Annotated in this window: 33 protein-coding genes and 1 tRNA gene (1 of these 34 running past the window's edge); 22 read left to right on the forward strand and 12 right to left on the reverse strand. The window is 56.4% G+C overall.

Annotated features, from left to right (window positions below; translation table 11 throughout):
- Window positions 1-213, reverse strand: the 5' end (the start) of a protein-coding gene (locus tag IE099_RS17045; RefSeq protein WP_189572626.1) for a M23 family metallopeptidase. Its footprint begins 687 nt before the window's first position; only the first 213 of its 900 coding nucleotides appear in the window; its start codon is at window positions 211-213; its stop codon lies beyond the left edge, outside the window.
- 125 nt (window positions 214-338) lie between these two features.
- Window positions 339-827 (reverse strand): hypothetical protein, encoded by a 489-nt coding sequence (locus IE099_RS17050; protein ID WP_189572629.1) that lies wholly within the window; start codon window positions 825-827, stop codon window positions 339-341.
- A gap of 131 nt (window positions 828-958) precedes the next feature.
- Here IE099_RS17050 and IE099_RS17055 point away from each other — a divergent pair, with 131 nt between their 5' ends.
- The 5 genes from IE099_RS17055 (at window position 959) to IE099_RS17075 (ending at window position 9,775) form a co-directional block, all read left to right on the forward strand.
- Complete coding sequence (locus IE099_RS17055) at window positions 959-1,477, forward strand: hypothetical protein (protein ID WP_229809565.1); 519 nt, start codon at window positions 959-961, stop codon at window positions 1,475-1,477.
- A 12-nt stretch (window positions 1,478-1,489) separates the two neighbouring features.
- Entirely contained in the window at window positions 1,490-2,530 is a 1,041-nt protein-coding gene (locus tag IE099_RS17060; RefSeq protein WP_189572632.1) for a 3-deoxy-7-phosphoheptulonate synthase, read from the forward strand.
- 3 nt (window positions 2,531-2,533) lie between these two features.
- On the forward strand, window positions 2,534-3,199 hold the full coding sequence (locus IE099_RS17065) for an RluA family pseudouridine synthase (RefSeq protein ID WP_189572634.1): 666 nt from the start codon (window positions 2,534-2,536) through the stop codon (window positions 3,197-3,199).
- 251 nt (window positions 3,200-3,450) lie between these two features.
- The gene (locus tag IE099_RS17070) at window positions 3,451-8,325 is read left to right on the forward strand and encodes a DUF6923 family protein (protein WP_189572637.1); all 4,875 of its coding nucleotides are present in this window, start codon (window positions 3,451-3,453) and stop codon (window positions 8,323-8,325) included.
- 34 nt (window positions 8,326-8,359) lie between these two features.
- A complete protein-coding gene (locus IE099_RS17075; protein WP_189572640.1) occupies window positions 8,360-9,775 on the forward strand; it encodes an FG-GAP repeat protein in 1,416 nt (471 codons plus the stop codon).
- Here the strand turns inward: IE099_RS17075 and IE099_RS17080 are convergent.
- Complete coding sequence (locus IE099_RS17080) at window positions 9,772-11,484, reverse strand: ABC transporter ATP-binding protein (RefSeq protein ID WP_189572643.1); 1,713 nt, start codon at window positions 11,482-11,484, stop codon at window positions 9,772-9,774. The genes IE099_RS17075 and IE099_RS17080 overlap by 4 nt on opposite strands.
- Before the next feature lie 168 nt (window positions 11,485-11,652).
- Between IE099_RS17080 and IE099_RS17085 the strand changes: the two genes are divergently transcribed.
- The 6 genes from IE099_RS17085 to IE099_RS17110 all read left to right on the forward strand — a co-directional run bounded on the left by IE099_RS17085 (window position 11,653) and on the right by IE099_RS17110 (window position 18,759).
- Window positions 11,653-12,921 (forward strand): matrixin family metalloprotease, encoded by a 1,269-nt coding sequence (locus IE099_RS17085; RefSeq protein ID WP_189572646.1) that lies wholly within the window; start codon window positions 11,653-11,655, stop codon window positions 12,919-12,921.
- 191 nt (window positions 12,922-13,112) lie between these two features.
- Window positions 13,113-14,096, forward strand: coding sequence for a hypothetical protein (locus IE099_RS17090; protein ID WP_189572649.1), 984 nt, complete (start codon window positions 13,113-13,115; stop codon window positions 14,094-14,096).
- Window positions 14,084-14,866 (forward strand): glycosyl hydrolase, encoded by a 783-nt coding sequence (locus tag IE099_RS17095; protein ID WP_189572651.1) that lies wholly within the window; start codon window positions 14,084-14,086, stop codon window positions 14,864-14,866. The genes IE099_RS17090 and IE099_RS17095 overlap by 13 nt, the downstream gene beginning before the upstream one ends.
- Window positions 14,867-14,956: 90 nt before the next feature.
- The gene (locus tag IE099_RS17100) at window positions 14,957-16,615 is read left to right on the forward strand and encodes a ribulokinase (protein ID WP_189572654.1); all 1,659 of its coding nucleotides are present in this window, start codon (window positions 14,957-14,959) and stop codon (window positions 16,613-16,615) included.
- Window positions 16,616-16,639: 24 nt separating this feature from the next.
- On the forward strand, window positions 16,640-17,341 hold the full coding sequence (locus tag IE099_RS17105; protein ID WP_189572657.1) for an L-ribulose-5-phosphate 4-epimerase: 702 nt from the start codon (window positions 16,640-16,642) through the stop codon (window positions 17,339-17,341).
- Between the two features lie 116 nt (window positions 17,342-17,457).
- Window positions 17,458-18,759: a sigma-54-dependent transcriptional regulator gene (locus IE099_RS17110; RefSeq protein ID WP_189572660.1), complete on the forward strand. Its 1,302-nt coding sequence runs from the start codon at window positions 17,458-17,460 to the stop codon at window positions 18,757-18,759.
- A 16-nt stretch (window positions 18,760-18,775) separates the two neighbouring features.
- On the opposite strand, the gene IE099_RS17115 is transcribed toward IE099_RS17110, so the two are convergent.
- The 4 genes from IE099_RS17115 to IE099_RS17130 all read right to left on the reverse strand — a co-directional run bounded on the left by IE099_RS17115 (window position 18,776) and on the right by IE099_RS17130 (window position 24,264).
- On the reverse strand, window positions 18,776-20,491 hold the full coding sequence (locus tag IE099_RS17115) for a dynamin family protein (RefSeq protein ID WP_189572663.1): 1,716 nt from the start codon (window positions 20,489-20,491) through the stop codon (window positions 18,776-18,778).
- Window positions 20,492-20,500: 9 nt separating this feature from the next.
- Window positions 20,501-21,328 (reverse strand): polysaccharide deacetylase family protein, encoded by an 828-nt coding sequence (locus IE099_RS17120; RefSeq protein WP_229809566.1) that lies wholly within the window; start codon window positions 21,326-21,328, stop codon window positions 20,501-20,503.
- A gap of 253 nt (window positions 21,329-21,581) precedes the next feature.
- A complete protein-coding gene (locus IE099_RS17125) occupies window positions 21,582-23,225 on the reverse strand; it encodes a vWA domain-containing protein (protein WP_189572666.1) in 1,644 nt (547 codons plus the stop codon).
- Window positions 23,226-23,436: 211 nt separating this feature from the next.
- Entirely contained in the window at window positions 23,437-24,264 is an 828-nt protein-coding gene (locus IE099_RS17130) for a polyphosphate kinase 2 family protein (protein WP_189572669.1), read from the reverse strand.
- 138 nt (window positions 24,265-24,402) lie between these two features.
- Here IE099_RS17130 and IE099_RS17135 point away from each other — a divergent pair, with 138 nt between their 5' ends.
- Window positions 24,403-25,308 carry a sugar phosphate isomerase/epimerase family protein gene (locus tag IE099_RS17135; protein WP_189572672.1) on the forward strand — a complete coding sequence of 302 codons (906 nt, stop codon included), beginning with the start codon at window positions 24,403-24,405 and terminating at the stop codon, window positions 25,306-25,308.
- Between the two features lie 73 nt (window positions 25,309-25,381).
- The gene (locus IE099_RS17140; protein WP_189572675.1) at window positions 25,382-26,611 is read left to right on the forward strand and encodes a potassium channel family protein; all 1,230 of its coding nucleotides are present in this window, start codon (window positions 25,382-25,384) and stop codon (window positions 26,609-26,611) included.
- A gap of 22 nt (window positions 26,612-26,633) precedes the next feature.
- Here the strand turns inward: IE099_RS17140 and IE099_RS17145 are convergent, their stop codons facing one another.
- Entirely contained in the window at window positions 26,634-27,137 is a 504-nt protein-coding gene (locus IE099_RS17145) for an NUDIX domain-containing protein (RefSeq protein WP_189572678.1), read from the reverse strand.
- A 51-nt stretch (window positions 27,138-27,188) separates the two neighbouring features.
- On the opposite strand from IE099_RS17145, the gene IE099_RS17150 reads away from it, so the two are divergent.
- The 3 genes from IE099_RS17150 to IE099_RS17160 all read left to right on the forward strand — a co-directional run bounded on the left by IE099_RS17150 (window position 27,189) and on the right by IE099_RS17160 (window position 29,855).
- Complete coding sequence (locus tag IE099_RS17150) at window positions 27,189-27,731, forward strand: hypothetical protein (RefSeq protein ID WP_189572681.1); 543 nt, start codon at window positions 27,189-27,191, stop codon at window positions 27,729-27,731.
- A 77-nt stretch (window positions 27,732-27,808) separates the two neighbouring features.
- The gene (gene pgsA / locus IE099_RS17155) at window positions 27,809-28,375 is read left to right on the forward strand and encodes a CDP-diacylglycerol--glycerol-3-phosphate 3-phosphatidyltransferase (RefSeq protein WP_189572684.1); all 567 of its coding nucleotides are present in this window, start codon (window positions 27,809-27,811) and stop codon (window positions 28,373-28,375) included.
- 175 nt (window positions 28,376-28,550) lie between these two features.
- Complete coding sequence (locus tag IE099_RS17160; RefSeq protein WP_189572687.1) at window positions 28,551-29,855, forward strand: sulfatase family protein; 1,305 nt, start codon at window positions 28,551-28,553, stop codon at window positions 29,853-29,855.
- Window positions 29,856-30,015: 160 nt separating this feature from the next.
- Here the strand turns inward: IE099_RS17160 and purH are convergent, their stop codons facing one another.
- Window positions 30,016-31,590, reverse strand: coding sequence for a bifunctional phosphoribosylaminoimidazolecarboxamide formyltransferase/IMP cyclohydrolase (gene purH, locus IE099_RS17165; protein ID WP_189572690.1), 1,575 nt, complete (start codon window positions 31,588-31,590; stop codon window positions 30,016-30,018).
- A 166-nt stretch (window positions 31,591-31,756) separates the two neighbouring features.
- On the reverse strand, window positions 31,757-32,614 hold the full coding sequence (locus IE099_RS17170; protein ID WP_189572694.1) for a carbon-nitrogen hydrolase: 858 nt from the start codon (window positions 32,612-32,614) through the stop codon (window positions 31,757-31,759).
- 129 nt (window positions 32,615-32,743) lie between these two features.
- On the opposite strand from IE099_RS17170, the gene IE099_RS17175 reads away from it, so the two are divergent.
- From IE099_RS17175 to IE099_RS17195, 5 genes are all read left to right on the forward strand, one after another.
- Window positions 32,744-33,022 (forward strand): BrnT family toxin, encoded by a 279-nt coding sequence (locus IE099_RS17175; protein ID WP_189572697.1) that lies wholly within the window; start codon window positions 32,744-32,746, stop codon window positions 33,020-33,022.
- Window positions 33,022-33,297 (forward strand): CopG family antitoxin, encoded by a 276-nt coding sequence (locus IE099_RS17180; protein ID WP_189572700.1) that lies wholly within the window; start codon window positions 33,022-33,024, stop codon window positions 33,295-33,297. Before IE099_RS17175 ends, IE099_RS17180 begins: the two co-directional genes overlap by 1 nt.
- A 24-nt stretch (window positions 33,298-33,321) precedes the next feature.
- Window positions 33,322-33,723 (forward strand): VanZ family protein, encoded by a 402-nt coding sequence (locus IE099_RS17185; protein ID WP_189572703.1) that lies wholly within the window; start codon window positions 33,322-33,324, stop codon window positions 33,721-33,723.
- A gap of 99 nt (window positions 33,724-33,822) precedes the next feature.
- Window positions 33,823-35,412, forward strand: coding sequence for a class I tRNA ligase family protein (locus tag IE099_RS17190; RefSeq protein WP_189572706.1), 1,590 nt, complete (start codon window positions 33,823-33,825; stop codon window positions 35,410-35,412).
- A 384-nt stretch (window positions 35,413-35,796) separates the two neighbouring features.
- Window positions 35,797-40,434: a S8 family serine peptidase gene (locus IE099_RS17195; RefSeq protein ID WP_189572709.1), complete on the forward strand. Its 4,638-nt coding sequence runs from the start codon at window positions 35,797-35,799 to the stop codon at window positions 40,432-40,434.
- Between the two features lie 99 nt (window positions 40,435-40,533).
- Here IE099_RS17195 and IE099_RS17200 read toward each other — a convergent pair whose 3' ends face one another.
- Both IE099_RS17200 and IE099_RS17205 read right to left on the reverse strand, forming a co-directional pair.
- Window positions 40,534-40,821, reverse strand: a complete 288-nt coding sequence (locus IE099_RS17200) for a TlpA family protein disulfide reductase (RefSeq protein WP_189572712.1) — start codon at window positions 40,819-40,821, stop codon at window positions 40,534-40,536.
- A 30-nt stretch (window positions 40,822-40,851) separates the two neighbouring features.
- Window positions 40,852-41,205 (reverse strand): hypothetical protein, encoded by a 354-nt coding sequence (locus IE099_RS17205; protein WP_189572715.1) that lies wholly within the window; start codon window positions 41,203-41,205, stop codon window positions 40,852-40,854.
- A 250-nt stretch (window positions 41,206-41,455) separates the two neighbouring features.
- On the opposite strand from IE099_RS17205, the gene IE099_RS17210 reads away from it, so the two are divergent.
- Window positions 41,456-41,549, forward strand: a tRNA-Sec gene (locus IE099_RS17210).
- Window positions 41,550-41,739: the final 190 nt, after the last annotated feature.

Consider the following 41,739-nt stretch of genomic DNA (forward strand, 5'->3'; position numbering starts at 1 on the left):
GCGGGAAGCTGACGAATTGACATGAACAACTACACCACTCGCAATGGACTTCACCGGGTCAGTAGGAATCCCCCGCGCATCACGTGCGACCGGACGGATATCAAGCCCTTCATGAAAGCGGGTGTAAACTCGGCCTTCCGGAAACTCCCGCACATTTCTAACAAAGCCCCAGGAACCCGATTCCGGTGGCTTGCTGGCCAGATTGGTTGGCATATAGAAGGATGCCAAATCACCTCGAAGAAGCGCGTCGTTTGCGGTCGGGAACGCGAGGCTGAGCCGTTGCCCGCGGACTGAACTAACAGAGAGAATACATAGGAGAGCAAGGGAAAGAAGACTTCTCATTTTTTCTGCTTCTTCCATTCCTGAACAGACTGTCCAATACGAGGCATCATCTTGTCAGCCATTCCGATCTCGCGGGTCGTGAGGCCTTGCCAGATGACGATGTAGCCGTCGTTGACGGTGGAATCAATCTCCACCACATCGAGAGGACGCCCGTTGACGCGGGACATCAGAAGCTTTCCTTGGTTGGCATTGGTCAGGGCTGCAAGCCGCTGCGCTCCGGTGCGATTCAACTTGAATAGCACTCCGTAGGAATAGCCATCAGCAGCAGGAAATGGCCGAAAAGATTCGATATCTCTCGTTGAGATTTCAGGCGAAAGACGGAAGTAAACCCGCATCCCCAAGACCTCCTGGGGCACCGACATCTTGGGCCCATCAGTCTCCGCCCCCTGCAGATTGAACTGCACCACCATGGCTTCATCTTTCTTACTGCCAGCCATCAAACTGAGGCAGCAAAGGAGCCAAACGGCGAGGATGGAACGTTTCATACCCCTCTCGTATCGAAAAAACTGGCAGAGGTCAAAGTCCGAGCCTGTTCTTTTTCGACGCGAATTTCACTGCCGCATTTCGCTCGGTTCCTGCCTTGCCAGAGACGGGGGCTGTCGGTCAGGCTCAGCGCATGAGAGCACTCCTAACCACCTTCAGCTTACTGCCGTTTTTATTCCTACTGAGTTGCGCGGTGAGCGGAGGAGGATACAGCGGCGGCGGGACCCCCAATATGGGCGGCCCAACGGTCGAAGAACGGAAGGCCCAAATCGCCACCGAGCCGCGCGGGGACTTTTACTACGGTCGCCGCTATCATGTGCACAAGACCCGCTTCTGGGGCTTTTTGCGGAAGCCGGGCCAACCTTGGAGCTCGGCCAAGCTTGTGGTTTTCAACGAGAAGATGGGCAAGCAACCCGACCGCCTCTCCGAGATGGGCCCTCCCGATCAGCGATACGGCTTTGACAACAATTATGAGTATCGCATCAAAGGTTACTTCACCGGAGAGAAGGTCTACGAAATCAACTCCAACCAGTTTCTCCCCGAGTTCATGCTGACGGGCTACGAGCAACTGGACAAGGATCCGGGCTGGCTCTTCTCTCCCAGAGATCACTACGACCCGTCGCGCATCACTCTCACTCCACGCTCTTACTAGACTTCCAAGGCTATGACCCAGCTCACCGACCTCAACGTTGTTGCCAACAATCCCCTGCCCTCCCCGGCTTTCCTGCAATCCGAGATTGCCGCTACCGCCGAGCAGACCGAACTCATCGACCGCTCGCGCCGGGAAATTAGCGACATCCTTTTCCGCAAGGACGACCGCTTCCTCCTGGTGGTGGGTCCCTGCTCGATTCACGATCCCGAAGCTTGCGAGGAGTATGCGGAAAAGCTGGCCGCGCTTTCCCAAGAAGTCCGCGACAAGATCCTCATCGTCATGCGGGTCTATTTCGAAAAGCCCCGCACTACGGTCGGTTGGAAAGGTCTCATCATGGACCCGGATCTGGACGGTTCGGACGACATCATCAAGGGGCTCATGGAGGCCCGCAACTTCCTTCGCAAAGTTCTTTCTCTCGGACTACCGACTGCGACTGAATTGCTCGATCCCATTACCCCCCAGTTCATTGCGGACCTCATCAGCTGGTCTGCGATTGGCGCGCGGACCTCGGAATCGCAAACTCACCGGCAGATGGCCTCAGGGCTGTCCATGCCCTTGGGATTCAAGAACGCGACCTCCGGCTCGCTGAAAGCTGCCACCAACGCCATCAAGGCGGCATCACAGAGCCAAACCTTCCTCGGGGTCTCGGCCCAGGGAATCGCTTCTGCAGTGACAACCCGGGGCAATCCCCACTGCCACCTCATCCTGCGGGGTGGAGAAAATGGCCCCAATTACGACAAAGCCAGCATCTCTCGCTCGTGTGAAGTCCTGAAAGAATCCGGGCTCATCGAAACCGTCATGGTCGATGCTTCGCACGCAAACTGCGGCAAAAAACATGAGCAAATGCCGGCGGTCTTCGAGAACATCATCGCGCAGCGCGTCGCGGGCAACCAGGCCATCACCGGAGCCATGCTGGAATCCCATCTCGTGGCCGGCAACCAGCCCTTTCCCCAGCCGCTCGAACAGCTCAGCCGTGGTCAATCCATCACCGACGAGTGCATTGACTGGGCGACCACCGAACGCTTGGTCAGAGAGGCCGCTGCCGCGCTGTAGACCATGCAAACTCCCCCGCTGGAGTGTCTCTATGAGGACGAATGGATGATCGCGGTCAATAAGCCCGCCGGTCAACTCGTTCACCCCGCCGACCACCCGCAGCCGGATGACATTGTCACCATGAAGCTGGTGCGCGATTATCTGGGCACGCGCGTGTATGCCGCCCACCGTCTGGATCGACCGACTTGCGGGGTGCTGATTTTTGCCAAAGGAAAAACCGCCGCCCGAGCGCTGGGGCGTGCCTTCGACCGCAAACAGGTGAGCAAAATTTACCAAGCCATCGTGACGGGCCAACCAACGACCGAGACTTGGACTTGTCGCGAACCCCTGCGGAAGGACGAGAATGCCCCCGCCAAGGAGGCAATCACGGACTTTCGCCTGCTGAAATCCGTGGGGCTCGATCTGGCCCTTTTGGAAGCCCTTCCACGGACCGGGCGCTACCACCAGATCCGCAAGCATCTCCAAATTTGCGGCCACCCCATCGTGGGAGATTTTCGCTATGCGGGAAAAGAATTCTGCCACGCGCAGAGCGAAAAACTGGGCACGGAAACACGAATGCTGCTGCAATGCAAACAGATGGAACTTCCTCATCCTGTGGAAAATAGAGCTTTAACTATCAAAGCGCCGATCGATCCCTGCTTCGAAAAATTACTTAAGAGTCATAAATAGTCACTATTAATGACATCTTAAATATATATTGACTGCTGACTAATCCTGTCATAATTACTGTGCACGAAATTGAACACCGGTAAATTTTACTGGGTTTTCAATTTCAGCCCACAAGCCCCCACCTTCCAAAAAGCCCGCAAAGCATTGGATAAGAGCCCCTTGAGGGAACCCCAGATAAGACTGGCATGCCGAATGCCACTGAATAATGAGACCAAAAATCTCAGAATTCATCCCTTACCTACCCTGTATCCATGTTCACCCACATCCTTCAAAACAAATCAAAATCCAGCGCCACGGCCTATCTGGTCGCGCTCGGACTGAGCTGCACAGCGGCTCATGGCAGCGACTCCGACAATGACGGCATCCTCGATACCATTGAGAATCAGGACTCCCAAGTATCGGCCAATGACCTCGTCTTGAACAACCTCACCGACGCGCTGGTCACCGCCAACGGCGGCATCCTGAGCCCTATTCAGCAGCTTGGAGCCTCCAACAACATTCCGGCCCAGTCGTTCGAGGACGACACCGCTGGCTACGGCTATTTCCGCATTGCGAAATGGACTGGCGACCAATCGTCCAGCCTCAACCAGAAGCTTCACTACGGAATTCAGGTCCGGGATCTGGGGACTGAAATCGGTGCCTACTGGGCAACGACATCTACTGCCGACGTTCGCTTGGTCTCAAATACTGGCGAGCGCATTGAGGCCAACATCAAGCATGGAGCGATGGAGGTTCAGCCCCTCTCCACCCAATATGGCGAAATCTATCAATACAGCGTGCCTCTCACTGCTGAGACTTTCCAGACCAGCAACTCCCGCCTCACCGCAGTTCTCTCCGACCTCGCCTACATCGAGATTCGGGCGGAGTATTGGGGTTGGGCTCGCGGAGTAGAAAGCTTTCTCGTCCCCGCCGGACAATTCTGGAATGGAGCGCCCGACACCGATGGCGACGGAACGCTCGACTACCTCGACACGGATTCCGACAACGACGGCACCTCTGACCTTGTGGAAGGAACTGTCGACAGCGACGGAGACGGCTTGGCTGATTACCGCGACCGCGACTCGGACAACGACGGAATCCTGGATTCCATCGAGGGTTCCGCAGACTTGGATGGAGACGGCCTCCGTAACGCAATCGACCTCGACTCCGATGGCGACAACTTGGCCGACTCGCTGGAAGGCAATGTTGATACCGACGGCGACCTCACCGCCAACTTTCTCGATAGCGACTCCGACAACGACGGAGTATTGGACTCTGCTGAAGGAGCTCAGGACCTTGATGGTGACACTCTGGCCAACTACCTCGACACGGATGCCGACGATGATGGGATCCCTGATGGCAGCGACCCCGACGCCGACGGCGACGGCATCTCCAACTTCGAAGAAGCCTTTGCAGTTGGCAACTCGGTCAACCTGATTAGTAACGGCGATTTTGATGAGCTTGATGCCGATTTGGGTTCCCAGTATTCGCAGACTCTCGGTCTACTTGACGACGGGATAGCCCAACCCGAAGGCGCTTTTGATGTGGTTGAAAGCGCGAAGGATGCCACGGTGAATTTCCCCGACTTCGGTGATGCCAATGGCGGCGGCGACTACATGGTGGTTTGGACCGGCCCGACTTCCGGCGAGCTGGTTTGGAGCCAGGAAGTGGAAGTCACTCCCGGGACCGACTATGTGTTTTCCGCAGCAGTGGCCTCTACCTTGGCAGGCTTGGAACCCGCGCTCGACTTTCGCGTCGACGGATCTTCCCTCGGTGTTCCAATTGTTGGAGGCGATGTTGCCGAGTGGAATCGGACCTACGCAGGCTTCAATAGTGAAGAAGCCACGACTCTGACGCTCGCGATCTACAGCGTCAAAACAACCCTTCAACAGACCGGTTTCGGTCTCGATGCCATCGCACTTTCCCCCATCACCACGGATACCGACGGTGATGGAGCGGCCAACTACATGGATGCCGATTCCGACGGTGACACCCTCGCCGATTCCTACGAAGGCCAGAACGATCCCGACGGTGACGGCCTGCCCAACTTCTTGGACTTGGACTCCGACAACGACACCATCGGTGACGAAGAGGACGGCGACGCGGACCCTGACGGAGACGGCATCCCCGGATACGCGGATACGGATTCCGACAACGATCTCATCGAAGACTTCCGTGAAGGCTTTGGCGACTTCGACGAAGACGGAATCCCCGACCACCTCGACAACGATGCCGACAATGACGGCAACATCGATGCTCCGGGAGAAGACTCCGATAACGACGGAATCTGGAACGAGGAGGAAACTCTCTCCGCCGATACCGATGATGATGGCACTCCTGACTACCTGGACACCGACTCCGACAACGACGGACTTTCCGACGCTCTGGAGGGCCTCAATGATATCGATGCGGATGGCACTCCCGATTATCGTGACTATCAGCCGGCCTTCAGCCCAAGTGGCTACGCCTTCGAGTCCTACAATGCGGAGACCCAACTCGCCATCGTCGACGTCAATGCCGGAGTCTTCGTCGACCTGGGGAATACCGACCATGGCCTGAACTACAATGCCATCGCCTACCGCACGGCGGACAACTACATCTACGGACTGAATCGCAGCTCCAACGACCCCGAGCTCTTGCGCTTCGGCAGTGATGGCAGTGCGGCCGTAGTGGGCCTCATCTCCGGCCTCCCCCGCTCCTACGTGGCAGGCACTTTCGCCGATGACGGCTTATACTGGGTCTCCGGTGGTGGTCGACTCTACGGCATCGACGTCGACGCCCTCACGGTGGTCAAAGATGTCGCCCTTTCCCCCAACCCCAAAGGAACCGAGATCGATCTCGCGCACAACTTTGTGGATGGAAAGCTCTACGGTAGCACCGGCAGCGGCGTGTTCTTCCACGTGGACCGCGACACCGGCTCGACGACTGTTCTGAGCAATAACGGAAAGACCTTTGGCGCACTGATTTGTGACTTCAACGGCGCAGTCTACGGTTTCGATAACCGGGGAACTGGAGCCTTCCGCGTGAACTTGAGCAACGGCTCAGTCACCTGGGTAGCCAATGCACCTAAAACCAATATCAACGACGGAACCATCAACCCGACCCAGATTCTGGTAGTCGACACCGATGGTGACGGCATCAGCGACGAGTTCGATATCGACGATGACAACGACGGCGTCTTGGACCCGGATGAAGGAAGCGGCTACGACCCCAGCGGAGACGAAGACGGAGATGGTATCCGCAACTGGACGGACAATGTCGACAACGGCAACGACGGTGACGGCTCTCTCACTGACTATACCGACACCAATGGAGCCGGTATCCCCGATGTCTTTGATGTCGACCGGGATGGCACTCCGAACCACTTGGACGACGACGCCGATGGAGACGGACTCTCCGACACCACCGAAGCTGCGGGCGACGCCGATACCGATGGGCTCCCCAACTTCCTCGATAGCGACTCCGACAATGACGGAATCGAAGACGGAACCGACGGCCTGGGTGATACCGATGGTGACGGCATTCCCGACTATCTCGACAACTTCGATGACCGAGACCAGGACAACGATGGCATCCCCAACGGATTGGAAGGAACCGGCGACACCGATGGCGACGGTCTTCTGGACTACTTCGACACCGACTCCGATGACGACGGTTATTCCGACTCGGAAGAAGCCGGCGCCGACCCCACGAATCCACGCGATTCCGACGGAGATGGCATCCCCAACTTCCAGGACTTTGACGATGACAACGACGATGTTCCAACCGCCAACGATCCTTGCCCTCTTTGCAACCTCGCTGACAACTACATCGAGTTCGACATCCGCAACGTCGACATTCTCGCCGACTATGACGTCTACCCTGGCTACTACGACTACGCCCGCGACGTTTGGAACGAGGTGAAGTTTCTTCTCAACTGCAACACCGAGGGCATCCCCCTCGAGCAAGAGAAGCGTGGCTTCGACGAAGAAAGATTCTACTTGGCCGAGGATTGCGAAGTGTTTGTTACCGTGATTTTCGACGGTGCGGATTACCACAACAGCCTGGCCTTCTATGATGCGGAAGACCCTGCGGGAACTTGGACCGAGATTTGGAAAAACTTCGTTACCGGCCCCACCGCACCTCTCATCCCCGGCTCTTCCGTGAGCTTGGGTGTGATGCCTGCCGGAACCCAACTCCGCTTCGGCCTGGTGATGGATGGCGGCAATGGCGGGACCAGAAAGATCTATCAGGATTCTTTCCTCAATCCCGGTGGACAAGAGTTCTGTGCATCCAAGATTGAGCTCACCAGCATCGAGAGTGACCCCATCATCCTCGCCTTCGAAGATCAGCTCTTCGCCGGCCGTGACAACGACTTCAATGACGTTATCATCATGGTCGAGTGCATCCCCTCCGCGCTTGGAACCGCCCAGTTCGCTGGAGTTGTTTCCGAGAACGAAGACGCGGTCGCCTCCGCTGCTGTCACCAGCCTGTTGACTGCTGAAGGGATGAACGATGCAAGCTTCGAGTCGACGGCCGAGCTGCTCTACGTTCCCGAAGGACTGAACAGCCTGACCTTCGACCTTGTTGGAGACCAAAGCGATTTGGAAGGAAGCTTCGCGCTCTACGACTACGACAAGCTGTCCAGCGTGAGCCCGAATACCCTGAGCTATCGCGAGGTGGCGGCCGAGCTTGCCGAAGTCATCTTCGACGACCGTCAGGACGAGGTGGGAGCCTCCGTCACCATCAACCCGGTTGCCCTCGGACTGGATGGCAAGCACCTTGCGCTCGTCTACCTACCCGGCAACACCTTCGACAAGTTCAACAGCAATCCGCACCGTTACACCCCACGTGGTGAAGGCGACGACCTGAAACGCCAGCCACTCTTCAGCGTCATCAATGCCAACCCGGGCTCAGCAGACCAGTTCCTCTTCTTCACCAACGAGACTTCGACTCTGGTTTGTATCGAAGACTTGAGCCGTGCGGATGCGGAAGGTGAAGCCGGAGCGGCCAGTTCCAATAGCTTTGCCGGAGCCCAGATTCGCATCACTCCCGCACTGAGCTTGGTCAGTTTCCACTACGGTCAATATATGCACGGGACACCTGATGTCACTGCCGACTGGACTGGCACCGACGGATACTCTGACGAACAGAATGGAGACTATTAATCCCTCCTTCCCCTAGTTCAAAGTAAGACCTCAAATGATGAACCTCCCGCATTTTCTCGCGCGCAAGCAACCTCTCGCCCTTCTTTGTTTTCTGGTTACTGGAGAAGCGCCTGCCGAGCTGGTGAAGCTAACTGCGAGTAATGCGGGAGCGTTCGATCGTTTCGGACAATCCGTGGCAATGACCGAGGACTTCCTCATTGTCGGAGCCCATGAGGAAGACACTGGATTCAGCAAGGCGGGATCAGTCTACGTCTATGACCGCGACACCCACGCCTTTATCCGCAAGCTGAATGCCTCTGACGCTGGCTCCAACGACTTGTTCGGCTGGTCTCTGGCGGCGGAAGGCAATCAGGTTCTAGTGGGAGCTCCCGGCAATGATTCCGGCGCCTGCTACCTCTTTGACCTCAATACCGGAGCCGAGCTCAACAAGCTCACTCCCTCTGACGCCGCGAGCGGCGATCAATTTGGCCATTCCGTGGCCATGACCTCCACAACCATCCTTGTTGGTTCCTGGTTGATGGAAGACAGCGATATTAGCCCGTCGGAGGATTCCGGCGCGGCCTACCTCTTTCACCGCAGCAACGGACAAGAATTGCACCGTCTGCGTCCTGCCGACATCGCGGAAGCGGATCAGTTCGGCGGCAGCGTAGCCCTCACTGGCGACTATGCTTGTGTCGGCTCTCTCTTCGATGACCACAGTGGAGTCTCCGACGCCGGCTCCGTCTACCTGTTCGACCCGTCAACCGGTGCTGAACTGCGCAAGATTACGCGGGGAACACCTGCCGAAGGCGACACCTTCGGTTCGATGCTGGCAGCAAAAGGCGACCTCCTAGTCACGGGAATTCCGGAAGCGGGAGACTTTGGAGCCCGGGCCGGGGTCACTTCACTTTTTAGCCTGCCCAGTGGCGAACACTTGACTGACATCATGCCGCCCTCTCTTTCCGAGGGGGATCAATTCGGGCAATCGGTGGCGATTGACGACTTCATCGTTGTCGGTGCTTTCCGAACCGATTCAGGTTCGAAAAATGATGTTGGTTCAGCCTTTGTTTTCAGCACTACCGGCCACTACCGCAATACGCTGCACCCCAGCGACGGAGCAACTTCCGATTTTTTTGGTGGAGCAGTGGCCACTCAAGGCGACGAGTTTCTGATCGGCGCGACTCAGAACGATGATGACGGACCATCCTCAGGTTCAGCCTATCTCTTCGAGGACGAATTGGACCTCATTCTCAACGATCTCACAATTGCTCTCTCTGGCAACAACGTCACTCTCAATTGGACCGGAACAGCCGAAGGAGAATACCGGATTTTTGCAACCAGCGACTTGTCCAACTGGCCGACCACTCCCCTGCAAACCGTGGTCCCCACCTCATCCAGTGCGAACTTCATCCACACCAATGGAGCGGACGCGAGCAAGCTCTTCTACCGGATTGAAACCGGTAGTAACTAACCGTTTGAGGAGCGTTCGGTCACCAGACCTTTGTTGAACTCCAAGACTCGGTCGGCTTGCTCCATGGTGCTTGGCCGGTGAGTAATGAAAATCGTGGTGCGTCCTTTGGCAAGATGTGAGACCGCTTCCTGAACGCGGGCCTCGCTCTCGGCATCCAGAGCACTGGTAGCTTCATCCATAATCAAAATCGGAGCATCCTTTAGAAAAGCACGGGCAATGGCAATACGCTGGCGTTGACCACCGGAAAGCGAACCACCACGCTCCGAAACCATGGTCTGGTAGCCTTGTTCCTGCTTCTCGATAAATTCAGAGGCGAAGGCTTTGCGCGCGGCTTCGTGCACCTCCTCCTCGCTTGCATCCGGACGGCCCATGAGAATGTTTTCGTAAATCGTGCCCCGAAAGAGAACCGGCATTTGAGGCACCAGGGCAATCCGATTGCGCAGCTCCCGTTTGGAGTAATCACGCACATCCACTCCATCAATGATCACGCTCCCACTAGAAACCTCGTAGAAACGAGGAATCATATTGGCGAAAGTCGTTTTACCTCCACCGCTTTCCCCTACCAAGGCCACAGTCTGCCCGGACTCGATCCGTGCATTGACCCCTGTCAAGACCTCCTCGTCTCCATAAGAAAAGCGAACGTCACGAAACTCGACCTCCCCTTTCGCTGCTGGAGGAAGCTTTGGATTCTCGGGCTCGGGAAGGCTATCCTCCGCATCCAGAATCACCTTCACCCGCGCCATGGAAGCCTTGGCCTGCTCCAGAATTCCGTAGAGATTCCCCAACCTCTTCACCGGATCATAGGCGAGAAACAAGGCGGTAGCCACCAACATAAAATCCTCAAACGACATGTCCTTTTTGGCTCCCAAATAAAGCGAAAAGGCAAAGCCAATGGCAGCCACCACTTCCACTAACGGAGAGAGAAACTTGGTATAACGAACGAGCTTCAACTGAAAGCGCCGCCAATCTCGCGCGAGATTCCCGAAGATTCCCGAGAACCTCTCCTCTAGATTGTAAGCCCTCACCTCCAGAGGATTCTGAATCACCTCCGAAGCCATTCCGGTCATCTCCCCGACCTTCGCCTGAAGATCCGCCCCCCGTTTTTTGAGCTTTTTCCCCAGGGCCCGGATTGGAAACACCAGGATCGGAATCGTAATTCCACCCACAAGAGCAAAGAAGACACCTTCCTTCTGAATGGCCACCACCACCAGAGTCGCCAAGGTAGAAATCAGCACTATCGGCTGCTTGATGATATCCCCTCCGGTTTGGGTCACAGTGCTCTGCAAGGAACCTGTATCCGCGATCACTCGCGAGAGAATATCACCCGATGCCCGCTTCCCGAAAAAGCTCATGGGATGGGAGAGCAACCGATCAAAAATCTCTTTGCGGAAGCTCTCAATCGCACGCGTGCCAACTTCGGTCATCCAATAAGCACTCAAGTAGCCACCCACTCCGCGAAGCAGAAAGACGAAGGGAATGAATAGGCAACTCGCCAGCACCAGGCGCTGCTGATCGCCGCCAAAAAGCCACTCGATTACCGCTAGAAACAAGGGCGGCACTTCCTTGAGTCCTTGTTCATCCTGAAAGATGACGGGCAGTGCCGTTCTCGACAAAAGAGGAAGTCCGGCACCAGTCGCAATGCCAAATACCACCGCCGCAATCAGTCCCAGAACGAACTTTCCCACCAAGGGCCGAAGGTGAGGAAACAAGGGTTTGAAATCGTCGAACACGTCTGGGAAGACTCACCTTCCCACCCCCTTTCGACAATCCTCGTTTTTGTCTTCTCTCCCATCCAGGCAAAGGCCGCCGGATCTTGCCGGCCTTCGTTCTCTCTTCTGTCAATATCCCATAGCTGTGCTATAAACACCGCGCCTTGCATGAAATCGGTCGCCACCTTCAGCCTTTTATTGCTCTCCCTTCTCCCGACCGAGAAGGCGAAGGGCTTGGATATCATCTTTCGCTACGACCTCGACACCTCGGGATTCTTCGAGCAAGCGGGTGCCAAGGAGGCCCTGGAGGCAGCCGGCAGTTTTTATGAAAAGCTGATCGTGGATGAACTGGAAGCGATCGACCCGTTCAACTTCACCCCCGGCACGCAACGCAACTGGTATCCCCGATACCTTGAGCCCGGCGACACCAACCCCTATGGACGACGTATCGCCAGCGCCGAAAACCTTGTGGTGCCCGCCAACTCAATCGTGATCTTCGTTGGTGCACGAGCTCTGGACACCACCGCACAAGGTGGCCCCGGAGGAATGGAACCCCTCCAGCCCGGCTCCTACCCCTGGTTCAACCAACTTTTCAATCGCGGGGAAGAAGGCGCGGTCACCTACAGCGGGACATCTTATTCGCCCAACCCCACGGATTTTGCCCCTTGGGGCGGAACCGTTTTCTTCAATAAAGACCTCTCTTGGAATTTCTCCACCAACGATGCCACCCTGCCCGGAATCGACTTCATTCCCGTTGCACTTCACGAAATTGGCCACGTGCTGGGGATCGGTCACTTGGACCCCACCTTCTCCAGTTGGCAACCGCTGGTCTCGCAGAATAAATTCCAAGGTCCCTTGGCGAAGATGTCCAATGGCAATGTCGCCCCCTCCATTTCCAATGGCTATCATTGGTCCTCCAGCAACCCCGACAGCCCGACACTCCCGGTCTTCGGCCGCCAACATGGCGAAAGTCAGAACGCCTTGATGCAAGCCCTCGTCGGATCGACAAACGCGGATCACTTCACCGTGCCCACCGACTTGGAACTGGCCGCTCTCCGCGACATCGGGTGGGAGCTGACCCCGGCGCTCGATAATTTTTCGATTAACGTGAATTTCGACAGTTCCCAGCCTGCTGTCAAAATCCCCACCTCCACCGGGGTCACTTATCAAATTCTACGATCCGATTCTCCCGCCTCCTTGTCACCATCGGGACCAACTCTAACAGGTGACGGAACAGTGCAAACTTGGACCGATCCCAACGAGCCATCCGCCGCCGCCTTTTACCAAGTCGAAGTGGATTCCCCTCCCGCAGCAGCCAAGAGCCTGAGGGATAAGAAGGCGAAAAACCAGGCACCCACCGGGGTCTTGGAACCGACGAAATTGCCCTTGGTCGCTCCTTCGGTTTGCGAATGCCTTCTGCATAATCCGGAGCACTAATCCCAGCCGTTGCGGATAGACAGAAGCTACGGATTCCCCTGCCCCGTTAGCGGAGTCTCCTGCCGATCAAAGAGAAACACATTCTTTAAAAACTTAATCAAACTTAAGTATCATTTTTCAAAAAGAACGCACTTACCGCTTGGAGAAAGGGCAATCCTCTCATTTCTTTGTCAAAAGCTCTTTTCCTCCTCATGAGTCTCCGCCAACAACTTTCCGATAGTCTCCCCGAAATTCTCCCCGCCGATCCCGCCCAAGCCATCAAGGGCACGGAACTCATTCGTCTCGTTCGCATGCGTTTGGAAGGCGACTATTCGGACGCCTCTCTCCGCTACCATTTCTCCATCATGTCCTGCGACCCGGCTTCGCCGATCGCAAAGGTGGAGAAGGGACAAGGCTACTATCGCCGTGCCCCGGCGGTTCCCGACCTGGTCAAAGCTCGCGAAATGATGTCACAAGGCCAACTGGATGAGGTCGGAACCGACCCCCGCGCGCTCGACTATGCGGTTGCGCGAATCCAGAAGTTTCGCGCCATTGTGACCCGTTACTCGGAGACCAATAATCGCTTTCCCTATCAGTTCCGCAGCTCACTCGGCAAAGGCGCCCCCATTGGTAACCTTTGGAAAATTCCCGACATGGTCATTGTGGACTGGGAATCGGGGGAACCGGACGAAACGGGTTTCGATCTGGATCGCACCAATATCATGCTCCGTCGTTCAGTAGGCCTCGCGCCCTATCGACTCGATGCCGTATCGCTGAAGCTGGCGCCCAATTTGGAACTCTGTCGTGAGGACTTTTTCCAAGCCCTCGCGGTTTCCTCGTGGTGCAATGCGGGCGAGCTATACTACGCCAACCCAATTCCCGACGAAGCTCTCGCCGATGCCCTGCGACATCTCGCGGGCCGCTATGGGGTCGGAATTACAACCTTCGGCCTTTCGCTGCAAGCGCTCGACGAACTCCCCCCCGCCGAGCACATTCTCAATGCCCAGCCACGCGAGACCGAAGCCCTGATGGAGCGGCTCGATGTCCGCCGTGTCGCCCCATCACGACGTCGCGATCACTTGGATTGGTCCTCGTTGCAGAATCTTCGAATGGAAAACCCCGAGGTCCACAACCTCTTCGTCTGGGTTGCCAAATCGCTCGAGGCCAATCGCGTCGAGCCCCAATGCTACGAATAAGCGCCATGCATCGCCGCCAGTTTCTAACGGCAGGCACCCTCGCCTCCGCTTCCTTTGCCTTCGCTCGGAACACCAACGGGGGCTCGGCCAAGAAAGGCTGGGCCGGGGGTAATTCGAAGTATCGACAGCTTTTTAATACCCATTGGTATTACAACTGGTCTCCCAGCGGACCTCGTGGGGACGGGCAGTTCGTTCCGATGCTAAAGGGAACCCGGCAGATCAGAAACGGTGGTCTCAAAAAATTGCAGGCCTACCCCGAGCTTTCCCACCTCCTCGGCTACAACGAACCGGAGCGGACCAAACAAGGCAATCTGACGGTGGAAGCCGCACTGAAATTCTGGCCGAAATTGCAGGCGCTGGCCGAGACCAAAGGAGCTCGCCTGGGCTCCCCCGCTCCGTCCTCTGACAAAGATGGAATGGAATGGCTCGACGAATTCATGCAGCAGGCGAAGAGCCGCAAGCTGAAGGTCGATTTCGTCGCCCTGCACTACTACCGGTCGCGCAATCCCGATGATTTGGAAGACTTCATCAAAGAGGTGGCCAAAGAATACCGCCTCCCCATCTGGCTCACCGAGTTCAATGGCTGGAGTGGTCCGCGTGACGAGCACGAAGACTTTCTCAAAGAAGCCCTGCGTTTTCTCGAACGGGAGCGGAAGGTCGAGCGCTACGCCTACTTCAATCCCGGTCAGGGCAAGCCCCACTCCTTGCTCAATAAAGACGGCTCCCTCACCTCGCTGGGCGAACTTTATCGGGATGCGGGAAAGGACTAGGCCGCAAACGCTACAAGAATTTTTTCCATTTCAACTCCCCTCGGGACGTTACCTGAGACAAGGCAACTCTAAACCTATTTCTACCAACCCATGAGCTACACAATCGGAATTGACTACGGTTCAAATTCAGTCCGCGCCATCATCGTTCGCACCTCTGACGGAGCCGAAGTCGGCACCTCCATCTTCGACTATCCCAGCGGCCATCAGGGCATTCTGCTAGACCCCAACGATCACAATCTCGCTCGTCAACATCCCGGCGATTACCTTGCCGGGGTGGAAAGCACCGTCGCGGCAGCATTGGCTGAAGCCGAGAGCAACGATGCCGGTTTCTCTCGCGCGCAAGTTGTCGGAATGGGCGTGGACTCGACGGGTTCCAGCCCGATTCCGGTCGATGCCAACAACCACCCTCTCGCCTTGAAGGACGAGTTCAAGGGGAATCTGGCCGCCCAATGTTGGCTGTGGAAAGACCATACCTCCATTGAGGAAGCAGAGACCATCACCCGACTCGCTGGCGAACACCGCCCGCAGTATCTCGCCAAGATTGGCGGGATCTATTCTTCCGAATGGTTCTGGGCCAAGATTTGGAAGTGCTTGAAAGTTGATCCCACCGTCTTCGATGCCGCCCATAGCTGGGTCGAGCTTTGCGACTTCATCCCCGCGACCCTCGCAGGGGTCACCGACCCCGCCGCCGTGATTCGCGGAGTTTGTGCCGCCGGCCACAAGGCCCTGTATGCCGAGGATTGGGACGGACTACCGGATAAAGAGTTCCTTTCCCTGCTCGATCCCAAACTCGCCGACTTGCGGGACCGACTCTATGACGAGGCTCATGACGCCAGTGCTACCGCAGGCCACCTTTGTCCCGAATGGGCTTCGAAATGGAATCTTCCCGAAGGCATTCCCATTGCCGTCGGGGAATTTGACGTTCACTATGGCGCGATTGGGTGCGGAGTTGAACAAGGCACTTTAGTTAAAGTCATTGGCACATCGACCTGCGATTGCGGCGTGGTCTCTGCGGAAGAAGAAGTCGCGGACATCCCCGGCATCTGCGGGATTGTCAAAGGCGCCATCCTCCCGGGCTACTACGGCATCGAGGCCGGGCAATCGGCGGTTGGAGACATCTTCAAATGGTGGGTTGAGGGAGTTTGCAAGGGCTCCGACTCCTTGCACAAGGAACTCTCCGATGAAGCGGCCCAACTCACTCCCGGGCAGAGCGGATTGCTCGCCTTGGATTGGAACAACGGCAATCGAACAATCTTGGTCGACCAACGTCTAACAGGAGCCCTCCTCGGCCAGACTCTCTACACCACTCAGGCGGAGATCTACCGAGCGCTCATCGAGGCAACCGCCTTCGGAGCACGCGCGATCATTGAACGTCTCAAGGAATACAAGGTCCCGATTACCCGCATCGTCTGCTCCGGCGGGATCGCGGAAAAGAATGCGATGTTGATGCAGATTTACGCCGACGTCACAGGCTGCGAGATGCGGGTTTCGCGCTCCTCACAGAGCTGCGCTCTCGGCTCCGCTATTGCAGCCGCAGTCATTGCCGGAGCTCATCCGGACTTCGCCAGTGCCAAGGAGGCCATGACGGGATTGAAGGAAGTCACCTACACTCCGAATCCTGAAAACCAGAAAGTCTACGACCAACTCTATGCCCTCTACCGACAGTTGCACGACGCCTTCGGCGGCGTGAGCGACCAAGTCGACCTCGGCAATGTCATGAAAGATCTTTTGAACCTCAAGCACGCCTAACAACCCCTTTTACCCAATCTCACTATGAGCGACTTTCAAGCGATCAAAGAAGAATGCTGTGAGGCAAATATTCAGTTGCCCAAGACCGGTCTCGTGGACATCACCTTTGGCAATGTCAGTGTCTCCGACCCCGCGCGCCGGGTCTTCGCCATCAAGCCCAGCGGGGTTGACTATGATGACCTGACCCCAGACCACATGGTCGTGCTCGACTATGAGGGCAAGGTCTTGGAGGGCGACCTCCGCCCCTCCTCCGACACCCCAACCCACCGCTGTCTCTTTTTAAACTTTGAGGGCATCCGCTCGGTCGTCCACACCCATTCGCGGACGGCGGTTTCCTTTGCTCAAGCAGCACGCGACATCCCCTGCATGGGCACGACCCACGCGGACTATTTCTACGGCGACGTCCCCGCCAGCCGCGATATGACCGCCGAAGAAATTGCCGCTGGCTATGAATGGGAGACTGGTGAGGTCATCGTGAAAACCTTTGCCGAGCGCGGAATCAATCCCCTCGAGATTCCCGCCGTTCTCGTTCGCAACCACGGTCCCTTCGCCTGGGGACCCAGCGGAGCGAAGGCTGTGGAGACTGCCCTCGCCTTGGAGGTGGTTGCCGAAATGGCCCTTAAGGCATTGCAACTGAACCCCGAAGCGCCACTCATCGCGCAGCATCTTCTCGACAAACACTACCTGCGGAAGCACGGGGCGAACGCCTATTACGGTCAGAAGTAAGACCTCAGGCGGGGCACCCGCATTTCAAATTCTGTGCCAGGGACGATTTTGGCTCATGTAACTAAAAGTTGCAGTCGATCTCGTCCCTTTTCGTGCTTATTATCGTTGCTAGCAAGATGCCCGACGCTGAATTCAAAGACACCCTTCTCCTGGTTGATTCCGATATCGATTTTCTCGACTGGGCGACCAAACATTTGGAAGCACCCGACCTCCGGATTCTCCGCTGTGACAGTTCGGAGAAAGCGCTCAAGGTCATTGGTAGCACCACGGTCGACTTGGTCCTGGCGGACTTTCAAACTCAACCTTATGACGGACTGGAACTGCTGGCCAAGATCCGCGCCAAGAACGCCGCCATCGTCACAATCCTACTCGCGGGCTTTCCGACCACGACACAGATCATCGAAGCAACCCGCCTTGGGGCGCGCGATGTTCTACGTAAAGAGGCTCTGAACTTTGAGCTGCGACCCGTGGTCGAAAGCGCCTTTCAAATCATCGAAAGCCGTCGCTCGGCGGATCAGCCCGAGCAGGAATTGCCTGCTGCGGACGCCCGCATCAAGATGATCGGACAGTCCCGCATCATCCAAGAGACCTTCAAACTGGTAGGCCGGGTTGCGCCTTCAGACGCCCCCGTTCTAGTGAGTGGTGAGTCGGGAACGGGAAAAGAACTCATCGCGCAAGCAGTGCACGAGTATTCTCCCCGCCGGAAAAATGAGTTCATCGCCATCAACTGTGGCGCCATACCTGACAACCTTCTGGAATCCGAACTCTTCGGCCACGAGAAAGGTTCCTTTACCGGCGCGATGGCGCGCAGGGCCGGACGGTTCGAGCAATGCGATGGCGGGACTCTCTTTCTCGATGAGATTGGGGACATGCCCCAATCCGTCCAAGTCAAAATCCTACGCGTCTTGCAGGACGGAAGCTTTTCCCGAGTGGGCTCGAACGAAACTCTCAGCTCTGATGTCCGCATCGTTGCAGCAACTAACAAAGACCTCGCCTATGAAGTCGCTCGAGGTCGTTTTCGGGAGGATCTTTACTACCGCCTCAATGTGGTTGAAATCCATCTCCCTCCCCTTCGCGACAGACGGGAGGACATTCCCCTCCTCGCCGAGTTTTTCCTCCAACGCCTTGCCCGGAAATATGGCTTGGCCAAGATCAAACTTTCGGGTGAAGCCATCGATACTCTCCGCAACCACCGCTGGACGGGTAATGTTCGGGAATTGGAGAACACCATGGCGCGGGCCTGTGCTCTTGCTGAATCATCGCTCCTGTTAGCCGACGACATCCCCTTCGCCCGCTCGCCATGGTCGGAAGAAGGTCAAATCGCGAAGGCGCTCAACACCCTTATCGCTTTGCAGCCCGACAGCGAAAAAGACACTGCCGAGTGGATCTCCAAGCTTCTCGAAAAGCACAACGAATAAGCCAAGGACCGGGAACCTACAAATCCTGGTCGATGGCGTTGAGCTCGAGAAAGAGATTGTTCCACTTATCGAGTTGAGGCTTCAGCTTCATCTTCAAGTCCGCGACGTGTCGCCGGATGCCTTCGAACATGGTGGCGTATTCCACAAAGAATCCCCGCACCCCCTCCTGATAATCCGCAGCCAAGTGCTCGGCGAAGGGTCGCCGGCACGCCGAAGTCCGTTCCTCGAACCACGCGATTAGCTGACGCGAGCTCCGTCGCGCTCGCAAAAGCCCAACCGTCAAAACAACGAGGGCTGAAACTAACAACGCGACTGCCAACAAATTCGCTTGTAGTGAACCAAATAGTCCCGCGCCAATGACCAGTAGCAATGTGGCCGTTACGAACTTGCGCAGAGAACCCCGCCGCTCCTCCATCTCGCTGTCCAGCATCCCGCGGATCTTCTGAGCGACCACCGCCTTGCGAGCTGCTCCTCCAAGTCTCTTGGAGAACCGTTCCTTGGATCCGGCAAAGCCTTGGGACTCTTTTTCAAAGTCAGGAGGTGGCATTTCCAAGCGTTCCTCAACGCGCGGAATCACAGTCTGCCAGTGCCCGCGACACACATCCACCAGCTCTTCACTGTCGTCGGAGGCCAAGCCCTCGATTGCTTCCTGCACCGCTTCGATGAGCCCCTTCTCAATCTCAGCAGGAGTTCCATCCTTATGGAAAAGCGACCAGAGCGACCTCCACATGGTGGTGCGCTCTTCGAGTAGACGCGCGGCCTTTTCCGCCTGTTCTCCAAAGACCTCCCCAAGCCCTGAAAATTTCTCCGCCAGCCGTTGAGCTTGCAGCTCTCGCTCGCGATCAACCTCGGTCTCGATATCGCTCAAAAAGCCTTGGTCGGAGTCCAGCGTATTACGCCGAATCTCCATTCGGTCCTCGATTCCACGCAGGACCGCAGCCGTGCCATCGCGAATTCCGCGCAGCACCTCCCGCCTCTTCGGCGACCCCGACACCTTGCGCGAGACATATCGCTCCAAGGCCGGATAACCACTCTCCTGATAGAGTAAAGTCCGGACCGGATCCTGCTGCTTGGCTTCCAGTGCTTGCAAGCCGGACACAGGGAACACCTCGGGGGCCTCGCCGATTTTATGAACAGCCAATTCCGCAATGTGACCCATCATGACCTTCATATCATCGTCATTGCGCAGGTCCTTCTGCTGCAGGACGACAGCCATGCGGTCTTTCAGATCGGAGGCCACATCAGACACAAAGTTCCAAGTGGCAGCCCCCCACGGATTGGTCACGGGAAAGACGAAAAAGACGAGGTCGGCATCCGGCAGGAAAGTCTTGATGGCCTCAAGAGCCTCCGGACTGATTCCGTTGGTTCCCGGAGTATCGACCACCGAAAAATCGAGAAGGAACTCGTGGTCGCGAAAGGAATGAACCAGGCACTCGCTCTGCCGTTCATCAAACTCACGTCGCCCGTAGCGGATCCATTGGACCTCCTTGGTCGTCGGCAAGACATCGCTCGGGCAAAAGGGAGCTCCGAAGAGTCCGTTGATAAACGCAGACTTTCCCGCGTTGATCTCGCCACAAACCACGAATTGAAAAGGCTCTGACAGCCCTGCCAGAAAGGCATATTCATCAGCCAGCGGGCCGGTCTCGGTGCCCGTATCTTCGGCGAGTTCGCGAACGCCACGAACTACCGCCGAAAGCCGCTCCCGGGTCGCGAAATAACGTTCCCCGAACATCTTGGAGCATCAATTCTGAGACACTTCTTTCATCGCGAGAAGCTGGGACACCGTGACAAAACGGTAACCCTTCGCGAGAAGCGCGTCGAAGGTGCTGGGCATGGCGTCGACGGTGGTCGAGTGCAAATCGTGAGCCAGAACGATGGAACCCGAGCTCGTTCCACTCAGGATACGGGACTTCACAACAGCAGTGCCGGGACGCTTCCAGTCGAGAGGATCAACGTCCCAGAGAATCGTTGGATAGCCATACTCGCTGTGAATCATTTCCCGCTGATTGGTTCGCAACGCTCCGTAGGGAGGACGCATGGTGCGAGGCTTCACCCCTGCGGCGCTGATGATCGCGTCGCGAGTTGTGTCGAGCTCTTGCCGAACCTTCGCATTGCTCAGCTTGGTCAAGTTGGGGTGATTGTAGGTGTGATTGCCCAACTCGTGACCCTCAGCATGAATGCGACGAACAATCTCCGGATACTGGTTTACGCTCTTGCCGATCACATAGAAGGTCGCCTTGATGTTGCGCTGCCGAAGCATGTCGAGCAGACGGGGGGTGTTCTTCGGATGAGGACCATCGTCGAAGGTCATCGCGATGTAGTTGCCGCTATTCCTCACGCTGGAGAACGAAACTCCCACATCGGGCGAAAAATTGGAGGGAAGAGATACTGCAGGATTTTGCGCGGACGGCGAAGCATAGGCCGGAGTCCGATAAGCCGTGTTCGGCTTCATTGTGACCCGGGGTGGAGCGGTGACCGGGGTCGTCGCGCGCTCGGCTTGAATAGTCTTTTCAGCAGAGCATGCCGCCAAGGTCAGCACACCGCTAATGAGGAGGAAAAAGCGTTTCAAGATGATTGATGGTTTAGATTTACAAATGATTTTCACCTGCAGTTGTTTGTATCGGTTCGCCCTGACCTTGTCACGCGCCCATTTTGCCAACTGGCACTCCGCCAGCCCTTTGACTGGGGCGATACCTCTGGACCACTCCCCTGTCCGAATTCTCCAATCGCCCGCGGTGACCGCGAGCTCCGAACACAAAAAAACTGCCATCCAACGAAGAAAAACCTTCGCTCGATGGCAGTTTGATTATCAGAGTTTCTCGCTATGGAATCGTAATTGCAGCTTCTTTGCTGCCGGCGACAACGACGGCCTTGCGGACTTCTTTTCCATTATTGAAAAACGCGATTTCATAGGTTCCGGCGGGCAGTTCAAATGAGCTTTCGCCCGATAGTCCGGAGGCCACCAGTCGGGTGCCTTGATAGACGGAGAATGGAATCGCGGCCGCTTTGCGCAAGGCAACCGTCAGGCTTTCGGCCTCGGACGCTCGGAAGTAACGACCGTTTCCCAATGTGGCCCAGCTCTCGAAGTCAGCGCTGACCTCCTCATCGCCAATGTTGTATCCGACAATGTTGACCCGTGTGTTCGGGTAGCTGTCGACCAAAGAACGAATGGCGGCGGCAGGACTTCCGTCACACGTTTCTTCTCCATCTGTCAGGAGAACCACCACCCGTTCGCCTTCAGTTCCCTTCAGGTCGGAGGAAACCATTTCAATCGATTTCGCCAATGGAGTTTTCGCCAAGTTGATGGCTTCGATCTCCTTCACGATTGGTGCCATTCCAGCATAGTCAAACGGAGCTGAAGGGATGAGAAGCTCGCTTTCACAGCTACCTTCCTCGATATGGCCGAAGGCTCGGAGAGAAAAGGTCATCCCTTCCGGTACCGAGGTCTGCATGAATTTGAGCAAAGTGTCTTTGGCTATGTCGATGCGGTCCTCTCCCTCTTGATCTTGAAGCATGCTTCCGGAGGCATCCAGAATCACCTCCATCGCGGAGTCGTCCTTTAGCTGGTAGTTCTCGAGCGCAACTACCGAGAGAGTGCCAGTCTCGCGATCTGCAGCCAACACTTCGAAGGTGTCCGACGCCAGCACTTCGTTGCTGCGATTGCGATACTGAATCTCATAGAGACCCTGGGACGCTGGAGCGTTCAAAACCGCAGTGCCACGATAAGGGTTGAGATAGGCATAACCCATAATTTCGGAGTCCGCACTAGCTGGTGCCTTCACCACAACGATCCGATCGCGGTCATTGAACGGTCCTGAAAAGACAGCTTGGAACTTTGTATTCGCCATCACTTGAGGAGGCGCGAAGAGATTGGTTTCCTCGGCAGCCGTCACCTGAATCGCCCGAGTGGCCTTGATGTTATCACCGATGATGTAGCTCACCTCGTATGGGCCAGCTTCGATCGGGAGTTGGATTCGAACAGAACCGCTGGTCTGATTGGCAGGAAGGGCAGCACTATCGAGAACGCTCCCGTCAGTATTTCTCAAAGCAATCACGGCACCCCCTTGATTCACTCCGGACCAAAAAACCGGCAGGCTACCGGACGCGGTAGCCGAGTCGGCCACGCGGACTCCGAACTCGGGATTAGTCACTTGAATGTTTTCGGTTGTTAGGACACCAGCCTCACCGCGATAGATGATGGTGTAGAGACCGGGGAGACTCGGCATCAGAAGATTAACGCTGCCTTTTCCATCGGAGAGGTCAGCGGGATTGGTTCCTCTCAGCTCAATCCCCCGGGCATCCCCGATGGTCATCTCGTCTCCCTCATTTCCAGGCCCACTGTAGAGGACCTTGACTGTCTCGTCCACAATCCCCATCTCGGGGGCCTCCAAGCTTGCTTCCTGTGCAGACAAATGTCCGGCAAAGAGAAGAGCCACTGCTGTCGAAAACGTATTGATTACATTCATAGCGACAATCGCTATCGCAAGCGGTGTGCCCCACCTCCCGAACCTTTCCTTTTTCCTTTTCCCTAGGGGATTAATCGACTCTAACAGCATTCGACCCGCCAATAAAAAACCTGCGACAAAGCGCAGGTTGCATGAACTGAAATGGTCGGGCCTTGCCTAATGCACGACTGGTTCAATCTTCCTTCATCCCAATCGGGGGATTGCCACGCTGTCAGTCTTCCAGCGTCACGTCGCCAGGCTTCCAAGTTGGTTCAGGGAAAGACATTTTCAAGCCCTTGAGGGTATCGACCATGATGCGTGCGACACAGAGATTGCGGTACCACTTGCGGTCGGCGGGGATCACATACCACGGAGCAACGTCGGTCGACGTCTTCTCGATAACGTCCTCGTAGGTCTCCATAAAGTCATCCCAAAGCGCGCGGTCCTTGAGGTCATCGGGATTGAACTTCCAATATTTGTCAGGATTATCCAGCCGGGATTGCAAGCGCGCCTTTTGCTCGTCGCGTGAAATGTTCAGGAAGATCTTCACAATAGTCGTGCCCTCCTCCGCAAGCATGCGCTCAAAGTCCACCACGTGCTGATAGCGCCGCTTCCAGACCTTCTCCGGAAACAGATTCTTCACCCGCACCGCGATAATGTCTTCGTAGTGACTGCGATTGAAAACGGTGAGATGCCCGTTGCGAGGAACATGCTCGTGAACGCGCCACAGGAAATCGTGGGCAAGCTCGTCTTCGGTTGGCTTTTTAAAGGAAACCACATTGAGCCCCTGGGGATCGACCCGCGAGAAGACGTGCTTGATGCACCCGTCCTTCCCCCCGGTATCCATCGCTTGCATCACGACCAGCACCCGGTGCTTGTTCTGTGCGTAGAGCATCTTCTGGAGCTGCTGCAGCTCATCCCTCAGCTCGTCAAACGGCCCGAAGGACTCCTCTTTCCCTAGGTTCTCAGCGAGAGTTTTCTCGTTGGTGTCCAGGTCGGAAAGCTTCAATTTCCTTCCAGCTTTATGGCGATAACGGTCGAGTGCTCCTGATGCAGGCATGGGATTAGAGATTGCCTATCGATCCTGCTGAGGCAAGCTTTCCTTGTCCCAATCGGGCTCACTTGCCGTGATTCGTCAATTACCAGGCAGGGTGTCAGATTTGTTTGACGCTCCGCACGGGTAAGGGTCTTCTTGGGCATGGTAACGAGAAGACGGTTTTTGCAGCAGGCAGGGGTAGCATGTGCGGTGGGAGGCTTGGTCCAAGCTCAGGAATCCGAGTCCCCCGCTGAGGACTGGCCGATTGTGCTTTTCGAAAAGCCGGTCCAAGGGCTCAGCTACGAAGAGATTGCGGATGAAGTGGCCAGGATGGGCTTGCGCGGATTGGAAGCGACCATCCGCCCCACGGGACATATCCTCCCCGAAAACGCGGCGAAAGAACTCCCGGGCATGATGAAGACCTTGGAAGCGGCCGGCCTGGATACCGTCATCGCAGCCACCCGCGTCATCGAGCCCAACGAGAAGACCAGCGATTTCCTCAAGATTCTGCGCGACAACGGAATTACGAAGTATCGCACCGAATACTTTTATTACAGCAAGGACGGGGACCCCTTGACGGAAATGAAGAGCTTCCAGGAAAAGGCCAAAAAGCTCGCCGACCTGAACGAGGAGTTGGGTATGGAAGCGATCTATCAGCTGCACTCCGGCTGGAAGACGGCAGGCTCCCTTCTGTGGGATGCCGCGATGATTTTCAAAGACCTCGACCCCAAGCGCTTTGGTCTGGGATACGATCTCCGACACACCAAGACCGATGGTGGACTTTCTTGGTCCATTACCGAACGCCTTGCGCGCAAACACATCACCGCAATCTATGTGAAGGATGCCAAGTGGGGTGGAGAGCGGAGCGACAAGCTGGTGAACGCTGCCTTGGGAACAGGGTTCGTCACCAAAGAAATGTTCGACCAAGTGCGGAAGAACCAGTCTCCGATGCCCATCAGCTTGCACATGGAGTGGGGCAAACATCAGCTCTACCCTGCGGAAACCGCCCGCGAAGCCTGGCCCCTGATTCGCCAGGACGCGGAGGTCTTGAAGAAGTGGCGGGGCTAGAGTCGGGCCCGTTATAAAATCGGGCTATCTCTCCACTCGTTCTCCTCTTTCCCTTCGTCTCAAATAGAGATCGATGATTCTCTCTTTGTTTCACGATATCGCAAGACTGCTCTCCGGACGCCGCCTACGGGTCACTCCGATGGACTGCTCCGAGGAGCGGCTGCGGCTCATGCTTGTTCATGTCGAAAACGAACAAGCCAGAATCACCCAACTTCACGACAAGAAGCAGGACGAGGTCCGTCGCCTCTATCGTCTAACAGAACAGGTCGATCTGCAGTATCGACACGGGGAATATGCATTCACTCTGGACGATTGCGCGGACGACCTGGTGGGCCTGCGGGACAGGCTGGAGTCCTTGGAGGAGAAGCAACGCGCAATCTTCCATGCCCTGCAGGAAAAGGTTCTCCTCAACCGACAGGCGGCAAAGCTAGGTTCGCAAAAGAGGGTTCGCTTGAAGGACGGGATCATCCTCGCGCTCATTCTCGCCGTGCTTGGAATTCTATTCTACGAGTGGACCCACTTTCAGATCGACTTCGGCAACCTCGACCCCAATCACCCTCACCCGCCTCTTAGCTTCTGGATATTCGACACCATTTGCTGCGCGATTTTTCTCGCCAATTTTTTCTTCGAGCTGCGCATGGCCGAGTGCAAGCGCTGGTATTGGCGAACCCGATGGATCGATATCATCACCTCCCTCCCCTTGCCCCCGGCACAACTTCTTCTTCACTTCGGACTCGGAGGAACCGAGTTCATTCGAGCAGGCCGATTTGCGAGGTTAATCCGTGCCCTGCGAGTTCTCCGCGCGTTCCGGCTCTTCTTTTTCTTCTGGCGCGGGATGGACCACTTGGCGGAAATGCTGAACATTCGACTCATGAAGAAGTCCCTTCTCGCGGGCTTCGCCCTCATTCTCGTTGGCGCCCTTGCCATCACCTCAGCCGGAGAGCAGGGACCCGGCGCGGAGAACGTGCAGGGCTTTCTACCCAGTCTCTGGTGGTCATTCACCACTCTGGTGACCGGAGGATTTGGCGATCTCTATAACCCCCAGACTCCCTTCGGTAGAGTTCTAACAGTGCTCCTCATTTTAGCTGGAATGACCATCGTCGGGGTCTTCACCGCGACTTTAACCACTATTCTGGTTGGCCGGGAAGAACGGGCCCAGGAGTCTCGGCAGAACGAGCTGCTGGACCACATCAAGGACGACACCGACCGGACCGAATCCCTGCTGCGAGATCTCACTGAACAGCAAAAGGAGATGGCCAGACGAATCGAACTTTTGGAAAGCCGCTGGAACCGTTCCAAATAGGTATTACATATCGTGCAAGCTGTCAGGCTAACTCGACCTCGAAGAAGTCTTTCATCACTCTGCGATAGACCTCTCTCTTGAAGTCCGGCAACCATCTGAGCTTAAAGTCTTCGGGTTCTATCCATTTCACACTCCGGAACTCGCGGGGCTTGCGCTCAATATCAATCTTGGCTTTGGAATCGTGGAGATAGCAGCGGAAATAGGTCTGCTCCTGACCGTCGAACCACCCTTTCCGCCTCTTCTTTTTCTTAATGGCAGGAGGATAAACATAGCGATATCCGCCCTTCATCTCGATAATATCATAACTTGTGGGAAGGAGTCCGATTTCTTCTTCAACTTCCCGCTTCAGGGCCTCCTCCAAAGTCTCGCCCTCATCCACTCCGCCTTGCGGAAACTGCCAGGCTCCTTTCACTTTCAACCGTTCACAGATGAGCAAGCGCCCATCCTCTCGAACTAGCAAAATTGCAACATTGGGACGGTACTCCAGCACAGGCGACAGACTGGACTGACTTTCCTTTCGGCTCAATCCTCGTAACGAAGTTTTGACGTCATCCCAACCTAAGCCTACGCTTTCAATATGACTTTGTGGAAACTTCTCTTACTGTTTGGCTTTCTCGCTCTTCCCCTAAGTGCTCAAACCACTGAAGAGGGTGATGATGAAGTTCCGGAAGAAACTCAAAACGCCACCGACGAAGAAGATTTGAAGCGCTTTTGGCAACTCTCCCTGCCGGACGGACACTTCATGGTCGCCCTCGACCGAATCGCCTCTATCTCCCGTAGTTCCTATCTATTGGACGGCGGCCTGATTGTCACCGAGGTCACCATCGACACGGTTGGCAATTCCCTCTGCCGCATCTATCAGATCACTCCTGCGGCCGAGAGCAGCCAGGTCTCCTCCGCCCAGAGGCTCACCCAACGCGCCCGGGACCTCACCGGCCGGGCCAAGGAAGTGACCGGAGCCGATATTGAGACCATGGTGCAAAAAAATTACCCCACGACGACCCATGCCAAAACCGTCGAGTATCGGGTGAAGGAACGCGCCACTCTCGACGCGCTCTATGCCTCCCTCAACAAGGCTTGGCGTGACGGCAAGGGACGGCGCTTCGCCATAGCCAATTAGTTTCCGCGCGAATTCCTGAAATCCGGGCACGAAAAACGGTCGCTTTTCGACCCACTTCACGCTCAATTCATGCAGCTGTGAATCTACCAAACGCCATCACTGTCGCCCGCCTTGTTCTCGCTGCCGTCTTTGTCGGCGCAGCCTCCCTTGCAACACCCGCTGGCAACCTCGTCGCTCTTGTGACATTCGTCGTGGCGGCCTTCTCTGATTTCCTGGACGGCTATCTGGCCCGCAAACTCAATCTGGTTACTTCTCTCGGCAAATTGCTCGATCCTCTGGCGGACAAAATTCTAGTCTCAGCCGCCTTCATCCACCTGTCCGCAGCTGGCCTCTGCCCCGTCTGGGTCACCTCCCTCATCATTGCCAGAGAGTTTCTCGTCACCGGCCTCCGGCAGATTGCGGTGGAACAAGGCGAGGTCATTGCCGCCGATAATCTGGGCAAGTGGAAGACGACTTTCCAACTGACCTTCTGCATTGCCGCTCTCATCTGGCTCCTGGTGGAAAACAACCCGGAAAGCCCCCTTCACGGCCTGACAAAACCGAACGGATGGCTTCTTCTCGTCTCACTCTATGGAGCATTCGCACTCACAGCCTTGTCGGGTTTCAACTACACTTGGAAAGGACGACACCTCTTGAAGGGCTAGCTCGTTGACCACGAGCAAGAAGCGCCAGTCCTCCCTGCCGCACCCCTTGCGCCGCCCCGTCGGGTCTGGTCCCGACAATGCAATCCCTGACGGAATTCTTCGTGGATTCTCCGGCCTGATCGATTCAATACTGCGGGATAACCGACGCCCCAGATTCGCCCCTATTTTTTACACCATGAAGCTGCTCCCCCTCCTTTTTGTATCCTTCTCCTTGTTAGCCTCAGCAGCGGAAAAGCCGAACATCCTGTTTCTTCTCTCTGACGATCAGGCGTGGGGCGACTACAGCTTCATGGGACACCCCCACATTGAGACCCCGCACCTCGACAAGCTCGCCTCCCAAAGCCTCACTTTCAAACGCGGCTACACCCCGGTTCCCCTCTGTCGCCCGTCTTTGGCCAGTATTCTAACCGGCCTCCATCCCCACCAGCATCAGGTCACCGGCAACGACGTTGCTCTCCCCCAAGAGGCTGGCAACCCTCAGTTGGGGCGCAAGGATCCACGCTACGCGGAAAAGTTCACAGAAGTCACCGCCCAATGGCGTAAACATCCCAACTGGATTCGCTCGCTCAAAGAAAGCGGCTATCGCAGCCTGCAAACCGGCAAGTGGTGGGAAGGCCGCCCTGTCGAAGAAGGCGACTTCACCCAAGGAATGACCTTCGGCACCCCTGACAAAGGCGGGCGACACGGCGACGCGGGCCTCGACATCGGCCGCAAAGGCATCCAGCCCATCAAGGATTTCGTCCAAGCATCCGGCGACCAGCCCTGGTTCGTCTGGTATGGCGTCTTTCTCCCCCACACCCCTCACAATCCGCCACAAGAGCTTCTGAACAAGTATCTCAAGAAGACCGACAACCCGAACATCGCCGCCTATTGGGCCTGCTGCGAGTGGCTCGATCAGACCATCGGAGAGCTCATGTCTTTCCTCGAGGAAAGAGGGGAACTGGAAAACACCCTTATCATCTACACCTGTGACAATGGCTGGATCCAAGACCCCGAGCGTCTCAATCGCTTCAATCCCCGCTCCAAGCAAACCGTCTACGAAGGAGGAATTCGCACCCCTATTCTTTTCTCTTGGAAAGACCGGATCCAACCCCGCATTGATGACATCAACCTCGCCTCCAATCTCGATATCTGGCCAACCGCGGCTGCTCTCTGCAACACCCCTCTGCCCGAAGGGCTGACGGGAATCGACCTCACAAAATTCGCTGAAGTTGAGAACCGAACCACCATTTACGGAGCAGACTACAGTCACGATATGGTCGAGCTCGGCTCTCCCGAAAAGAGCCTGGAGTTCCGCTACATCATCGACGGCGACTGGAAGCTCATTCAGCCCCACGCCCCTCGCAGTCCCGAGGCACAGCCCGAACTCTACAATCTCAAGAACGACCCCCACGAGAAGGAAAACCTGGTGGCCCGCCAACCGGATCGAGCCAAGGCCCTCCTATCAAAGCTGAATGCCTGGTGGACTCCCAAGAAGTAGCTCCACACAAGCAGCGACTTCGCATGCTCCCACCGCATTGAAGCAAAAGACCTGCAAGCGCAACCGCAGGCTTGGGGACGACGAAATGGAGGCAAAAAAACGGAGAGCAAACCCTCGCGAGTTTTCCCCGTCCAAATCGCGCTCTGGCGTCCTTTTTGACCTAGTGTCTGAAGTGGCGATGTCCGGTGAAGACCATGGCCAAGCCCGCGGCATCGGCTGCGGCGATGACTTCTTCATCCCGAATCGATCCGCCGGGTTGGATACACGCCGTCGCGCCCGCCTCAATCGCGGCATCCAATCCATCCGCGAAGGGGAACATGGCGTCGGAGGCGATGATGCTGCCTTTCAGCGAAAGCCCAGCCTGCTCGGCCTTCCAACACGCAATGCGGGAGGAGTCCACGCGGCTCATCTGACCGGCTCCGATTCCAAGAGTGCGATCGGAACCTGAGAACACGATGGCGTTGGACTTCACGTGCTTCACCACGCGCCAACCGAAGCGCATCGCAATGAGTTCCTCCTGTGTGGGAGGACGCTTGCTGACCACTTTGCCTTCGAGGTTCTCGAGACCTTTGATTTCGAAGTCGCGGTCCATGATCATGAGACCTCCCGGACATGAGCGAATGACCTGCTCCTTTTTCTCCTCGCGATAAGCGTCCTCGTGCATGTGCATCAGGCGCAAATTCTTCTTTTTCTGCAAAATGGCGCGGGCCTCGGGGAGATAGTCCGGCGCGATGATGACGTCGGTGAAAATCTCCGAAATCACGCGAGCCAAGCCTTCGTCGATGGGCCGGTTGCAGACGATCACGCCGCCAAAGGGAGCCTGGCGATCGGTCTCGAAGGCTTTGCTCCAAGCTTCGCGCAAATCGTCGTCGTCCTGCCCCACCCCACAGGGATTGGTGTGCTTCAGGATTCCCACCGTCGGGCGCTTGAAATCAAGAATCAGGTCCGCGGCGGCCTCGATATCAAGGATGTTGGTGTAGCTCAGCTCTTTGCCTTGCAGCTGGGAGAAATAGTCGGAAAAATTACCGTAGAGACGAGCCGCCTGATGCGGGTTGTCCCCGTAACGAAGCTCGCGGTCCAAAGGAAGGCTCACCGAGAAGCTTCCTGCGGTTCCCTCGTCGGTCTGGCCCAAGTAGTTGGCAATGGCGCCATCATACTCGTTGGTGCGACGGAAAACCTTGAGCGCCAGCTCCTCGCGAAGACGCAGACTGGTCTCCCCTTTCTTGGTAGTCTCGCCCCCAAGCTCCTCGACCTCCGCCATTTCTTCCAAAACTCGGTCATAGTCGGTCGGGTCGGTCACCACCGTGACGGCGGCGTAGTTCTTGGCCGCGCTACGCAGCATGGAAGGGCCACCGATGTCGATTTTCTCAATGGCTTCCGCCAAAGTCACTCCCTCTTTGGCAACTGTTTCTTCAAAGGGGTAAAGATTGACCACGACCAAGTCGATGGGCGGAATCTTGTGCTTTTTGGCCTGGGCTTGGTGCTCGGTGGAATCGCGCCGCTGCAAGAGTCCCCCGTGAACCATGGGGTGCAGAGTCTTCAAGCGGCCCTCGAACAGCTCGGGCTCGCCTGTGTAGTCAGAGACATCAATGACTTCCAGACCCGCCTCGCGCAGAGCTGCGGCAGTGCCTCCGGTCGAAAGAAGTTCCACACCAAAGTCCTCGGCCAAACGGCGAGCAAAGACAACCAAGCCAGTTTTATCCGACACCGAAAGAAGAGCACGTTGTATAGGCATAATCAGGTCCCGCAAAATGGAATCGACGGGACCAACGGGTTAATGGCGGCTTGCCATTCAAACAAGCGAAATCCTCACTCCGGAGAGCGAGGCCTTGGACAGCGAATGTATTGCGGGGGAAAACGGAGACACTCGCTCCGGCCGTCACCGACTGAAAAGTCCTCCCTTACCCCAACCAGCGCTGCCCGAGGCCGCCATAAGTCTCGATACGCCTGTCGCGGAAGAACGGCCACCATCGGCGGTGGTCTTCGAGAGCTTTCAAATCACAGTCAAAAAGGACGTTCTCGGTCTCCCCCACGGAACCCTTCGCGACCACGCGCCCCATGAAGTCGCTGACGAAGCTTTGACCCCAGAACTCCGTGCCGTCCTCTTCCCCCACGCGATTGATGGCGGCGACGTAGCATCCGTTGGCCACCGCATGACCACACTGCACGGTCTGCCAGGCATGATGCTGCCCTTCCCCGAGCTCGGCCTTTTCCTCCGGCAACCAGCCAATGGCCGTAGGGTAAAAGAGAATTTCGGCTCCGGCCAGGGCCATGAGGCGCGCGCCCTCGGGATACCATTGATCCCAGCAAATCAGGACCCCGATGGTCCCGAACTTGGTCTTCCAGACGGGATACCCCTGGTCGCCGGGAGTGAAGTAGAATTTCTCCTCGAATCCCGGATCCTGCGGAATGTGATTCTTGCGATAGGTCCCCATCAACGAACCGTCGGCATCAATCACTACCGCAGTATTGTGATAAACCCCCGCCGCCCGCCGCTCGAACAGCGCCCCCACCACGACCACCCCACAAAGCGCGGCCACCTCCTGCAGCGCCTCGGTGGTCGGCCCCGGAATCGGTTCCGCCAAATCGAAAAGATCCGGGTCCTCCACCGTGCAGAAGTAACTCGTCGTGAACAACTCCTGCGTGCACACAATCTGGGCTCCCCCGGCAGCAGCTTCCCGAATCCGCGCAACAGTCCAAGCGACGTTCTCGGCAGCGGAACCGCAGTCCTTTCCCTGAATGAGTGCAATCTTTGGCATGGGCGCATTGGAAATGAATTCGGGGAAAAGAAAAATTCAAAATCAAAATTCGGCGCGAATTCGCTTTTCCGACTGTCCGCCTTTAGCCTTGATGGCAGCGCTTTCCGACCACACCTTGTCTTCGCACACATGGAACTTGATATCCTAGACGTCTCTTTCGACACCAAAGTGATTAAGCCCCGAGAAATCGAGGAGGCTTTGGAAGATCCCTTTGCCGTCCGGCTTTTGCCTGAAAATGACCGCGCGGATGGAGAGTCCCGCTTTTACGCCATCGGCAAATCCATTTCGAATCGTTACATCTTTCTCGCCTTCTCCACCGATGGCAAGAAAGTGCGCGTCGTCGCAGCCCGCGACGCTAGCCCAGACGAACAAACCTTTTACGAACGCAAGTTCGCCGAGTTCAAGTAATGAAGACCATCACCAGTTGGGACGAGATTCCAGATTTCGAGGAAGAAGAGGACGAAGCCAAGTTCTGGGCCACTCACGAGTTGGCTCCACGCTTGATGCAAGGCTCTCTCCACGCCCCTGATTCTCGCGAATCCACCACCATCACCCTGCGCTTCGACCCGCGCATGCTGTCACGCATCAAGCGCATCGCCCGTTCCCGCTTCCTGAACTACCAGTCCATGATCAAGCAATGGCTGGCCGAGCGTCTGGAAGACGAAATGCGCAAAATGGACTAGAACGGACGCGCAGTCCTTCCTGCCATGAAGCTCCCCTCCTTCTGTCAGCGCGCTTCTCTGTGGAGCGCGCTTTTTACGATCTGGTTTGTCACTCTTTGGCTGCTTTCCAGCCGCCCCGGTCCCGGCCCTCAGCTGGAGATGGTCATCCCCATCGATAAGGTGCTGCACTTCGGCTATTTCTTTGGTGGGGCAGGCTTGCTCTCGGCGGCCTTGTTTCTTCAGCGCAAAAAGGCCCTGCACTGGAGCACGATCCACCTGCTGGTCATCCTCGCCCTCTTCGCAGTGGGCTCCCTCGATGAGTGGCACCAGTCCTGGTATGTCTTTCGCTCGGGCAATGATGCCGGCGACCTGACTGCCGACATCATTGGCGCCCTTTGCGGAACGCTTCTCTTCCGAAAGCTGCAGCCGCGGGTTTTTCCTCAATAATCAATTGCCTCGAAGGCGCTTTTCCTTCAACCCGTCCCGCAAACACCGGAAGCGAAATGTCTGGATTCCAGACTCCAGATTCTAAACTCTCTCAAGAACATGATTTTCCTCACCACCGCCATCGACTACCCGAACGGCTCTCCCCATATTGGACATGCCTACGAAAAGGTCCTGACCGACGTTCTCGCCCGCTATCACCGGCTTTGTGGCGAAGAAGTCTACTTCCTGACTGGGGTCGATCAACACGGGCAGAAAATGGTGCAAACGGCTGAGAAAGAGGGAGTCAACGTCGCGACTCTTGCCAAGAAAAACACCAAGAAGTTCCTTAAGCTCCTTGATGCCCTCGATATCTCCAACGACGGCTGGGCCGAAACCACCGACGACCGCCACAAGGCCTGCGTGAGCCAAATCCTCACCGCCCTGCACGAGAAAGGTCAGCTCTACAAGAAGAGCTACTCCGGCTACTATTCCATCCGCCAGGAACAATTTCTCACCGACCAAGAGCGGGACGAGAACGGCAACTTCGGTCCCGAATGGGGCGAAGTGGAAGCTCGCGAGGAGGAAAACTGGTATTTCAAGCTCTCCGAGCACACCACTTGGCTGCGGGAAGCCGTTGAGTCGGACGCGCTGGGCATCGTCCCCGCCTTTCGCAAAAGCGAGGTCCTCAATGCCATCGGGAAAGCCGAGTCCACCGACCTCTGCATCTCGCGCCCCAAAGAGCGTCTCTCCTGGGGCATCCCCCTCCCCTTCGACCCTGACTTCGTGACCTACGTCTGGTTCGACGCCCTCATCAATTACATCTCCTTCGCCGGCTACCTGAAGGAAGAAGGCTCGGAACTGCCGGACTTCGACAAACTCTGGCCCGCCCACTTCCACATCATTGGCAAGGACATCATGGTCCCCGCCCACGCCATCTATTGGCCCTGTATGCTGCACGCGATGGGCTTCGAGAACGCGCAAATGCCCAATCTGCTCGTCCACGGATGGTGGAATGTGAAGAAAAAGGACTCCGCCACCGGCGAGGAAAGCTCGGAAAAAATGTCCAAGTCCCTCGGCAACATCGTCGACCCCATGGAACTGGTGGACACCGTCGGCACCGACGCGGTGCGCTACTATCTGGCCCGCGACATCGCGACCGGCAAGGACTCGGACTTCGACCCCGAGCGCCTCTTTGTGCTCTTCAATTCCGAGATGGCCAATGGCCTCGGCAACCTCCTCAATCGCTCCCTCAACATGACCAAGGCCTCGCTCGGAGCCGAACTGGTCGCCTACGAGCACGATGACGAGGAATGCCAGCTGGTGCGCAATTCCCACGCCTCCCTGCTAAAAACCTTCCCCGAGAAAATGGCCGAGATCGACTTGCGGGGAGCCTTGGAAGCCCTCGTCAGTTTCATCACCGACGTCAACACCTTCGCCGAGCGCACCAAGCCTTGGGAACTGAAGAAAGATGAAGCCAAGCGTGACCAACTGACCGCCGTTCTCCATCACATGTGCGAGGCCTGCGCACTGGCTTCAGTGCTCCTGCAACCATTCGTGCCTGCTGCGGCTGCCAAGATGCAGGGCCAACTCAACGCGCCCCATCTCGCCGACCTCAAGTTCGCCGACCTCAAGTGGGGCCTTTTGCCTGCTGGGCAGACCATCAACAAACCAAAACCAGTTTTCCCCCGTTTGCAAAAGAGTGACGAATAAGTCACTCGAAGAGGAATTGAATCAACAGTCTGTCAGACTAGTTATTTCAAACATAAAATCTCCTCTAACCAGGCAAGTATGCGGGCCGCCAAAGCAACCCGTTAAAGGCTCTATTACGCACTTGAATAAGCGCCCAATTCCAGAGCCAACAACCGAATCCCTCAACAAACTTAAAACCAGCTACTTACAGGAGTAATTTTAAATTATCTAAGATTCCCGTAACCCAACCGTATCTATCAGGGTACTGTTCAGTAGAAAACTTGGGTATTCACAAGCGAAAGCGCGGGAAAACACATATTTTCAGAAGGAAGAAATCCAAGATTAACTCATCTTTTTTACTTGGAAGTTTTCCCCGCTGGACCCAGAAACGCAAAAGTCTTCTATATGAAAAAACGTCTTTTCCCCATCCTTCTTCTTGTGGTGCTAGCTGGTGTTTTCGCTAATTTCCTCCTAACAAAGGAGAAAGAGAAAATCGAAACCACCCAACTCGAAAAGGATGCTGAGAAAAAGTCTGCGCCGGCAGCTTCAAAGTCCACTCCGAGTTCATCGCAAGAGCCCACGACGAAAAAGAAAGACGTTGTCGCTGCTGATGGCCCAACTTTTTCCACTCCCCACGGAGGCGAAAACCGGGAATTCGTAATTGCTCTGGACGAGGCCATGGAACGGCTTCCAAACGGAAAAGACCGCATCATCTCCATTTCCCCGCCCGCGACCGAGGACACTCTCGCCGCGCGCTTGGCTAATCTGGGAACCGACCACCCCGTCCTCCCCATCTGCTACCAGAAGGGAGAAGTTCGCTCTGACGCCTCTCGCCGAATCATCACCAACGACCTGACCGTCGAACTGGCGCAGGCAAAGGAAGTCCCCGCCCTGCCCGAAACGCTCACGCTGAAAGAACTTCCCCCATACGCGCCCAGTCACGCCGTCATCTCGGCTTCCGATCCCTTTGCCGCTCTAGCCTCCCTCAGTGAGCTTCGCGAAATGGCCGGCGTTGTCGAAGCCGAGGTTCAGCTGGCAGCCCAGCGCAGTAAAAAAGCTCTCCCCAATGATCGGCTGATCAACGACATGTGGCACATCAAGGGCTCCGGTCTGACCGAGGGTGCCGATGTCAACATCGAGGACGCTTGGAACTACGGAGGCACTGGTGGGGTCAAAGGCACCGGCGTTTACATCGGAATCGTCGACGATGGTCTGCAGACCGCTCACCCCGATTTGGCTGCCAACGTCAACACCGCCATCGACAAGGACTGGAACGGCGGAGACGCTAGCCCGGAGCCTGAATTCGGCGACGACCACGGCACCGCTTGTGCGGGAAATGCCGGCGCGGTTGGAAACAACAATCTCGGTGTCACGGGAACTGCCCCCGAATCCATTTTGGTTGGCATGAGGCTCATCGCGGGAGCGGTGACCGACGCGCAGGAAGCGGAAGCGATGTTCTATCGCCCCAATATCATCGAAATCAAATCCAACTCGTGGGGTCCATTTGACACCGGCGAAATTGATGGACCGGGCACCTTGACCCGCGCCGCTTTCGCCAATGCCGCAGCCACCGGACGCAACGGGTTGGGCAACATCATCGTCTGGGCTGGCGGCAATGGACTGGAGAGCTCGGACAACTCCAACTACGACGGCTATGCCAACGACATCCACACCATCTCGGTTGGTGCGACCAATAGCCGGGGCAGACAATCATATTTCTCCGAATCCGGAGCCAACCTCGTGGTAGTCGCCCCCTCTGGAGGCAGGTTCGCCCCCACCGGAATCACTACGACCGACCGAACCGGCGGCAATGGCTACGCCACCGGAGACTATACCAACGACTTCAGCGGCACCTCATCTTCGACCCCCACCGTGGCGGGAATCGTCGCCCTCATGCTGGACAAGAACCCCAGCCTCGGCTGGCGCGATGTGCAGGAGATCCTCATTGCTTCCGCTCAACAAAATGACTTTACCGACGCCGACTGGATCACCAATTCAGCGGGTTATCACTTCAACCATAAGTATGGCGCGGGACTGGTCGATGCGACCGAAGCCGTAAACTTGGCGGGCGAATGGACCAACCTCATGGAGGCCCAGACCGATTCAGTAACCGCCAACAGCATCAATCTCGCGATTCCCGACAACAACTCGAATGGTATCAATTACGACCTGACCCTGGATGGCAACAACTTGCGCTGCGAGCACGTGACCCTCTCCGTCACCATCACCCACAGCTACCGGGGTGACCTCGCTATCAAGCTCATCTCCCCCAGCGGCACCGTCAGTCAGCTGGCCGAAACCCGTGGCACCGATAGTGGTAACAACTACTCGAACTTCACCTTCTCCTCAGTGCGCCATTGGGGTGAAAAGTCCACTGGCGTCTGGACGGTGAATGTCAGCGATGGAAGCGGAACTGATATTGGCACCCTGCGGTCCCTGACCTTGACCGCATACGGCACTCCGCGCAACCCCGGCCCCGAGGTCGCCATCGCGACCCCTTCGGACAACGCGGCTTTCAGCCCGGGAGCAACGGTGGACGTGTCGGTCTCCGCCACTGACTTTACCCTCGACGGGTCCCCTGGTGAGGTCGCAAGCGTGGAATTGCTTGATGGAACGACTTCCTATGGAGTCCTCACTTCCCCCCCTTACAACTTCAGCTTCTCTCCCCCCAACGGAGTCTATCAGTTGACCGCATTGGCCACCGACACCGAAGGAGAGCCTTCCACCTCCTCGACTGTCACCATTGTCGTGGCTGACCAGATTCCGGTGGTCAATACCGCTAGCATCTCCCCGACAACCAGCTTGCTGGCGACCCAAGACATCACCATCGATGGAGTGACCGGCAGCGACCCCGAAGAGTCCCCCGTCACTTTCAGCTACCGCTGGCAAAATTCCACCGATTCCGTCAATTGGAACGACACCGCCTTTACCGGCGACACCCTCCCGGCCTCCCCATCCAATGCCGGTCTCTTGTGGAGGGCAGTAGTCACCGCCAACGATGGGGTGAGTGACAGTCTTCCTTTCTACACCGAGGCCACCAACTGCCTGACCCCTCCTCCCGGTTCAGCTTTGCTCGAAGAGGACTTTTCCTACAACGCCGGACTGATTTTGCGGGCCAGTGGCTCCACTCTCAGCCAAGACGCCATTATCAACGAGTTCAGCCAAGGCTCCAACGACGATCAGGAATGGATTGAGATCTTGACCCTTCGCGACACTTCACTCCGCAACTGGTATATCACCGACAGCAACTTTGCCACGAGGTTCACCTTTGCCAATGTGGAAGCTTGGGACGATGTGCGTGCCGGAACTCTCATCGTCATCTACAATGGCAATGCGAAAGACAACCTCTTGCCCGAGGACGACTACGACCACTCGGACTTTACTCTCGTGATTCCCAGCACGGATGGCGAACTCTTCGTCGGCAACCTGCCTTCCTTCGGAGACTTTGGGGACGCGGTTATTCTAAAAGATTCTTCCAACGCCATTTTGACCGCCTTCTCTTACGGAAGCCGGACCAGTCCTTCTCCCCATCTTGAGCACATCACCGCAGGCTCGTCGACCTACTACACCAGCGACAACGAGACCGATATCACCGATGGCAATTCTTGGAAAATCACCAGTTCAACCGTTGGACGTTCCGTCCGGGGAATCAAAATTCCCTCCGTTCTCCCCATCTACTATGGTGGCCCCTGGAGCGACTTGCCGACCGGATTCACCAGTGAAGGCTCCACCTTCGCGAACTCAAGTCTCGGTGGCGACACTGGTTTCGGCTCCGCCCGATTCGACGCGACCGACGAGCAATTGACGGTCGAGTTCGATGCCCCTGCTGGCAACGTGACCTACAATATTGAAGGAAACGGTGGCACCTCCCCCACCGTGGTCGGAAGCTTCGTGATCGAAGAGTCAGCCGATGGAATCGATTACAGCCCGCTCCGCACCTTGGATGATCAGGACGAAATTGATACCGCCTACTCCGATTCTCCCGCAGCCGATACCCGCTACATTCGCTTCCGCTTTGACAACCGCATTTCTGGAACGATTCTCCTCGATAAGCTGGAAATCACTTCTGGAGGACCAAATGGAAACCAGGAGCTCAGCCTCACCGTGACCCCGAATTCCATCCTCGAAAACTCGGGTGCAGCGGCCGCGACCGGAACAATCACAATTGAAGAGCCTAGCGAGACGGACCTGATTTTCAACCTTTCCAGCTCCCTCCCGAGCGCCGTCACCGTCCCTCCCAGCGTGACGATTCTCATGGGCGAAACGACCGCGACTTTCGAAGTCTCCGCGGTCGATAACGAGAGCTTCCAAGGAAACCTGAGCGTCCTTCTAACAGCGGCCGCCACAGGATACACCAATGGCTCTTTCAAGCTCACCGTCATCGACGATGAAGAGAATCTCGAAGGGGTAACCCCGGGAGAAGGCAACACCCTCGCCAACCAGGCCTTTGTCGAAGACCTCCGCGCGGGAGCCTATAATGGACCGGCTCTTTTCCGCATTGCGAGCGGCACCCTCCCCGAGGGACTCGTGCTTGACGAGTTCACTGGTATCATCTCGGGAGCCATCGCGGCAGGAGCGACTCTGGACAATTACCCCATCACCCTCGAGCGGTATAACGAGTATTTGGAGACCGTCTCCTTCAGCTTCGACCTCCTGATCGTCGCCGAAAGGTCCTACGCAAGCTGGATTGCGGGCCAAGGAGTGAGTGATGGCGGGGCCGAGTCCGATCCCGATGGAGACGGAGTCGTAAACTTGCTGGAATACTACCTCGGCGGCAACGCGAATCTGGCCGACGGGGAAGTCCTTCCGACCTTGGCTTTGGAACCTGGCACAAGCACTTTCTCGTTCTGGCACTTCAAAGAAGCCGCCGATGTCACAGGCATTGTCGAATGGTCGGACACTCTGGAAAGCAACAGCTGGTCCACCACAGGAGTGACGCAAGAGGTCACCATCGACGAACCGACCCGCGAGCTCATCGAAGCAACAGTGCCCGGTGAAGCGACCAAGCGCTTCGTCCGACTTCGCGTCGTTCAACCAGAATAGGCTCTCAAAACAATTCAACGTAAAAAAAGGGAGGTCGCACCAGTCTGCGCCTCCCTTTTTTATTGAAAGTCTTCTTCCATCGGCCTCTCTTCTGAGACCTCAATTCCCGTCCTCGGCCGCCGCCAATTCAACCGCCTTGGCAATCGCCTCCTTGCCCTCGGGTGCCACTACTTTGCCGGTCGCATCGATAAGCTGATACTCCGGAATGTAGTCACTATTGCTGAACTGCTCCGCCCCACTCGCCTCACGATTGGATCCTTGTATCGTCGGCCAGGTCATCCGCTCTTTCACAGCCCACTTCTCTCCCTCTGAATCTTTCCGATCATAGGACACGTGAATCAGTGCCACCTTCTTATTGCCCTTCAAGTGCTTGTCATAGGTTTCCACCAACTGTGGAACGCTCGCGCGACAAGGTCCTCACCAAGAGGCTGAGAAGTAGATCAGATAGTAGTCCGGCTTCCCTTCAAACTGCATCTCCTCGAACTTGCCATCAACGAGATGATGCGTCTTTGCCTTGGCAAAAAGCTCTGCCACATCGACCTCTTTGGAATCCTCGCCCTGCTTCTTCACGAATTCCTGATCCGCTTTCGAAAGCTTATCCAAGGCAAAGGTCACCGTCTTTCCATCGACCTCAATGGCGACTTCATTCTTCTCAGCGTCGAAGGACTGAAACTCCCCCTCCAACTGCTTCGAGTCATCCGCAGAAGTCCAGGTCCGGGCCGACAGCGAAACCGCCCCCGCCAACATCAACATCACTATTTTTTTCTTCATGGTCCTACAAACCAAACCTCGGATCCCAAAAAGGCTAGAAAAAACGACCATTCTTCACAGCATCTTTTGGAGTGCGGACGGACTCTTTCACAGTGAGCCACCATCTCTTTCAAAATCCACCACTTACACAAATCCAAGGCTAAACAGAGTTTTCGCGACCTTGGCGCCCTTCGTGGTTCATCGAGAATCCTTCCTCTCCCGTTCCAAAGAGAAGCTTGCGCCCTCTGGAATCCGAGTCCAACCTTTCCCCGGAGAGTCATGCGTGCCTGGTGGCCGCCGCGGTCTTCAAAACCGTTGAAGCTTCTAACGGGGCTTGGTGGGTTCGATTCCTTCCCTCTCCGCCAATCTGACCATTGAGTCGGTTGGATGAACTCTCAGATTCGGTTCCCTGAGAGCCACCGCGAAATGAGCGAAAGCCGCGAAATCAGGGTCTACACCAAAGTTTGGGGACGAGACGTTTTTTTGAGGTTTCAGGGGTTGTTTAACCGCACTGGGCGATGACTCGAAGTCGGTAATTGTTGAAGTTTTTGAAGC

It is taken from the genome of Roseibacillus persicicus (genome assembly GCF_014651675.1).
Classification (GTDB): Bacteria; Verrucomicrobiota; Verrucomicrobiia; order Verrucomicrobiales; family Akkermansiaceae; genus Roseibacillus; species Roseibacillus persicicus.

Bases quoted from the DNA above. Each gene is read 5' to 3' on its own strand.
- IE099_RS17065 (WP_189572634.1), top strand. From the start codon at position 2,534: ATGCAAACTCCCCCGCTGGAGTGTCTCTATGAGGACGAATGGATGATC.
- IE099_RS17085 (WP_189572646.1), top strand. From the start codon at position 11,653: ATGAAATCGGTCGCCACCTTCAGCCTTTTATTGCTCTCCCTTCTCCCG.
- IE099_RS17175 (WP_189572697.1), top strand. From the start codon at position 32,744: ATGGAACTTGATATCCTAGACGTCTCTTTCGACACCAAAGTGATTAAG.
- IE099_RS17185 (WP_189572703.1), top strand. From the start codon at position 33,322: ATGAAGCTCCCCTCCTTCTGTCAGCGCGCTTCTCTGTGGAGCGCGCTT.
- IE099_RS17170 (WP_189572694.1), bottom strand. From the start codon at position 32,614: ATGCCAAAGATTGCACTCATTCAGGGAAAGGACTGCGGTTCCGCTGCC.
- IE099_RS17135 (WP_189572672.1), top strand. From the start codon at position 24,403: ATGGTAACGAGAAGACGGTTTTTGCAGCAGGCAGGGGTAGCATGTGCG.
- IE099_RS17130 (WP_189572669.1), bottom strand. From the start codon at position 24,264: ATGCCTGCATCAGGAGCACTCGACCGTTATCGCCATAAAGCTGGAAGG.
- IE099_RS17115 (WP_189572663.1), bottom strand. From the start codon at position 20,491: ATGTTCGGGGAACGTTATTTCGCGACCCGGGAGCGGCTTTCGGCGGTA.
- IE099_RS17100 (WP_189572654.1), top strand. From the start codon at position 14,957: ATGAGCTACACAATCGGAATTGACTACGGTTCAAATTCAGTCCGCGCC.
- purH (WP_189572690.1), bottom strand. From the start codon at position 31,590: ATGCCTATACAACGTGCTCTTCTTTCGGTGTCGGATAAAACTGGCTTG.
- IE099_RS17195 (WP_189572709.1), top strand. From the start codon at position 35,797: ATGAAAAAACGTCTTTTCCCCATCCTTCTTCTTGTGGTGCTAGCTGGT.
- IE099_RS17075 (WP_189572640.1), top strand. From the start codon at position 8,360: ATGATGAACCTCCCGCATTTTCTCGCGCGCAAGCAACCTCTCGCCCTT.
- IE099_RS17070 (WP_189572637.1), top strand. From the start codon at position 3,451: ATGTTCACCCACATCCTTCAAAACAAATCAAAATCCAGCGCCACGGCC.
- IE099_RS17150 (WP_189572681.1), top strand. From the start codon at position 27,189: ATGACTTTGTGGAAACTTCTCTTACTGTTTGGCTTTCTCGCTCTTCCC.
- IE099_RS17190 (WP_189572706.1), top strand. From the start codon at position 33,823: ATGATTTTCCTCACCACCGCCATCGACTACCCGAACGGCTCTCCCCAT.
- IE099_RS17050 (WP_189572629.1), bottom strand. From the start codon at position 827: ATGAAACGTTCCATCCTCGCCGTTTGGCTCCTTTGCTGCCTCAGTTTG.
- IE099_RS17110 (WP_189572660.1), top strand. From the start codon at position 17,458: ATGCCCGACGCTGAATTCAAAGACACCCTTCTCCTGGTTGATTCCGAT.
- IE099_RS17160 (WP_189572687.1), top strand. From the start codon at position 28,551: ATGAAGCTGCTCCCCCTCCTTTTTGTATCCTTCTCCTTGTTAGCCTCA.
- IE099_RS17125 (WP_189572666.1), bottom strand. From the start codon at position 23,225: ATGAATGTAATCAATACGTTTTCGACAGCAGTGGCTCTTCTCTTTGCC.
- IE099_RS17140 (WP_189572675.1), top strand. From the start codon at position 25,382: ATGATTCTCTCTTTGTTTCACGATATCGCAAGACTGCTCTCCGGACGC.
- IE099_RS17205 (WP_189572715.1), bottom strand. From the start codon at position 41,205: ATGAAGAAAAAAATAGTGATGTTGATGTTGGCGGGGGCGGTTTCGCTG.
- IE099_RS17055 (WP_229809565.1), top strand. From the start codon at position 959: ATGAGAGCACTCCTAACCACCTTCAGCTTACTGCCGTTTTTATTCCTA.
- IE099_RS17105 (WP_189572657.1), top strand. From the start codon at position 16,640: ATGAGCGACTTTCAAGCGATCAAAGAAGAATGCTGTGAGGCAAATATT.
- IE099_RS17090 (WP_189572649.1), top strand. From the start codon at position 13,113: ATGAGTCTCCGCCAACAACTTTCCGATAGTCTCCCCGAAATTCTCCCC.
- IE099_RS17060 (WP_189572632.1), top strand. From the start codon at position 1,490: ATGACCCAGCTCACCGACCTCAACGTTGTTGCCAACAATCCCCTGCCC.
- IE099_RS17180 (WP_189572700.1), top strand. From the start codon at position 33,022: ATGAAGACCATCACCAGTTGGGACGAGATTCCAGATTTCGAGGAAGAA.
- IE099_RS17095 (WP_189572651.1), top strand. From the start codon at position 14,084: ATGCTACGAATAAGCGCCATGCATCGCCGCCAGTTTCTAACGGCAGGC.